This is a genomic window from Alteromonas sp. BZK5 (genome assembly GCF_014349115.1).
Lineage (GTDB): Bacteria > Pseudomonadota > Gammaproteobacteria > Enterobacterales > Alteromonadaceae > Alteromonas > Alteromonas macleodii.
Genome location: NZ_JACSOE010000034.1, coordinates 1 through 45,759, shown reverse-complemented (window position 1 = coordinate 45,759; position 45,759 = coordinate 1). Strand labels below are relative to the sequence as shown.

General features: G+C 45.5%; 43 protein-coding genes and 1 pseudogene. 21 read left to right on the top strand and 23 right to left on the bottom strand.

What is annotated here, in order from left to right; genetic code table 11:
• From BIZ39_RS11610 to BIZ39_RS11600, 3 genes and pseudogenes are all read left to right on the top strand, one after another.
• Positions 1-306, top strand: a pseudogene (locus BIZ39_RS11610) (permease); the annotation flags it as partial.
• A gap of 147 nt (positions 307-453) precedes the next feature.
• Complete coding sequence (locus BIZ39_RS11605) at positions 454-1,533, top strand: CNNM domain-containing protein (protein WP_014951013.1); 1,080 nt, start codon at positions 454-456, stop codon at positions 1,531-1,533.
• A 51-nt stretch (positions 1,534-1,584) separates the two neighbouring features.
• A complete protein-coding gene (locus tag BIZ39_RS11600; RefSeq protein WP_187447026.1) occupies positions 1,585-2,763 on the top strand; it encodes an energy transducer TonB in 1,179 nt (392 codons plus the stop codon).
• 21 nt (positions 2,764-2,784) lie between these two features.
• Here the strand turns inward: BIZ39_RS11600 and BIZ39_RS11595 are convergent, their stop codons facing one another.
• From BIZ39_RS11595 to pdsR, 4 genes are all read right to left on the bottom strand, one after another.
• Positions 2,785-3,918, bottom strand: coding sequence for an outer membrane beta-barrel protein (locus BIZ39_RS11595; protein ID WP_239219324.1), 1,134 nt, complete (start codon positions 3,916-3,918; stop codon positions 2,785-2,787).
• Positions 3,919-4,013: 95 nt separating this feature from the next.
• Positions 4,014-4,781: a methylamine utilization protein gene (locus BIZ39_RS11590; RefSeq protein ID WP_187447024.1), complete on the bottom strand. Its 768-nt coding sequence runs from the start codon at positions 4,779-4,781 to the stop codon at positions 4,014-4,016.
• Between the two features lie 227 nt (positions 4,782-5,008).
• Positions 5,009-7,177: a proteobacterial dedicated sortase system histidine kinase gene (gene pdsS / locus BIZ39_RS11585; RefSeq protein ID WP_075177858.1), complete on the bottom strand. Its 2,169-nt coding sequence runs from the start codon at positions 7,175-7,177 to the stop codon at positions 5,009-5,011.
• Positions 7,178-7,238: 61 nt separating this feature from the next.
• Positions 7,239-7,928 carry a proteobacterial dedicated sortase system response regulator gene (pdsR, locus tag BIZ39_RS11580; protein ID WP_014951008.1) on the bottom strand — a complete coding sequence of 230 codons (690 nt, stop codon included), beginning with the start codon at positions 7,926-7,928 and terminating at the stop codon, positions 7,239-7,241.
• Positions 7,929-8,669: 741 nt separating this feature from the next.
• On the opposite strand from pdsR, the gene BIZ39_RS11575 reads away from it, so the two are divergent.
• The 3 genes from BIZ39_RS11575 to BIZ39_RS11565 are packed head-to-tail and all read left to right on the top strand — an operon-like array spanning position 8,670 to position 11,112.
• Entirely contained in the window at positions 8,670-9,602 is a 933-nt protein-coding gene (locus BIZ39_RS11575; RefSeq protein WP_014951007.1) for an ABC transporter ATP-binding protein, read from the top strand.
• 26 nt (positions 9,603-9,628) lie between these two features.
• On the top strand, positions 9,629-10,444 hold the full coding sequence (locus BIZ39_RS11570) for an ABC transporter permease (RefSeq protein WP_014951006.1): 816 nt from the start codon (positions 9,629-9,631) through the stop codon (positions 10,442-10,444).
• Complete coding sequence (locus tag BIZ39_RS11565) at positions 10,444-11,112, top strand: tRNA (guanine(46)-N(7))-methyltransferase TrmB (protein ID WP_187447023.1); 669 nt, start codon at positions 10,444-10,446, stop codon at positions 11,110-11,112. Before BIZ39_RS11570 ends, BIZ39_RS11565 begins: the two co-directional genes overlap by 1 nt.
• Positions 11,113-11,207: 95 nt before the next feature.
• Here the strand turns inward: BIZ39_RS11565 and BIZ39_RS11560 are convergent, their stop codons facing one another.
• Positions 11,208-11,939: an EAL domain-containing protein gene (locus BIZ39_RS11560; protein WP_014951004.1), complete on the bottom strand. Its 732-nt coding sequence runs from the start codon at positions 11,937-11,939 to the stop codon at positions 11,208-11,210.
• Positions 11,940-12,502: 563 nt separating this feature from the next.
• Between BIZ39_RS11560 and panP the strand changes: the two genes are divergently transcribed.
• Positions 12,503-14,137 (top strand): pyridoxal-dependent aspartate 1-decarboxylase PanP, encoded by a 1,635-nt coding sequence (gene panP, locus BIZ39_RS11555; RefSeq protein WP_014977595.1) that lies wholly within the window; start codon positions 12,503-12,505, stop codon positions 14,135-14,137.
• Between the two features lie 112 nt (positions 14,138-14,249).
• On the opposite strand, the gene panC is transcribed toward panP, so the two are convergent.
• From panC to sfsA, 7 genes are all read right to left on the bottom strand, one after another.
• On the bottom strand, positions 14,250-15,101 hold the full coding sequence (gene panC, locus BIZ39_RS11550; protein WP_187447022.1) for a pantoate--beta-alanine ligase: 852 nt from the start codon (positions 15,099-15,101) through the stop codon (positions 14,250-14,252).
• 11 nt (positions 15,102-15,112) lie between these two features.
• Entirely contained in the window at positions 15,113-15,907 is a 795-nt protein-coding gene (gene panB, locus BIZ39_RS11545; RefSeq protein WP_014977593.1) for a 3-methyl-2-oxobutanoate hydroxymethyltransferase, read from the bottom strand.
• 57 nt (positions 15,908-15,964) lie between these two features.
• Entirely contained in the window at positions 15,965-16,462 is a 498-nt protein-coding gene (gene folK / locus BIZ39_RS11540) for a 2-amino-4-hydroxy-6-hydroxymethyldihydropteridine diphosphokinase (protein WP_110289377.1), read from the bottom strand.
• On the bottom strand, positions 16,455-17,774 hold the full coding sequence (gene pcnB / locus BIZ39_RS11535; RefSeq protein WP_014977591.1) for a polynucleotide adenylyltransferase PcnB: 1,320 nt from the start codon (positions 17,772-17,774) through the stop codon (positions 16,455-16,457). Before pcnB ends, folK begins: the two co-directional genes overlap by 8 nt.
• Positions 17,775-17,872: 98 nt before the next feature.
• The gene (gene gluQRS / locus BIZ39_RS11530) at positions 17,873-18,796 is read right to left on the bottom strand and encodes a tRNA glutamyl-Q(34) synthetase GluQRS (protein ID WP_187447021.1); all 924 of its coding nucleotides are present in this window, start codon (positions 18,794-18,796) and stop codon (positions 17,873-17,875) included.
• Between the two features lie 73 nt (positions 18,797-18,869).
• Positions 18,870-19,319 (bottom strand): RNA polymerase-binding protein DksA, encoded by a 450-nt coding sequence (dksA, locus tag BIZ39_RS11525; RefSeq protein ID WP_014950997.1) that lies wholly within the window; start codon positions 19,317-19,319, stop codon positions 18,870-18,872.
• A gap of 241 nt (positions 19,320-19,560) precedes the next feature.
• On the bottom strand, positions 19,561-20,277 hold the full coding sequence (sfsA, locus tag BIZ39_RS11520) for a DNA/RNA nuclease SfsA (RefSeq protein WP_187447020.1): 717 nt from the start codon (positions 20,275-20,277) through the stop codon (positions 19,561-19,563).
• 224 nt (positions 20,278-20,501) lie between these two features.
• On the opposite strand from sfsA, the gene pepB reads away from it, so the two are divergent.
• Positions 20,502-21,785, top strand: a complete 1,284-nt coding sequence (pepB, locus tag BIZ39_RS11515; RefSeq protein WP_187447019.1) for an aminopeptidase PepB — start codon at positions 20,502-20,504, stop codon at positions 21,783-21,785.
• A gap of 185 nt (positions 21,786-21,970) precedes the next feature.
• Here pepB and BIZ39_RS11510 read toward each other — a convergent pair whose 3' ends face one another.
• Positions 21,971-22,153, bottom strand: coding sequence for a hypothetical protein (locus BIZ39_RS11510; protein WP_014950994.1), 183 nt, complete (start codon positions 22,151-22,153; stop codon positions 21,971-21,973).
• A 437-nt stretch (positions 22,154-22,590) separates the two neighbouring features.
• Between BIZ39_RS11510 and BIZ39_RS11505 the strand changes: the two genes are divergently transcribed.
• The gene (locus BIZ39_RS11505) at positions 22,591-23,193 is read left to right on the top strand and encodes a YhgN family NAAT transporter (protein WP_014977587.1); all 603 of its coding nucleotides are present in this window, start codon (positions 22,591-22,593) and stop codon (positions 23,191-23,193) included.
• Positions 23,194-23,775: a YjaG family protein gene (locus tag BIZ39_RS11500; RefSeq protein ID WP_187447018.1), complete on the top strand. Its 582-nt coding sequence runs from the start codon at positions 23,194-23,196 to the stop codon at positions 23,773-23,775.
• A gap of 130 nt (positions 23,776-23,905) precedes the next feature.
• Here the strand turns inward: BIZ39_RS11500 and rsmD are convergent, their stop codons facing one another.
• A complete protein-coding gene (rsmD, locus tag BIZ39_RS11495; RefSeq protein WP_187447017.1) occupies positions 23,906-24,589 on the bottom strand; it encodes a 16S rRNA (guanine(966)-N(2))-methyltransferase RsmD in 684 nt (227 codons plus the stop codon).
• A 66-nt stretch (positions 24,590-24,655) separates the two neighbouring features.
• On the opposite strand from rsmD, the gene ftsY reads away from it, so the two are divergent.
• The 3 genes from ftsY to ftsX are packed head-to-tail and all read left to right on the top strand — an operon-like array spanning position 24,656 to position 28,100.
• Positions 24,656-26,383, top strand: coding sequence for a signal recognition particle-docking protein FtsY (gene ftsY / locus BIZ39_RS11490; protein WP_187447016.1), 1,728 nt, complete (start codon positions 24,656-24,658; stop codon positions 26,381-26,383).
• A gap of 26 nt (positions 26,384-26,409) precedes the next feature.
• Complete coding sequence (ftsE, locus tag BIZ39_RS11485; protein WP_014950991.1) at positions 26,410-27,123, top strand: cell division ATP-binding protein FtsE; 714 nt, start codon at positions 26,410-26,412, stop codon at positions 27,121-27,123.
• Positions 27,120-28,100 carry a permease-like cell division protein FtsX gene (gene ftsX / locus BIZ39_RS11480; protein WP_061096014.1) on the top strand — a complete coding sequence of 327 codons (981 nt, stop codon included), beginning with the start codon at positions 27,120-27,122 and terminating at the stop codon, positions 28,098-28,100. Before ftsE ends, ftsX begins: the two co-directional genes overlap by 4 nt.
• 97 nt (positions 28,101-28,197) lie before the next feature.
• Here the strand turns inward: ftsX and BIZ39_RS11475 are convergent, their stop codons facing one another.
• Together BIZ39_RS11475 and BIZ39_RS11470 are read right to left on the bottom strand one after the other, a co-directional pair.
• Positions 28,198-29,433: an EAL and HDOD domain-containing protein gene (locus tag BIZ39_RS11475; RefSeq protein ID WP_187447015.1), complete on the bottom strand. Its 1,236-nt coding sequence runs from the start codon at positions 29,431-29,433 to the stop codon at positions 28,198-28,200.
• Between the two features lie 196 nt (positions 29,434-29,629).
• A complete protein-coding gene (locus BIZ39_RS11470; protein WP_061096012.1) occupies positions 29,630-30,856 on the bottom strand; it encodes an EAL and HDOD domain-containing protein in 1,227 nt (408 codons plus the stop codon).
• 604 nt (positions 30,857-31,460) lie between these two features.
• Here BIZ39_RS11470 and rpoH point away from each other — a divergent pair.
• Complete coding sequence (gene rpoH, locus BIZ39_RS11465) at positions 31,461-32,315, top strand: RNA polymerase sigma factor RpoH (RefSeq protein ID WP_014950987.1); 855 nt, start codon at positions 31,461-31,463, stop codon at positions 32,313-32,315.
• A gap of 129 nt (positions 32,316-32,444) precedes the next feature.
• On the opposite strand, the gene BIZ39_RS11460 is transcribed toward rpoH, so the two are convergent.
• From BIZ39_RS11460 to pip, 3 genes are all read right to left on the bottom strand, one after another.
• Positions 32,445-33,359, bottom strand: a complete 915-nt coding sequence (locus tag BIZ39_RS11460; RefSeq protein WP_014950986.1) for a bifunctional GNAT family N-acetyltransferase/hotdog fold thioesterase — start codon at positions 33,357-33,359, stop codon at positions 32,445-32,447.
• A 115-nt stretch (positions 33,360-33,474) separates the two neighbouring features.
• A complete protein-coding gene (gene dtd / locus BIZ39_RS11455) occupies positions 33,475-33,912 on the bottom strand; it encodes a D-aminoacyl-tRNA deacylase (RefSeq protein ID WP_039226792.1) in 438 nt (145 codons plus the stop codon).
• Positions 33,909-34,886, bottom strand: a complete 978-nt coding sequence (gene pip / locus BIZ39_RS11450) for a prolyl aminopeptidase (protein WP_168463740.1) — start codon at positions 34,884-34,886, stop codon at positions 33,909-33,911. Before pip ends, dtd begins: the two co-directional genes overlap by 4 nt.
• A 188-nt stretch (positions 34,887-35,074) precedes the next feature.
• Between pip and BIZ39_RS11445 the strand changes: the two genes are divergently transcribed.
• Both BIZ39_RS11445 and BIZ39_RS11440 read left to right on the top strand, forming a co-directional pair.
• The gene (locus tag BIZ39_RS11445; protein WP_014950983.1) at positions 35,075-35,317 is read left to right on the top strand and encodes a hypothetical protein; all 243 of its coding nucleotides are present in this window, start codon (positions 35,075-35,077) and stop codon (positions 35,315-35,317) included.
• On the top strand, positions 35,314-35,952 hold the full coding sequence (locus tag BIZ39_RS11440; protein WP_061096009.1) for a DUF2959 domain-containing protein: 639 nt from the start codon (positions 35,314-35,316) through the stop codon (positions 35,950-35,952). Before BIZ39_RS11445 ends, BIZ39_RS11440 begins: the two co-directional genes overlap by 4 nt.
• Before the next feature lie 68 nt (positions 35,953-36,020).
• Here the strand turns inward: BIZ39_RS11440 and BIZ39_RS11435 are convergent, their stop codons facing one another.
• A complete protein-coding gene (locus tag BIZ39_RS11435; RefSeq protein ID WP_168463670.1) occupies positions 36,021-36,905 on the bottom strand; it encodes a virulence factor BrkB family protein in 885 nt (294 codons plus the stop codon).
• Positions 36,906-37,131: 226 nt separating this feature from the next.
• Positions 37,132-38,019 carry a methylenetetrahydrofolate reductase gene (gene metF / locus BIZ39_RS11430; RefSeq protein WP_014950980.1) on the bottom strand — a complete coding sequence of 296 codons (888 nt, stop codon included), beginning with the start codon at positions 38,017-38,019 and terminating at the stop codon, positions 37,132-37,134.
• A gap of 161 nt (positions 38,020-38,180) precedes the next feature.
• Between metF and metJ the strand changes: the two genes are divergently transcribed.
• Positions 38,181-38,513, top strand: a complete 333-nt coding sequence (gene metJ / locus BIZ39_RS11425; protein ID WP_187447014.1) for a met regulon transcriptional regulator MetJ — start codon at positions 38,181-38,183, stop codon at positions 38,511-38,513.
• 163 nt (positions 38,514-38,676) lie between these two features.
• On the opposite strand, the gene BIZ39_RS11420 is transcribed toward metJ, so the two are convergent.
• Positions 38,677-39,912, bottom strand: a complete 1,236-nt coding sequence (locus BIZ39_RS11420; protein ID WP_014950978.1) for a malic enzyme-like NAD(P)-binding protein — start codon at positions 39,910-39,912, stop codon at positions 38,677-38,679.
• A 679-nt stretch (positions 39,913-40,591) separates the two neighbouring features.
• Between BIZ39_RS11420 and BIZ39_RS11415 the strand changes: the two genes are divergently transcribed.
• Positions 40,592-40,909, top strand: a complete 318-nt coding sequence (locus BIZ39_RS11415) for a hypothetical protein (protein WP_039226843.1) — start codon at positions 40,592-40,594, stop codon at positions 40,907-40,909.
• Positions 40,910-41,115: 206 nt separating this feature from the next.
• Here BIZ39_RS11415 and rpmE read toward each other — a convergent pair whose 3' ends face one another.
• A complete protein-coding gene (rpmE, locus tag BIZ39_RS11410; protein ID WP_014977577.1) occupies positions 41,116-41,328 on the bottom strand; it encodes a 50S ribosomal protein L31 in 213 nt (70 codons plus the stop codon).
• A gap of 467 nt (positions 41,329-41,795) precedes the next feature.
• Between rpmE and priA the strand changes: the two genes are divergently transcribed.
• The 3 genes from priA to BIZ39_RS22265 all read left to right on the top strand — a co-directional run bounded on the left by priA (position 41,796) and on the right by BIZ39_RS22265 (position 45,531).
• Positions 41,796-43,985 carry a primosomal protein N' gene (gene priA / locus BIZ39_RS11405; RefSeq protein WP_187447013.1) on the top strand — a complete coding sequence of 730 codons (2,190 nt, stop codon included), beginning with the start codon at positions 41,796-41,798 and terminating at the stop codon, positions 43,983-43,985.
• A 131-nt stretch (positions 43,986-44,116) separates the two neighbouring features.
• On the top strand, positions 44,117-44,707 hold the full coding sequence (locus tag BIZ39_RS11400) for a cbb3-type cytochrome oxidase assembly protein (RefSeq protein ID WP_014977575.1): 591 nt from the start codon (positions 44,117-44,119) through the stop codon (positions 44,705-44,707).
• Positions 44,708-45,057: 350 nt separating this feature from the next.
• On the top strand, positions 45,058-45,531 hold the full coding sequence (locus tag BIZ39_RS22265; protein ID WP_239219316.1) for a hypothetical protein: 474 nt from the start codon (positions 45,058-45,060) through the stop codon (positions 45,529-45,531).
• The last annotated feature ends 228 nt before the right edge of the window (positions 45,532-45,759 follow it).

Here is a 45,759-nt window from a genome sequence, read left to right as displayed (position 1 = left end):
GCCACTAACGTATCAACGATGGGAATGATCAAACAAGAAATGGGCACGCGAACGTTAGTGCTTTACCTTTTCAGTGTTATCTCTGCGAGTATTGGTTTTGGTTACGCACTGAACTACCTAGTAGCTTCGTTTTCTTTAGCCTCTATGATCAAAACGCAAAGCCATGTTCATGAGCACGGTGCAGACGTTCAGGTGATTTATGGGCTATGCGCGATTTTATTGGCGGGGTTAATGTTAAGGCTGGGTCTGAAAAAGCTGCAGCAACACCGTCATAACCAAGAGCAACATTCGGCGTGCTGCGGCTAACAGTAGCCCAGCGGATGCCTTTCATAATAAAGCGCTCAAATGATATTCATAGAGCGCTTGTATATCCCGCTCTATTATCCATAATAGTCGTTCAACTTATTAAAATTAAAACGCGTTTAAACCTACAAGGACGCTTGGAATAACTACATGCTTTTACTTATTGTGTACGTCTTCATTGCACTGGGCTTTTCTTTTTTGTGCTCCATTGCAGAGGCTGTGATTCTGAGTGTTTCGTCCGCTTATATCTCTGTGTTAGAGAAAGAGGGCAAAGCCAGTGGTGCGCTACTACGTAAACAAACCGATAATATAAATACGCCTTTATCAGCAATATTAACGCTGAACACTATTGCTCATACTATGGGGGCTGCCGGGGCAGGTGCGCAAGCGGCAGCAGTATTTGGTGACGCCTATCTAGGCGTTATTTCAGCAGTCCTTACACTCCTTATTCTTATTTTTTCTGAGATTATCCCTAAAACACTTGGTGCAACCTATTGGCGAACACTAGCGCCAGTAACCGCATATTTTCTTAAATACCTTTCAATTGTACTTATGCCGTTCGTTAAAATGTCTGAGCTAATGACGAAAGGCTTTAAAGAAGACAGTCCACTTCGCGGGTTAAGCCGTAGTGAGCTTCACGCCATGGCAGAGTTGTCGGGGCAAGAAGGTCAGCTAGCGAATCACGAAGCGGCGTTTCTACAAAGCTTGTTAAGTTTGCACGAGCTGAAAGTGAAAGATGCGATTACCCACCGCACGGCGCTATTTAAAGTGTCGGAGTCGATGACGGTAGAAGGCTTTTTCCACAAACACGCCAATATAGAATTTTCTCGTATCCCTGTGTTTGAAGACAGCGACTCAGAAAACATTACCGGCTTTGTTATGCGTTCTGATTTATTGGTGGCACAAGCCAGAGGTAACACTGATAAACCGCTTTCTGAATACGCAAAAGACATGGTTACCGTGTTAAACACTATGCCGCTGTCAGTCACCTTCGAGCACTTCATCAATAAGCACGTGCATATGTTACTGGTGGTTGACGAGTACGGCGGTTTAGAAGGGGTGCTTACGCTAGAAGACCTGCTCGAACGCTTGCTAGGTGTCGATATTGTAGATGAAAAAGACACCACGGTTAGCATGCGTAGGCTTGCCAAGATGATGATGAAACGCAAAGAACAAATGATGATCAAAAACGTACCCGATGCGTCACTTGAGAGTTCGTCTAAAAAATAGAATTAGCGCCAATTCACTCGTAATGTTTAGCAATTATTAAGGATGATAAATATGAAACAGGATTTATGGAAAAAAGCATTGAGAACAGAATATTCAGCCCACGAAAATATTGTTAAGCGAACCCAACCATCGCTCGTTTTAGCGGCTTTGCTCGCGACAGGTTTCACGGCAAGTGCAGCTGCACAGGAACTGAGTATCCCATGTGATGATCTTGAAGAAAAAGCGCTCGCAGAATCGAAAGCTGATGAAGTAGAGCGCATAAGCGCATTTACACCAGCGACGCCTTTGAAACGTGTCGATCCTAAATACCCATCTCAAGCCATTAGAAAAGGCCGAGAAGGTTGGGTTAGGCTAAGCTACGTTATCGACGAAGAAGGCAGAGTGAAAGACCCTGTTGTAGAAGACTTCTTTGGAAGCCCTTCTTTCAAACGCAGTGCACTGTCAGCGGTTAAGAAATGGCAATATAACCCCGCGATCAAAGATGGCGAACCTACCCAGCAGTGTCATCAAGCAGTCCAAATGGATTTCGCTATAAGCGGAAAAAGCGGTGCCACACGCAAATTTATTAAAGCTTATAAAGACGCAGACGAGCGCTTTAATGCGGGTGATGTTGACGCGGCTGATGAAGCACTTAAAGAGCTTCTAGGCTGGGATACGCTAAACCGCTATGAAAATACGTGGTTGCTAAACTTGGAGTCTCATATAGCGAGCAAACAAGGCGACGTAGAGAGGGAAGCGCAAAGCCTAACGCGATTACTTGCCAGCAACGGTAGTAAGCGCTTCAATAACATGGTGTTTAATGAAGATTATGTGGCATACGCCCTTCAAAGAAAAATCATACTCGATGCTCAGCGTGGGTATTATGCAGAAGCATTAAAATCCTACACCACACTTCAAGACATGGAAGCGCAAGAAACGCGTATTGGCGAGATCGCGCCGCTAATTAGTCAGATTGAAGAATCTATTGCATCTGAGCAAAACTTAACCGTGCCCGTAACGATAGGAAGTGATGGGAATTGGTTCCACACTCTTGTGCGAAGTAAGTTTGCTTTTGGCAACATCCAAGGCGAGCTTGATACCGTTGAAGTCCGTTGTGATACTCATCGAGAAAAATTCACGGTTGCCGAAGCGCATGTTTGGCAAATTCCAAGCTCTTGGGGACAGTGTCAGGTGATGGTGAAAGGTGACAGCGAAACAAAATTTGATTTAATTGAAGTGGCGAAAGGGTAGGACTGAACAACAGTCGCGTCGCTACAGAGTTACAGTGAATGCCAGTTGAAATAGTTGCTCTCTATAGTCCTCGTCGGATTGGAAAAAACGCAAATTCTCCTGATGCCCTGAATTTAATTGCCATTCTGTGCTAACGGATAAATAAGCGGTAATGTCGTACCTTACGCTAACGGTAAAGGCGTTACCTCTGCTTCCATTCGGGTCATACATAACATCATCGTTATCTACCACCTGATACCAGTCCCCACGCATGGCTAAAGTTAAATCTTCCCAGCCTAATTGCTTTAGGTTGTATGCCGCACCGATATACGCACTGGAAAAATCGTTGTCTACGATATGCTCCCCCATCAAAGTGTCACCTAGTAGCACTTGAGAAAACACCGTTAACTCAGGTCGTGGTAAATATCGCAGTGTTAATGAATGAAAGCGCGTATGCCAGGCATAAATGCGGTCTGGGTCAACAATGTTCGGGTCTGCATTATTGTCGTAATAGTAATAACGCAACTCGGCCTTTCTAGCATAGGCTAAGTGAGCTCCTACGTAGTACCCAAACCGATTGTCAATTTCCCTGAAGGGTTCAGTCCATGCCGGTGCGTTTAACTTATCTTCATCGACGACGCCGGGAATGGGGAGGAAGTTTACGCGATCATTATAAACGGACTGCCTGTCGTGAAGGGCAAACCCTCGCCAAGAAAGCAGAGTGCCGGTGGAATCGTTACCTTTGAATACGCTGCCTAATACTTTCCATGACCAGTGGCTTCTTATTTGCCTGCCATTTTGTCGTAGACTTACTTCGATGCCGCCCGTTCTTAGTTCTTCACCCACCCAACTATTAATTGCTGAGTTACTCAGAAAATGAGGCGATAACCAACCCGCGTCGGTATTTTCCGCTGAGAGAGCGGGAAAAAATGCCCCTATTTTTACTTCAGGCTTTATGCTGGATGCGACTAACGGGCGATATTTTAAATAAAGCTCGGAAAATCCAACCTTTTGTTCCCCATCGCTATAACCATTGATGACGCCAACTGCCGACCAACTATCCGCTAACATAAAGTCAGCTATTACTACAGCATGAGAGAGCTGTATACCGTTACTTTCATAACGCTGATGACCGGCCCCCATTTGCTGAAAGCTCCGCGAATCATCTTTTGCCACAAAGCTTGTTCTTACTAGGGCCTTGGTTTCTCCGTGAACCTGAAGTGTTAAACTCGTGCAAAGCAAACAGACGGTTAAGGCAAAGACATTACGCATTAATAATCGCCAAATCCTTCGTCGAAGTCATCGTCACTGAAAACTGCATCAAGAACAAATTTGTATTCTTGTGAGTTGGTGATATGCAATGTTGCGCTGTTAAATAGTTTCACATCAGGTTGCTGCGGGTGCCAGGTCATAACACTGTACTCGCCTACCGGAAGTGAAACATTCATTACGCCTTCTTCATCGGTTTTTGCGAAAAATGGACTGTCGGTTACCACAATATAGCCCAGCATCCAGTCGTGAATATTGCAGCCAATATCTACAATACCAGCTTGCTCAAAGCGAAGCGGTTCAGCGGTAAACTCTTTATAGAGTTTTAGCTCAAACTGTTTTGTAGGCGAAAAAGAATACACGTGATGAAAAAGATTATCTGCGTTTGGAAACGAAATATCTGTGCCTGATTGAACAACAAGCACGTGAGGTGCAAATTGTTTATCGATTTGATTCATTATGGCGGGCTCTTCTTCACGCTGTGGCGTTGATGCAAGCGTAAAGTTAGGCGTTAGGGTTAACACCATATCTTTCACAGGCTCCCCATTGGCGTCGCTAACGTATATCGAAATGCTTGGCGTTGCTGATAAGGATGTATCAGCGGCATGTGCCCATGAAAGGGTAGCGCCGGCTAGTAAGAGAGCGCTCGATGTGAATGTACCTGTGATAAAACTAGTTATGTTGAACGTGCTCGCCCTTCGATGGGAAGTAAAGAAAATAGAAAGCGCAAATGACATGGATTTAATCAATAACGTGTTGTTTTTTTGCATTGTAATTCATTCTTTATAATGGCTTTAGCCTTAGACAGAAAGGCAAAGCGCTATGCGTCCTTTGTTGACACGAAAGCATATGACTACGTATAGCCTATTCAATACCAATCCGTATAGATAATAACCTATGCGGACTGGTATGAGGTATGTGCTCGGCTTTCGCTATCTATGTAGCAAAGTTTATTAGACTTTAACTATAGACCGAGTTGGACGTTTTTTTCATTCATTTACATTAAAGGAAAGCGTGCGCTGACGACTACACCTGTACTATCCTTCCGATTGAATAAAGATAACTGACCTTTGTGGAAGGTCATTATGATGTTGGCAATGTAAAGCCCTAGCCCCAAGTGCGGTGAAGAGGCATTTTGCACATCGTTTTCTTTTCTCACCGACACCATAGACTGAAGCAACTGAGACCTCATTCCTTCTGGAAGGAGCGGTCCGGTATTACTAATGGTTAGCTCAGCTTGCTTGTCCTTAACCGTAATACTGACTTGGATTTCACTTTCTTTTTCACTGAAATCTACGGCGTTAGCGATAACTTTATCGAACATTTGAGCCGTAAGTTCAGGGGAGCCAAGTATGCGCGCAGTATCAGCATTGTGGGTAAAACTAAAGCGTCGATGGCTATAGGCATGTTCGTAACCAGCAATACACCCAGATATCACCTTAACTAAGTCGAATGGTTCTAAATCTTCTTGTTGAATGGCCTGCTCTAATCGGGTGGCTTCACTCATACTGTTTAATATTGTACTTAGGCGGTTCACCCCTGATTGCGCCCTTTCAACAAAAACGGCTTGTTGGTCGGCGTCATTAACCTGAGTCAGCATATCCAGCGATGATTTTACCACGGCAATGGGCGTTCTAAGTTCGTGAGACAAGCGGGATGCCATGTTTTCTAAATAGGAGTTGTACTGCTGTAACCGCGAAAGCACATCCGCAAATGAACGGGATAAATCACCAATTTCATCACGCTGATTTGAAACCGGAAGGGTGCCAATGATTTTGCCATTATCATCTATCACCGCTTCGGTGTTATCGCGAAGGGAGCGAATGCGGTTTGAAATTCGCGTAGCGAACAGCAGTAACCCTAATGTACCTATGGTCATCACTGCTAAAATCACGTGAAAGAGCTGTTCTAATGCCCGGTTACGCAAAGTACGAATGCCATTGGTGGTTTGCTCTACAATAACCGCCCCCATTACGTTGCCTTCAATAAAAATTGGGTAGGCAGCGGAGAGTACTATGGCTTTGTTATCGGGTGACAAACGCCATAGTGAATCGGGTTGGCCATTCAGCGCCGTGCCTAAATCCTGCCCTACCAATGCATAAGCATCGTCTAGCTCGTCAATAAAGTCGGCAGGTGGCCGCGTAAGAATCTGATAATAAAGTGGAAGTAACCACTCACTCTCAACCCAGTGCCAAATTGCATTTGAAGAGGTTTCTTTTTCATCTACTTCAATGCCTGTGGCCGATTGAATGTCACCAGCGCGGGCGAGTACCCGCTTGTGCTTATCTACAACCCAAACCCGTGAATCGGCATATTTTAAACCTGCCAGAATGCGCTCAATTTCAGGGGAAGGAGTGATAACAGTACCTAATTCAGCGAGCTCTTTTGTATTCGCCGTACCTAACGCGTACTGCTTCAATCGACTTGCCCTGTCGTCCACATCGACAATTGAAAATGCTAAGCCGCCTGTGGTCATTGATAGCGGAAAGCGCAGTTCAATGTTGTAGCCCGTGGCAGTCTCTTGCCATCGGCCTTGAATAGAGAGCGCGTTCTCTACCGCCCGAGTTGTCGTTGTGTTATCTGCCAGCTTGTACGCGTTTACCCAGCCACTTTCATAAGGGGCGACAACATATCTTGCTAATTCTCCCTGTGGAGTTTCCATGCCCACAAGCAGGTGGTCGCCTGTCTCCACGCTTAAACTATTGGGTTGCCGCCACAGCAGTACGTCATCACTGACTTCAAACATGGCATACAGAAATTGACCGTAGCGCCCCACCATATGCTTGAACGATAAGCTGGTAGGTTCTCCCGCGTAGCCATTGTAGTACTCAATAACTTCGCCACTGCCATACTCACTCATTAACTCGCTGACTTGCTGCCAGTCGTTAAGTTCGCCATCAAGTCGAATGGGGGACGGGATAGGTGGCGCGTAAAGATCTGTTCCAGGGCGCACGTCTTGAAGATACGCTGATTGGCTATCAAATAAAGCGGGACGCTCGTGAAGGGCAGTGGCAACAGCTCGCGCGGTGCCAATCATGGTTTGTTCTTGACCGTTTCGCAGATACTGCTCAAGTTCCCACACATAGTTATAACCTAAGTAGGGTATGGTGAATAAGAACAGCGACAGCACCATAAGCTGAAGGCGTATTGAAAAGCGAAATCCCATGTTTTTAGTCGGTTGCCCTTATCTTTTAATCAGACGAAACGCAGTTTTAGTCGAAAGCCCGCTACAGCTGCCAGCGATATCCCATGCCGTACACGGTGTCGATATGATCGAAGTTTGGGTCAAGCTGCACAAACTTTTTACGCATACGTTTGATATGCGAAGTAATGGTGGTGTCGTCTACCACCATTCTGGACTCATCCATGAGCTGTTGGCGGCTTTTAACATGACCTGGGCGCTTAATGAGCGCATGCAGCATCCAAAACTCTGTTACCGTCAACAAAACGGGCTGGTTCTGCCAGCTTACCGTCATTCTCGACACGTCTACTTTTAAGTCGCCCACTTTTAGCTCATCTTTTTGTTCTGTGGGGGCAGCAAGTAAGTCTGTACGCCTAAACAAGGCTGCAATGCGTGCTAGCAGATGAGCCATGCTAATATCTTTAGTCAGGTAGTCGTCCGCGCCCATTCTAAGGCCGCTGATAGTATCTACGTCGTTATCTCGTGCAGTAAAAAAGATGATAGGTAGGGTTTGTGATAGGCCTCGCAGTTGCTGACACAGCATAAAGCCCCCCTCAATTTCATCTTTCAAACCAATATCGATAATGGCTAAGTCGGGTAAGGTGTGGTTAAACGCTTCAGCAGCAGAAGGCCTGTCCTCATAGGCATTCACGCTATAGCCCTGCGCTTTAAGCGCCATAATGTAATTTTCGCGAATGGCCGCGTCATCTTCCACTAATGCAATTGTCTTTGGCATACATTAACCCGCAAATATAATTCTGATAGAGCGCACACTATACCTATGAATGACAGCTATTGCCTAAGTTCGGCATAAAATCCTCAAGCCTGCCTCATTTACGCCATATTTGAGGGGCTTATCGTGAACTTTATCTTTGGCGGCAGCCCCACACAACGTCCCCAAGCGCGGATTAATAAAACGCTTGTAGTGCAGTTTCACATGCTAAATCTATAGGAAAGCTAAATCACCATCACATTTCCACAATTACGCGCTTTTTTTGCCATTAATAACGGGTTTAATAGTATTTGTCCGTCGAGTTTAGCGCACTGCTTTTTTTAAGTGCCAGGCAAGCGAGGCGGATTGCACTGTAGAAGCCTCTTCAAAGACTGGGAGAGGGGAAACAGTGCCGTGGAAGCGGTAAGGCTGAACTTCTACGTAAAAGTCTCAATTATCTATTCAGACTGGTATTAAGCTACCCTTTGCGCTGCGTACTACCCCAACGGTACGCGGCGCTTTTTTATTGGGGTTGAAAAAAGGCGTTTTCGCTCTCATTTAGAAGACGAAAGCTTAAACTGTTTAAAGCAACCACTAAACGCGAGTGTATTCATTTAATGGCATGAACTAGGTTACACTTCGTTGGTTGTAAGTTGTTAGCGACAGATAACTGCATCTCACTAAAGTTAATTAGGGCGTGCTGACCTTTGGTTTGCATCAAAGGTCAATACGTCTTAGTGATCACACTCTCACTACGGGCAAATCATGAAAGCGTTGGACATTAAAGGGTTAACCAAAACCTACAAAGGTGGCGTACAGGCACTAAAAGGCGTCGACCTTACAGTACAAGAAGGAGACTTCTTTGCATTACTTGGCCCAAATGGGGCGGGTAAATCTACCACTATTGGTATTATCAGTTCACTTGTAAACCAAACCAATGGCAGTGTGTCGGTGTTTGGTTATGACCTCACAACGCAAAAAGAGCAAGCCAAAGCCTGCATTGGTCTGGTGCCACAAGAGTTCAATTTCAACCAATTTGAAACTGTACTGCAAATTGTATTGAATCAGGCAGGTTACTACGGCGTACCGCGCAGTATTGCGAAAGAGCGTGCTAAAAAATACCTTGCTCAGCTCGACCTGTGGGAAAAACGCGATGCCCGCGCGCGTGAGCTATCGGGTGGTATGAAGCGAAGACTGATGATTGCTCGAGCACTCATGCATGAGCCGAAATTGCTTATTTTAGATGAGCCAACCGCGGGCGTAGATATTGAAATTCGCCGCTCTATGTGGGGTTTCTTAGAAGAGATTAACCGTCAGGGGATCACGATTATCCTCACTACCCACTATCTTGAAGAAGCAGAAATGCTGTGTCGCAATATCGCCATTATTAACAAGGGCACCATTGTCGAGAACACCAGCATGAAAGCTTTATTGTCTAAACTAAGCCTAGAAACCTTTGTGTTGGATATCAAAATTCCAGATGGCATGACGACGACAGATGACCTACTAACGGGCTTTGAACACCGTTTGATTGACGACCATACCCTTGAAGTTGATGTTGAGAAAACGGAAGGATTGAACCCGGTTTTCACCCAGCTAAGTGAAAAGGGTATTCAAGTAATGAGCATGCGCAATAAATCAAATCGCCTTGAAGAGCTATTTGTGCGTTTAGTTGAATCAGCGAAGCAAGCTGGCTAAACCCACAGCAGGTAAAGGTGAAAAACATGAAAACTGAAAGTACACAAATGAACACAGAAGAAAACGTGGGTTGGTTTAAGCAAAACTATGTGGCGCTAACCACTATTTGGATAAAAGAATGTACGCGCTTTTTGCGCATATGGGTACAAACCCTTGTGCCGCCAGCTATTACAATGAGTTTGTACTTCGTGATATTCGGTAGCCTCATCGGCAACCGTATTGGCGAAATGGGCGGCTTTACTTACATGGAGTTTATTGTGCCCGGCCTTATTATGATGTCGGTGATCACAAACTCCTACGCCAACGTGTCCTCTTCATTTTTTAGTGCTAAATTTCAGCGCAATATTGAAGAGCTGTTGGTGTCACCAGTACCCACTTCGGTCATCATTCTTGGGTATGTGGGCGGCGGCGTGGCCCGCGCCATACTGATAGGTATTATCGTTACCTTAGTGTCGCTGTTTTTCGTTGATGTTCAAATACACAATTTGGGCATTATTGCGCTCACGTTGTTACTCACTTCTACCTTGTTTGCGACTGCGGGTTTAATTAATGCGGTATTTGCGAAGACCTTTGATGATATTAGCGTGGTTCCAACGTTTGTATTAACACCGTTAACTTACTTAGGTGGTGTGTTTTATTCACTTACCCTATTGCCTGAATTCTGGCAGTGGGTGAGTAAGGCGAACCCTGTTGTGTATATGGTCAACGGGTTTCGTTATGGATTCTTAGGGGTCTCTGACGTAAATGTAACCTTGTCGCTTGCCTTGTTAGTGGGCTTTAATGCACTGCTATTTGGTGTGGCGTACTACCTACTTAAAACGGGTAAAGGTATTCGTAGCTAATGGCCAGCGGTAATTCTAGAGAAATCACAACATCGCAGGTAGGTATTCACGATAAGTTAGACGACTTAGTGAAAAAGTACCAAGCGAGTGAAAATAAGCGACCGATTAGCGACCATACACAAGCTGCGTTTGATGATGTCACCGCGTGGCTTGATGGCTTTAGCGGCGAGATCATTTTAGATTCATGCTGCGGCGTTGGCGAAAGTACGGCGAATATTGCAAGAGCAAACCCCGATGCGCGTGTTATCGGTATCGATAAGTCGGCGCTGCGGGTGGATAAACATGAACATTACAGCGCACAGCAAGACAACTATCGGGTTATTCGTGCCGATGTGAACGACTTTTGGCGCTTAGTAAAGCAGTCTAATTGGAACGTGACTCAGCACTTTCTGCTGTATCCCAACCCCTATCCTAAAAAGACGCAGGTTCAAAAGCGCTGGCACGGTAGTGCGGCCATGGTGGACCTGATGGCGATCACTCCAAATATTGAAGTGCGTAGCAACTGGCTTATTTATCTAATGGAATTTGCGCAAGCGGCTAAACATTACGGCATGGTATCTGATTTATCTGAAGTTACTGGCGATGATCACATGACGCCGTTTGAGCGAAAGTACCGAGGGAGCGGTCAATCGTGCTGGCAGCTTAACTGCCGTAGCGAAGAAGGCTGAGTCTGCTATAGCAGCAAGAAATACTGAAAGCTGTAAAAGTGGGGTGAGATGAAAAGCTCGCCCCGTTTGTTATTCAAATTTGTATAATTCGCTTGTTAATGGCGCGCAGTGGCACTTCTCACATTCGCCATGGGCGGACTAAACACATATCCCTGTGCATAACGAATGGGCAGACGTTTTACGCGTTCTAGATGCGCCTCATCTTCTACGTGCTCGGCAATAGTGCTTACTCCATGGCGCTCACATAGCGACAGCAGATAGTCTACATATTCCCTCACTGCCTCTTGTTCGTCATAGTGTTTAATTAGCCCGCCAGCGAGCTTAATCCCCCGAACCGGCAAGTTCATAAGCGCTCGTATGTTACCTGGGCATGATCCAACGTTGTCGATGAAAACGCCCAGCCCCACATGCATGCTTTTTTCGATAAATGCGGTAAGGCTTTTCGGATTGGATAGGGCAGTAGAAGCACTCACTTCTATACTTACACGCTCCGGCGTGGGATAGCTTGCTAAATGGGTGATGAGGGTATTAGTAAGCTCTACATTGTGAAGGTCATTGGCAGTTATATTGATGTTCCAAGGGATATTAACGTCGTGAAAATAGCTGGCACATTGCACAAACATGCTCGCTGCAAGCGTATTTACGTGTTGTTCGCGCTCTATAAGGTAGAGAAATTCGCTAGGTAAAAAAGTCTTATCACCTCGGGTTATCAAGCGTGCCAGGCACTCGTAGCGCCATACTCCTTGGCTTTGTAAGTCAACGATGGGTTGAAAATAAGGCACGATATCATCGATAGAGAAATCCTCGGAAATTTCACGAATGGGCATAAACAGACCCCCTTGCTTTGAAGCAGTACTTTATCGCAGCGATGAATGCTTGAATGTGAGTTCAATGGCTACTTAGGCTCGCAATTAGAAGATGGAAAACCAATACGAGAGACCCGTGTTGGTACTATTCATAAATTAAATATAGTAGAGACTGATAAAATTTGCGGTACAAAATTCGGGGGAATTCGTTTAAATACGTGTGCAGAGTTAACCGCTTCATAAGTTTTTTGCATGTAATAAAACGTTAATAGTCGCTTAAATGCCGTGCGCTAACCCTTGGCGAGCATTGCAATCTGATGTAAAGTGCGACACCCTGAAAGTATTGTGATAAGTTTTCAGGTTTGGCAACGAATGGACCGCGTCAACGCGCATTAGCCCAGCCGATGTACCGTTAAGGGATATGTTGGATAAATAGCTGCACCAGTCGCAAAGTAATTGTGTCGAATGCTATTTGGCTAAAAGGAAAAGTAAGTGTCAGGCCGGTGTCCTACAAAACCGCCTGTTGATTTCGCCCAATAAATGTAAGCGAAATGTGTGATTGTTTTAAGTATGAGGTGTGTTGAGTGGGTGAAGCGCAAGTTAGTTTAGAGCACCTGTTTAGGGTCTTTACCAAGCCTGAACACAAAGACTCAAAGCTGGCTCAAATAGAGCAGCATTTATCTGACAATATCTTAGATTTTTTGTCGCAGCACGTAGTGACAAAAAAGACGTCGTTAGAAGAAATTGAAAAAGACTTTTCAGACTCCAAGGTGCCTGAGTCACCCGAGTTTGTGTCTACTCATGCTGAAAGCTTGTTAGATAAGCTTGTTGCGCATTCAGTTAATACTTACTCGCCTACCTTTATTGGTCACATGACCTCAGCGTTGCCCTATTTTCACCTGCCGCTTTCTAAGTTAATGGTCGGGCTTAACCAGAACCTGGTTAAGATAGAAACGTCTAAAGCTTTCACGCCGCTAGAGCGTCAAGTATTGGGTATGATGCACAACCTTGTGTACGATCAGCCTCAAAGCTTTTACGACAACCATCTACACAGTGCCGCCCATTCTTTGGGGGCATTTTGCTCTGGCGGAACTATTGCCAATATCACCGCCTTATGGGTGGCACGCAACAAATTACTTGGCCCACAAAAAGGGTTTTCTGGCGTGGCAAAAGCAGGTCTAGCCGCTGCCTATCGTCACTACGACATTAACAATTTAGGCGTGATGTGCAGTAAACGTGGGCATTACTCGCTGTCAAAGGCAGTGGATGTATTGGGGTTAGGTCGCGAACAATTATTAACTGTGCCCGCGCCAAAGCAAACCCTAGATCCAGCAAAAGCCCTTCGCATTGGTAAACGTTATCAAGAGGAAGGCAATAAGCTTCTTGCTATCGTTGGGGTAGGCGGCACCACCGAAACAGGGCACGTAGACCCGCTAGACGAGCTTGCTGACGTAGCCAAAGAGTTAGGCTGCTGGTTCCATGTAGACGCAGCCTGGGGCGGCGCTACGCTGTTCTCGGCGCGCTATCGCGACAGACTAAAAGGTATTGAACGCGCAGACTCAGTGACTATTGATGCGCATAAGCAAATGTACGTGCCAATGGGCGCAGGAATGGCGCTTTTCAAAGACCCACAAAATGCCAATGCGGTAAGACATCACGCGCAATATATTTTGCGTGCAGGCTCTAAAGACTTAGGTGCTACAACGCTGGAAGGCTCCCGAAACGGTATGGCCATGATGGTGTACTCGGCGCTGCATATATTCGGTCGCAAAGGGTACGAGCTACTAATTGATCGCAGCATTGATAAAGCCAAAGACTTTGCGCAGATGATTGATAAAGCCCAAGACTTTGAATTGACGACCACACCTATTCTATCACTGTTGACCTATCGCGTTTGTCCCGCTGAAGTGCAGGAAAAGCTGAAGCATGTGAATGCTAAAACCCGAAACGCTATCAATGAGAAGGTTGACGCCCTTGTTGTTGCGGTACAAAAGCAGCAGCGTGAAGCAGGTAAGTCTTTTGTGTCTCGTACTCGCCTGGAAGCGCCGGATTACCCTTCCCAGTGTATTACCGTGTTTCGCGTAGTGTTAGCGAATCCGCTTACTAGCCATAACGACTTGGCCGCAATTTTGGCTGAGCAACACTTAATTGCGAAAGAGACTCAGGCTTGGAAAGAGCTAATGGATTTCGTTCGCGAAACAGAAACCGTTGCGTCTTAAAGACTTCAGCAGCAACAAATAAAAAAACGCCCGATACAGGCTCTGTTTAGGAGTCATGCATCGGGCGTTTTCTTTTGTAGTTCGAGACTATCCGCGAGGATTGGTATTACGCTTAATCTCGCGTAATTTGCATATTATCAATTAAGCGTGTCTTGCCCATAAACATAGCAACAAGCAGAACTAATTCTTTGTCGCTATCGTTAGCTGGTTCAAAGGTGGCGGCGTTAACTACCTGACAGTAGTCTTTCTTAAAGCCTTTTGCTTCAAGGTTACTGACCATGGCATTTTCAAGCTGAACAAAGTCGGTGTTACCACTTTCTATGTCCGCTTTTAAGCGCTGCATTTCTGCAAAAATAGCACTCGCCGTCGCTTTTTCAGTGTCTGTCAGGTAGCCATTTCTAGAGCTCATTGCTAGGCCTGACGTCTCGCGTTCAGTAGAAACCCCGTGAACCTTCACTGCCATTGATAAATCGCGAGCTAACGCGCGAATAACTTGTAGCTGCTGGAAGTCTTTTTCACCAAAAAACGCATCGTCGGGCTGTACCATGTTGAAAAGCTTGGTCACCACGGTAGCGACGCCGCGAAAATGGCCAGGGCGACTGGCGCCACAATGCGAGTCTGAAATGCCGGGCACTTCAACGAACGTCTGCGCATCCAGACCTGCCGGATACATTTCCGCTACGCTAGGTAAAAACACCGCGTCTGCACCCACAGAAATAAGCTTAGCTTTATCTTCTTCGATAGTGCGTGGATAGGCGTCTAAATCTTCGTTCGCGCCAAACTGCATGGGGTTAACAAAAATGCTTACCACCACTTTGTCGTTGTGCGCTTTCGCTTTTTTAACTAGTTTAAGATGACCATCGTGCAGGTTGCCCATAGTGGGTACAAAACCTACGGTTTCACCATTACGTCGCCACGCGTTTACCGTGCTGCGTAATGCTGAAATACTATCAACCACCTTCATAATTTACCTCGTTACTCGAAGCTGTGTTCAGCCGATGGGAACGCACCGCTTTGCACATCTTCAATATATTTTGATACGGCTTTGCGCATATCGCCGGTTTCTACAAGGTAGTTCTTTGAGAACTTCGGCATATAGTTTGCGCTGATGCCAAACATGTCGTGCATCACCAGAATTTGACCGTCGGTATCTTTGCCTGCGCCTATACCGATTACCGGTATGGTTAGGGCTTCGCTAACCGCTTTGCCTAGCGATGAAGGCACGCATTCAAGCACTAATAACTGAATACCGGCTTCTTCCAACGCTTTCGCTTCGCTAAGCAGTTTTTCAGCTTGGCTCGCTTCGCGGCCTTGTACTTTAAAACCACCGAAAACGTGCACTGACTGAGGCGTTAAGCCTAAATGGCCACACACAGGTACGCCACGCAGGTTTAAGCCTTTGATGGTGTCGCACAACCAGCTTCCACCTTCCATCTTAACCATACTTGCACCTGCAGCCATAAGCTTTGCTGCATTGGCGTAGGTTTGCTCAGGAGTGGCGTAAGACATGAACGGCATATCGGCTAATACGAAGGCGCGTTCAGTGCCGCGACGCACACTTTTCGTGTGGTAGGCAATGTCATCGATGGTTACCGGTAGGGTGTCGTCTTCACCTTGAAGGACCATGCCTAAAGAGTCGCCAATAAGAAGGGCGTCAACGCCTTGTTCGTCGAACATTTTGGCGAAGCTGGCGTCGTAAGCGGTTAAAGAGGTGATCTTTTCCCCGGCCTGCTTTTTCTTAAGCAAGCCCGATACAGTTACTTTCTTCATGACATGTCTCAGATTGATATTGTTGGTATCGTGTGGCGAACTATACGGATTTTGCCGCTAATTGGAAGAGCGCAGGCGACGAAGTCCATCCAGCGAGCAGTTAGCGACCCATGCCGAGATGGGTTTGCCATCGTGCATAACCATATTGGGCGCAATTTCAAACAGCGGCACCATAACGAACTCGCGTTCTGCCATGCCGTAATGGGGAATGATTAAGTCTGCGGTGTCGATAGTTTCGCTGCCGTACAACAAAATATCCAAATCCAACGTGCGTGGTCCCCAGCGCTCACCTTTGCGCTCACGGCCTTCTTCCAGCTCTATGCGTTGCAGCTGCTTCAATAAGCCGTGCGGCTTTAACGAGGTCTCAATTAAGCACACCGCGTTAATATAGTCAGGTTGGTCTTGCGGCCCCATCGGTTTACTGGAATAAAGTGAAGAGGTTTTAAGTACGCGGGTGTCTTCTATTTGACCTATCGCATCAAACGCGCGCAGGGCTTTTCCTTGGCTATCGCCGAGGTTGCTACCTACACCAATGTACACGTGCTCTTTATGCATCAGGACCTCGCTTCGCTGGTTTACGCTTGCGCTTACGCGGGGCACCTTTTGCGCCGCCTTCGCTTTTGCGAAGGGCGTTAAGCATGCCTTTCTGCTTACCGTTGTCAGCGTGCTGGAAGTGCGTCCACCACTGAGCTAGCTCTAATAGATCGCCACCTTCAATTTGGCCTCGGGCAAGCAAAAAGTCATAGCCTGCTCTAAATTTTGGGTGCGTGAGCAATTGGAAAGCGCGACGGCCAAAGCGCTTAGGTAGACGTTGCTGTAAAATCCAGATGTCCCGAACCACGGTAGAGAAGCGTTTAGGGATCATAATACGTTGTGTTTGACGTGCGATGACCTCGCCTGACGCAATATTAAATGCATCATGAGCATTTAAGCCAGACTCGCTTTGTAAGCGTTGTGACTCTTCTTCAACTGGATACCAGAGTAGTGCGGCATAAAGGAACGCTGGCGTAACACGCTGGTCGCTATTAATGCGCTCGTCGGTATTGGCAAGTACACGACGTACAAACTGCATTTCACGGCTGTTTTCATCTTTCAAAAACGGCGTTAGCTGAGGGAACAAAGGCTCGATTAAGCCGTATTCGTGCAGCATTAAGAAGGTTTCTTCTCCCTTACCCGATAAAAACAGTTTAAGGGTTTCTTCAAACAAGCGCGCTGGTGGAATGTTCTGTAAAAGGTTGGCCAGAGATTTAATCGGTGCAGCGGTTTTTGCTTCAATGCGCATACCAAGCTTAACGGCAAAGCGTACCGCACGTAGCATGCGTACCGGATCTTCACGGTAGCGTGTTTCCGGGTCGCCAATAAGCTCAACTTCTCGTTTTTCTATGGCGGCTAAGCCATTAGCGAAGTCTTTTACCGTAAAGTCGGCTACACTGTAATACATGGCGTTAAAGGTAAAGTCACGGCGTTCAGCATCTTCTTCAATGGTGCCGAATACGTTATCGCGTACTAATTGACCGTGAGCGTCGCGCTTTGCGACAGCCTTGCCCTTGGGAAGGTTTTCGTCTTCGTCTGACTCTTGGTGATGCCCGCGGAACGTGGCTACTTCAATGATTTCACGGCCAAACACAATGTGGGCCAAACGAAAGCGCCTGCCGATAAGGCGGCAATTTCTGAACAAGCCTTTAATTTGTTCAGGTGTGGCGTTCGTCACCACGTCGAAATCTTTTGGTTCGTGACCCATCAAAATGTCGCGTACACAGCCTCCTACCAAATAGGATTCGAAGCCAGCTCCATTAAGGCGATACATTACTTTCAATGCATTTGCGCTTACGTCTTCGCGAGATATACCGTGTTCTCCACGGGTCATAGTCCTTGGCTTTAAAGCGTTAGGAGACGAACTCTCTTTTGAAAAAGCGCGCTTAACAGATTTAAAAACACGATGAATGATGATGGTATCTCCGCAGACTATAAAGGTTCGCTATAATAAGTGGATTCATGCTGTGGAACAATAATTTCGGGTGTTTTCACTACTTTTTTCCTATCCCACATTGAAATAGCCGTCTTAAGCGCTGAATCAATATCACCAAATTCTGAGGCATTTGGAAAGGAAAAGCCTAAAAAGTGCATCACACGCACGAGATTATCTAAAGCTGATTCGTTTTTAACTGGCGCTGCACGGTTTTGTTTACTTAGTTTTCTGCCTGGTGCCACGGCAGCGACCGGCACGTGACCGTATTCAGGAGTAGAATAGCCCAGCGTGTGATATACGGCGCGCTGTAAAGGCGTGACATCAATTAAATCACACCCTCTAATGACATGGTTAACTTGCTGAAATACGTCATCTAAAATCACGACAAGGTTATACGAAAATAAGCCGTCTCGACGTTTCAGCACTACGTCTTCGGCTATTAAATCAGAGCTTGAATTAGAGGGCATAACTTTGCCCATAAGCACGTCATCAAAGGCTTCAAGTTGAGTATCTACTTTTAAACGAACTGCACAGTCCTGTGTGTTGGAGTGTACTGGCTCAGTCCGACAGTAGCCGTTATAAACACCGCCCATGGCTTTAATTTGCTTACGTGTGCAGGTACAAAAATAGGCTTTTTGTTGTGTAAGTAAGTCATCGAGAACCGCTTGATAACGGGCATGTTGTTGGCTTTGATAGATGACGTCGCCGTCCCAATACAGGCCGTGGGCTTCTAGGGTAGTGAGTATGTCTTTATCTACACCTTTAATACAGCGCGGCTCGTCTATATCTTCCATACGTAGCAGCCATTTTCCGTTATGGCTTTTGGCATCTAGGTAGCTGGCAACAGCGGTAACTAACGAACCGAAGTGAAGTTGGCCGGATGGAGAGGGAGCAAAGCGCCCTACATAGTGGTTATGCATAATAAAGGCTTAACAAAAAGCCCCATCTTTTCGGGATGAGGCTTTCTATATCAACGTAATCGAGGCTAGTAACTTAACCTTGAAGTTGTTTTTCTTTAATTTCAGCCATGGTCTTACAGTCGATACATAAATCTGCTGTAGGACGAGCTTCTAAGCGACGAATACCAATTTCGATACCACACTGGTCACAGAAGCCGAAATCGTCTTCTTCAATTCGCTTAAGCGTTTTTTCAATTTTCTTTATTAGCTTACGCTCACGGTCACGTGTACGTAACTCAAGGCTGAACTCTTCTTCTTGAGCTGCACGGTCTACAGGATCAGGGAAGTTTGCTGCTTCATCCTTCATGTGCGTTACTGTACGGTCAACTTCTTCACGAAGTTGGTTGCGCCATGCTTTAAGCAATAGACGGAAGTGCTCCATTTGGGGCTCGCCCATGTACTCTTCGTCAGCTTTTGGCTCGTACGGCTGTAAACCTGCCAGCGCTAATAGTCCTAGGGATTTTGTTTCTTTTCCTGTTGGCATCTGCCACATCTCCTACACTACGACATCCATCTTGTCCTGATTGGACCGATATCTATATCAGACTCGACAACTTCAGGCAATCAATCGTGTCTATGTAATTATTATGCTGGTGTATTGCTTTCATAAATTAGCCAGGTGTTTTTTCATTTAGCCCGCTGGCTACCAGCAAACGCATTAGTGCGTTCTCCCACTAAAACAAGGCGCAAATATGAAGGCGAAATGAAAAAAATCAACCTATTTTTTATAAAATCAAAGGGAGTGTTTGATTTAATAGGATTTTTTGTTCGTCTATTATACAGCTTGCCGCCAAAACCGTTACGCCAGCGTTTGCGGCAATCTTTACGCTTTCTGCATAAGTTGGATCAATATGCTCGGCCACTTGTACACTTTCGATGGCGGTGTGTTGTACGCAGAATAATAGATTGGTTTTTATACCACTGTCAGATAAACGCGCAAGTTCTAAACAGTGCTTCGCGCCGCGTTGCGTGACTGCGTCGGGGAAGAACCCTTTGTTTTCATCCGCTAAGGTGACGGATTTAACTTCCATATACTCAGTAACACTCTGATGTTCAAAATTTTTTCGGGTTAATGCAAAGTCGAACCGGCTATTGGCGGTTGGCGGTGTTACTTCTGCTTTCCAATCTGTGATGTCTGAAAATTCGCTTAGCACCTTGTTATCTAGCGCTTCCGCCACCAGTTTATTAGCATTGTGCGTATTAATGCCGATGAAGTGACCATCAAATGTTTGGGCTAGCTCCCATGTATACTTGAGTTTTCGATTTGGGTTGGTGGATTCACTTAAAAAGACAGTGTATCCAGGAACAGCACAGCCAGTCATAGCGCCAGTATTTGGGCAATGTGCAGTTACAATAGTGCCGTCGTCTAACTCAACATCGGCAAGAAATCGCTTGTACCTTTTTATAAGGGTGCCGCGTAATAAGGAAGGTGAAAACTTCATGTGTCGCCTTTTTTAGAATGTAGGTGAAAACACGTTAGTGTGATTCGCTAATTGATATGTGTGCTTTTGAACGAGCACGTATAGCGTATGCGCTTAGCGAACAAAGCGTATGTGGTTAGCGAACAACAAGCGCAGTAAACAAGGCGCCAAAGAGTAACAAACATTTGTGCAAGCGCAAAAAGCGCTTTGCAATAATATAACGATGTAATAAGGAATAAAACGCGATGGCAGAATTTACCGTTAGCCTTTCTAGAAACAGTGCTGAAGCAGTGTGGGGCGAGAGTGCTAAGCTTTCTTTCACTGAATCAGGTGCAGTTATTCACCTGCCTGACGACAAGCTTAATGAGCGTTTAATTCAGCAAGCGGCAAGAAAGCTAGATGGCTTAAGCCTGCCAGCAGTTACGCTAAGCGGCGATTGGCACAAAGAGCAGCAGTGGGCTTTTGCACTTAGCTTCACGCGTGCCCGCAAACCAGCGTCAATAAAATGGGCCGAAACGGCTGACAAAGAAGCGCTAGAGCAAGAATATGCGGCGTTACTATTTACCCGTCAGCTGGTAAACGAAACACCTGAAGATCTAAGCCCTGAAACCTTAGCAACCCGAGCAGCACAGTGGCTTAAGTCACTGGGTGGTGACAAGGTAACCTACTCAATGACGGTAGGTGAAGATCTTAAAGAGCAGGGCTGGATTGGCATTTATAATGTGGGCCGCGGTAGTGAACGTCCGCCTGCAATGCTGGTACTTGATTACAACCCAACAGGTAATACGGATGCGCCAGTTGATGCCGTGCTAGTTGGAAAAGGCATCACCTTCGACAGCGGTGGCTACAGCATTAAATCAAGCGAAGGCATGTTAGATATGAAATGTGACATGGGCGGCGCAGCGACGGTAACAGGGGCATTAGGGCTATCTATTTCTCAAGGCAGTGAAAAGCGTATTCAGCTTATTTTGTGCTGTGCAGAAAACCTTATTAGCGGTCACGCTTATAAGTTAGGTGATGTGCTTACCTATAAAAATGGGGTAACCGTTGAAGTGGTTAATACCGATGCTGAAGGACGTTTAGTGTTGGCTGATGGCCTTATGGCGGCAACAGAGACGGGCGCACCGCTAATTATTGATGCAGCAACACTAACCGGTGCTGCTGTGGTTGCACTGGGTTCTGACTACCATGGCGTATTCTCGTTAGATGATAATGCCCGCGAACAAATGCTTAAAGCAGCAAAGGCAGAAAACGAACGTTTTTGGCCGCTACCACTTGAAGATTTCCACGCAGAGCGCTGTCCATCGGCGTTCGCAGATACAGCAAACAGTCGCCCGATGAAAGGTGGCGGTGGTGGCGGTGCATCAAACGCTGCGGGCTTCTTATCACGCTTTGTTAAGCCAGAAGGCTGGGTACATTTGGATTTAGCCGCTGCTTACCATGGCGGGGCAACATCTGAAATGCCGGTAGGGGCAACAGCGAAAGGTATTCGCTCAATTGCGAGAATGCTGAGAGACTTCAGTGCATAAATAAAATAGCGTTCGACGCCTCCAATGGCTGTCGAACGCTACTCTACTCTATTTTTAAACGTCGCACGTTGTGCCACGTGGATGAGTAGAAGCAAAGCGAATAAAGTTACTTGAACTAACGTCGCTTCGCGCAAAAAAATAAAAAGGGCGTGACTTTGCAAAAAATCACGCCCTTTTTCTGTAAATTAGATCCCGCCTAAACGCTCGGCTAGCGTTTTATAGCGTTCAACGTCGCCACTGTCGAAAAGTGGGTTACCGTCGGTGTCTTTATCTTTCGAAACCAAAAGGCTTTCACGCTCAAGGCGCTCTACGCGCACTTCTTGTACGCCAAGAAAAGCAGCCACTTCTTTAACAGTCATCAAACTCATTGCAATATTTCCTATTTTTGGTTGTTCTTATTGAGGATTAACAGGTTCCAACGCCGAACAATGCGCAGAACAAAACGTTAAACAAAATGATGTTACCCACTATTACATCAAAAGCTCTGGAGATAAGACATTATCCAAAAGGTGTAGAAAAAGCCAATTGGGCTGTTTGAATTCTGACCGTGAATAAGGCGAAAACACCGCTTAGAAATGACAAACACTTCTCCCTACGCTTTAGTAAAGCGCACTTTCGTTATTTTTCGAGTATTTTTTGCAGGCTCTAGATAAATGAAAAACAATCATGCCTTAAAAGGTGTTTTTAACTAAGTCAGCTTGGTTTACCATTGCGCGCCTAAAACGACCATCTGTAAGAACTTTGAGTTATACTCAATGGTTTACGCGCAAACGGGCTTAGCCTCACAACCGGAGACAGTAAAAAAATGGATACTTGGTCTGCTGCCATCATGCTCTTTTTGATCATGGATCCCTTAGGTAACCTCCCTGTGTTCATGTCGGTACTCAAATCGATAGAACCAAAGCGTCGTCAAGTCATCCTAATTCGAGAATTATTATTTGCTCTTGGCATCCTGTTTCTCTTTTTGTTCAGTGGCCAATCGGTTCTCAATTTTCTGAACGTGGAACAAGAGACAGTAAGTATCGCTGGGGGAATTATTCTGTTCCTTATTGCGCTTAAAATGATTTTTCCATCATCTGGTAACCCCAGTGGATTAGCTGTAGGTGAAGAACCTTTTCTAGTACCTCTAGCTATTCCTATGATAGCGGGCCCTTCAACGCTGGCTGCGCTTATTCTTCTTGCCAACCAAGCGCCAGACAGAATGGCTGACTGGTCGATTGCGCTTGCGGCTTCATGGTCGATAAGCGCAGTGATCTTACTATTTTCAAATGTGTTCCATAAAATTCTGGGGGAGCGCGGTCTAGTTGCGATGGAGCGATTAATGGGTATGATCCTAGTTATGATTGCTATCCAAATGTTGCTGGATGGCGTTACCCAATATTTCATGCATGCCACTGGAGCCCTTTAAATGGCAAAGCAAAAACTTAATACCTTTGGGCGCGTTCGCGCCTTGGAAGGCTGGAAAGCCGTTGCATTCGGTGCTGCATTACTTGAGCGTATGCTACCCAACTACACGCTTTTCTGTGAATTAACGGAAAGTGGTGATGCAAGCGCATTGCGCAACTGTTTGAATTTGGTGTGGGAAACGTTGAAATCACCCAAGAGCAAATTCAACATTGCGGTACAGCTTGAGAAAGTTGAAGTGGCTACACCTGATACCAGTGAGCATGACAACTATGGCGTTTATCCAGCAATTGATGCAGCTATTGGTCTAGCTGGTTTGCTAAATTTGATGGCAGGCGACGATCCGCAAGGCGCAGTGGTCATCAGCAAGTTATCGCAAGGCAGCGTAGAAGCCTATTTGCTAGAAAGTGAAGAAGCCGATGATGAGACTGTAAAAGGGCATCCGCTGATGGAGTTTGAAGTTGAGGTACAAAACGAATTGCTTGATTATGTAGAGCAAGCCAAATACCCAGCGAAAGCGGCAGATGAAATGAAAGCACTTGCCTTGGAAGCTGGAATCTCCAATATTGGTCTTGAGCTTCAATGACAACGCAACTTGATCTTGCTTAGGTAAAACGAGCAACAGATCCTTAGCTCTTATGCTCAATAAAAGCCGTGTACTTAGTTAAAGGTCACGGCTTATCTCTACTCAATTGAGGCACTTCAATCGTTATCAATCAACATATCTCAATTAGCATATAGCGCAGCGCGCTAGTTTGTTTGTCTTTAATAATTTGCCAATGGGCGGGGAGAGCGGGCGTTGTTAGCGCACTTTCGTGCTCTAAATACACCACGCTACCACTATGAACAAGTTTGTTATCTTCTAGCGCAGCCAGCGTAGGTGCTACCAATGATTTCGCAAAAGGCGGATCGACAAAAACAATATCGTAAGGCGCTTGGCTGATGCCTTTTAAAATACCTAGTGCGTCCCCTTGATGAACGGTTGCTGACGCCAGTTCATTTGCTTTTAATAAGGTAAGATTACTTTTAAGCTGGCTTGCTGCCTGTTTATCCAGCTCTATAAAATCACAATGTGCTGCATAGCGAGACAGAGCTTCTAAACCTAGTCCACCAGAACCCGCAAATACATCCAAGCAGCGTGCATCGTTTATGTACGGCATTAACCAGTTAAACAAGGTTTCTTTGTTTCTGTCTGTAGTTGGCCTTAACCCTTCTGCATTGAGTACGGGTAACTTTCTACCACGCCATTGGCCACCGATAATGCGTATTTGCCCAGGACTATTTGTGCTTTGGGTTTTCCCTGATTGTTTCCCTTTTTGGGATGAATAAGGTTTTTTTGCAGAAGATGGTGCCCGAGTAGGGCGAGAAACTCGCTTCATAGTGGCTGACAATGGTATCATGCGTTCATACATTAGGCGGCAAGTGTAGCCGAAATTGCTAAGAATTTATAAGGATTTGTCCTAACGATGTCGAAACTTTTTGGCTGGTTCAGTAAGAACAAAAAAGCAGAGAAACAAAAAGCCCAAGCGGAAGAAGAAGCTCGCTTAAAGGCAGAAGCTGAAGCGCAGGCGAAAGCCAAAGCGGAAGAAGAGGCCCGCGCAAAGGCAGAGGCTGAAGCTCAGGCGAAGGCTAAAGCGGAAGAAGAAGCTCGCGCAAAGGCAGAGGCTGAAGCACAGGCTAAGGCGCAAGCGGAAGAAGAAGCTCGCGCAAAGGCAGAAGCTGAAGCACAGGCGAAGGCACAAGCGGAAGAAGAGGCTCGCGCTAAAGCAGAAGCTGAAGCACAGGCGAAGGCCCAAGCGGAAGAAGAGGCCCGCGCAAAGGCAGAGGCTGAAGCACAGGCGAAGGCCCAAGCGGAAGAAGAGGCCCGCGCAAAGGCAGAAGCTGAAGCACAGGCGAAGGCTAAAGCCGAAGAAGAAGCGCGTGCAAAGGCAGAAGCTGAAGCGCAGGCGAAGGCGCAAGCGGAAGAAGAGGCTCGCGCAAAGGCAGAAGCTGAAGCACAGGCGAAGGCTAAAGCGGAAGAAGAAGCCCGCGCAAAGGCAGAGGCTGAAGCACAGGCGAAGGCTAAAGCGGAAGAAGAAGCGCGCGCAAAGGCAGAAGCTGAAGCACAGGCGAAAGCCCAAGCGGAAGAAGAAGCTCGCGCAAAGGCAGAAGCTGAAGCACAGGCGAAGGCACAAGCGGAAGAAGAGGCTCGCGCTAAAGCAGAAGCACAGGCTAAAGCCAAAGCCGAAGAAAAGCCGAAAGAGAAAAAGTCGTTATTTGCACGTTTAAAAGAAAGCCTATCTCGTACAAAAGAAAACCTAGGCAGTGGTATTGTTAGCCTGTTTAAAGGCAAAACCATCGATGACGAGCTGTACGAAGATCTTGAAACGCAGCTGTTAGTCGCTGACGTGGGTATGGACACTACGCAAAAAATCATCGATCACCTCACCGACAGTGCTTCTCGAAAAGATTTAAAAGATGCCGAAGCCTTGCTAGACATCATGAAGCAACAAATGTCAGGCATGCTGTCTCAAGTGAATCAGCCTCTGTCAGAAGTGATGCAGGCCCATGATTCCAGTGAAGGTCCATTCGTTATCTTAATGGTTGGCGTAAATGGCGTAGGTAAAACCACAACTATTGGTAAGCTAGCTAAGCAGTTCCAGCAAGAAGGTAAGAAAGTGATGCTTGCTGCGGGTGATACCTTTAGAGCGGCGGCGGTTGAACAGCTTCAAGTATGGGGCGAACGCAACGATATTCCGGTTATCGCACAGCACACTGGCGCTGACAGTGCATCGGTACTTTACGATGCACTAGAAGCAGCAAAATCGCGCGGCACAGATATCCTTATTGCCGACACGGCAGGGCGCCTGCAGAATAAGAACAACTTGATGGAAGAGCTTAAGAAAGTGGTTCGCGTAATGAAGAAAATTAATCCGAATGCGCCTCACGAAGTTATGCTTACATTGGATGCAGGTACAGGGCAAAACGCCATTAGCCAAGCCAAGTTGTTTAATGAAGCCGTGGGCTTAACAGGCATCACGCTTACCAAGTTAGACGGTACAGCGAAAGGCGGCGTTATATTCTCTATTGCCGATAAGTTTAAAATTCCTATAAGGTATATAGGTGTTGGCGAAAGTATTGATGATTTACGCCAGTTTGATGGACAAGAATTTATTGATGCGTTGTTTAGCGAAATGGACACACCTGAAAGCTAAAACCAGCAAAGCGGTAGGGAAAAATAATGATAAAGTTTGAGCAGGTAAGCAAAACTTATCCGGGCGGACAACGTGCGCTAAGCAAGGTGAATTTTCATATTGCGCCGGGTGAAATGGCCTTTTTAACAGGGCATTCTGGCGCAGGAAAAAGCACGCTACTTAAACTTATCAGCCTAATGGAGCGCCCAACAGTAGGGCGCGTTCTTATTAATGGCCACGACCTTAACGCCATTACCCGTCGAGATATTGCCTATATACGCCGCGATATCGGCATGATCTTCCAAAGTCACCAGCTGCTGATGGACAAGTCGGTTTTTGACAACGTGGCGTTACCGCTAGTCATTGAGGGTTACACCCACAAAGAAATTCGCAAGCGCGTAGAAGCTGCGCTTGAAATGGTAGGGCTAAGAGATAAAGCGCGTTGCCTGCCTATTACATTGTCTGGTGGTGAGCAGCAGCGAGTGGGGATCGCGCGAGCAGTAGTAAATAAACCCCCGTTACTGCTGGCAGACGAACCGACCGGTAACCTCGACCCCAAGCTTTCTATGGAAATTATTCGTCTTTTCGAAGACTTCAATCAAGCGGGCGTGTCAGTACTTATTGCAACCCATGATTTAGGGCTGATTGCTCGCATGCGTTATCGCACGCTGACCCTCAAAAATGGTCAAATGATCACCGATGGCCTTACTGATGATCTTGATGGCACAAGTTCAGCCAGCAGTGAAGGAGCCTGGTCATGAGTATTTTGTTTAAAGGACGTGCAAAAGGGGCGTCTTCTGCCAAAGTGGGCTTTGTCCAATCTATTGTGATGTTCTTTGTCAGCCATGTGCGCCAAGCGCTGGCGAGTCTTGGAGAGCTGTGGCGTCAGCCGCTGGCATCTTTAATGACTATTGGGGTACTAGGCCTGAGTATTACGCTACCTAGTACGCTTTATATCATGGTGAAAAATACTGAGAAAATTACAGCAGGCTGGGATCAGGCGTCAGAAATATCTCTGTTTTTAAAGCCAGATATCAACGCGGCAAGTTCGCAACAGCTGGTGGCACGATTAAACAGCTGGTCTGAAATAGACAGCGTTGTTTATATTCCAGCGGATGATGCGCTTAAAGAATTTCAGCACTTGTCAGGGTTGGGCGATGCCATCGCCTATCTAGAGAAAAACCCACTGCCTGATGTAGTGCTAGTAACGCCAAACGAAAAACACGCGTCGCCGACGGCAGCGAAAGCACTGCTAGATAAACTGCGACAGCAGCGTGAAGTTGATATAGGTAAACTGGATATCGAATGGTTAGAGCGTTTATATGCCGTTATCGATATTGCCAGAGACTTGGTTACGCTAATAGGATTACTACTTTTCATCGCCGTTGTACTAATTATTGGTAACACCATTCGTCTGAATATTTTGAACAAGTATGACGAAATCGTAGTGATGAAGCTGGTTGGCGCAACCGATGCGTTTATCCATCGCCCGTTTTTATATACAGGCTTCTGGTATGGCCTATTGGGCGGACTAATGGCGTGGTTTGCCGTTATTATCATACTATGGTGGATGGATAGCAGCATCACTACGTTTGCCGCTATGTATCAGAAGGATTTCAACATTACCGGATTAACCGGTTCTGCATTGCTGACTATGCTGGGACTATCGGTGCTGCTCGGTTTACTGGGCTCACTTATCTCTGTGCAGCGTCATGTAAGGGAAATAGAGCCCAAGTAGTCGTAGACGTGAGTATACTTACACGCCTACAGTGCGAAATATATAAGTCACTGTATGACGTTATTGGCGGTAAGTAGGCGTGTTCTTAGTTTTGTACTTAAGCTACCGCACGGGGATAGTGTGAGGAGATAGCGCTGCGCACTCCATTGCCCCAAATGATGGCTTGGTTATACAGCATATGCAGCTGCTTCTGGTCAATATTAAGCACTTTAGCTTGTTTTATGACATTCATCCAAAGGGCGCTTTCAAAGGCGCGAACCAAAGTCATATAGCTGTTCATTTCTAAGTTCTTGCCAAGTAGTGCATCGTTAACCTCATCGGAAAGCGGCAGCTGCTTTACAATGTCTGTCATAGACTGATCAAGTAACCCTTCAAGAAGCGAAAATAAACCAACCAAAAAGGAGATGGGCGGATTATTTCTAAGACCTCTACGCTCAGCAAGTAAGTCGAAAAACTTAGCGCGAACTAAAGACATATGAATGATTTCAAGGGGCTTTTCATCGCCTAAGTTCGTTAAACTTAACAAAGCGATGAATTTCTTAATCTCTACTTCACCCATGTAATTAAGCGCGTGCTTTAGTGATGTAATTTTGTAACGCTTATTAATAGTGGGGTTATTGATAAACTTCAGCAATAAGAAGCTTAAGGTGGCGTCTCGTTCTATAATTTGGCTGATACGGTCTATGTCAAAGTCGCTGCTAGAGCTTTCGCCCATCAAATCAACAATGTTCATTTTAGACGCTGGAAGCTGTCGTAGAATACGTGCTTCCGGTTGCGAGAAAAAATAACCCTGGAAGAAGTCGAAACCCAAATCTACGCACGTTGAAAAATTATCTTGTGTATCAACCTGTTCCGCCACTAATTGCACGTTCGCATCGTGATAGCGCGGAATGTGCTTTTCAATGGTTTCAAAGCGGGTTTTTGTCACATCGACTTTCACAATATCGATAAGAGGAAATATGTCGTGTTTTGAACCCACCATCATAGGGTCATCGATAGCTAGCTTAAAGCCAAGTTGCTTTATGTGCTGGCATGCTTCGAATAGGCCGCTGGTGTTGTCGGTTGGTTCAGCCAGTTCAACCACTACCGACTCAGGGTTCAGCGATGTAGGAAAGCGGGAAATAATTGTATCTGACGAGAACGTGATAAAAGACGTTTTTTCGCCGCTGATATCATCAAGCCCAAGTGGATGGAAGTGCTCAGAAATATACTTAGCTTTCTCTTCGTTATGTTCCGGATAAGCACCAGACTTGCCATCTCTGAACAGAAGCTCATAGGCGAAAACACTTTTGCTTTTATCTAAAATAGGCTGGCGAGCTATAAACGCGAACATAATCTATTCCTGATACAACACGGTTAAGGTTATTTTTATTGTTATATTTAGAGGCTTAGCTAGCGCTACGTCACACGCTAAGGTTAGGTGTTCTTTAATGTGTCATCCAAAAGAACTGACCCTAGTCTATGATATGTAAGCGCAATCTAACAACTATTCAACGATTAATTTCACATCAACTGGCGTAATCGTAGGCTTAGTTGTCGTTCAAAGCGGCCTTATGAATGTATTTAGCCCACTTTATCGCTTCGTTGTAATAACTATGCAGAAGACTCTGTTTAACACCATACTTTGTTGCGAATTGCTGAATGCCCGTCCATTTAGCTCTTTCAAAGAATTGTGACAGTGTCAGACAGTTGCGAAGCATACCAGGGCTACCGCACAGGGCATCTTTAACGTCGTCACTAATTGGAACCTTGCTGACCAAATCGTCAATTCGCTGTTCCATCATGGCATCAAGCAAAGAAAGCAGGCCAGTAAGAAAACCTTTTAACGGGTCATCGGCATCTTTAAGCTGGGTGTAGACCAGTTCACAGAACTTAGCGCGAACAAGCGCCATTTGCATTAGCTCAGTAGGTTGACCATCGCTTAGGTTTGCAAGAGCCAGCAATGATATGAACTTCTTCACTTCTACTTCGCCCATAAAGGTTAACGCGTGTTTAAGTGACGTTATTTTATATCGCTTGTTGACCAGAGGATTGTTGATAAACCGCAGCAGCAAGTAGGTAAGCGAGGGATCTCGTTCAATGATTTTGTTTACTTCATCGAAATTAAGCTTTGCCTGGCTACTTAGCGTAAGTAACTCCATCATGGTTAGGCTGCTGGGCCCTAACTTTCTGTGCCTTACGATTTCGGGTTTAGCTAGAAAGTATCCTTGGAAATAGTCGAAACCCATATCTTTGAATTTATTGAATTCTTCATAGGTCTCAATTTTTTCTGCAACCAACTGTATTTTGTTCGATTTGAAGCGTTCGACAAGGGCGGGAATTTTGTCGTGGGGGATCTCTGTAATGTCAATTTTGACTATGCTGGTAAATGGAATGAATGCTTCCCACTTCCCTTTCATGTCGTAGTCGTCAAGAGCAATAGGATAGCCAAGACCTCGAATATGTTTGCAAGCGGCTACCAGCGCATCATCAACGTCAACGGTTTCTACAATCTCAATGACCACTTTGCTTGCATCCAGAGAGGTCGGAAAACGAAACATAAGTGTGTCGCGGTGAAAGTTAATGAAGGCTTTCTTATCTCCGGTTATCTCTTCAATACCTAAGCTTAAATGGGTAGAGGTAAGAATTTTCGAGGTAGCCTCGTCAGGAGGTATATCGGGAAAGCAGTTATCTTCTCCAACACGAAAAAGTAGTTCGTAGGCGTAAACTTCTCTGTTTACATTAAATATTGGCTGTCTAGCGACGTAAGCAAACATCAAGATCCTCTTTGCTTCACTTGCCTTACTCCTTTCCTTAAGTATTTCCCTTCCAGTCTCTTATAATTGTTGTCTGGAAAATGCTGTACAGCGGTTGTAGTGCAAAATCGATTAATTCAATCTATTATTTTCAGTTTCCAGCCAGAAAAGCAAGGTATAAGATGACATATACAAGGTTTACATACTGTATTGACGCGTAGGCACCTTGCTGACTTATCTTAGAGATAATGGAAATCTTATGTTTCGGGTAACTAGCGTGTAATAAATAAGCGTTGGATTTCATACCAGTGAGATTAGCCTTCACTTTGGTATGTGTAATTAAAGTATAATGATGTAGTGGTTAAATGACCGACCCAAAGGCACGACGCCAGAAAGTGCAGCGTGTCATTTGATGTGAAGTCGATAGTCTAGGCTTAGTGTTTGCGGTGAATGCATTCGTAAATGGACCGCAAGCTGTAGAGTTGAACTTTTTTTCTTTATTTAGGTCTTGATATTGTAGAAACTGTCACTATAACTACATATTGGTTAGACTTCATATCTTAATTAGGTCTCGCGCAGCTTCGGTTACTTTGCTAATATGAAGCGGCAATAAATGAGGTGAACAATGAGCAACAATTTGCAATCTATGGCCCTGTCAGTGCCACACAGCGGTAGCATTGAAGGCTACATCCAAGCTGTAAGCAGCATTGATATGCTTAGCGCTGAGGAAGAGCGCGAGTTGGCAGTGCGCCTTCGCGAAGACGAAGACTTACAAGCCGCTCGTAAGCTAGTAATGTCACATCTTCGTTTTGTAGTGCACATTGCAAAATCTTACTCAGGTTATGGCTTACCACAAGCCGACTTAATTCAAGAAGGTAACATCGGTCTGATGAAAGCCGTTAAGCGTTTCGACCCAACGGTGGGCGTACGTTTGGTTTCTTTCGCGGTACATTGGATCAAAGCAGAAATTCATGAGTTTGTACTTAAAAACTGGCGAATAGTGAAAGTTGCGACAACCAAAGCGCAGCGCAAACTATTCTTTAACCTTCGTAAGGCGAAGAAGCGTCTTGGTTGGTTTACTCATGACGAAGTGCAAACAGTAGCGAACGAATTAGGCGTGAGTACAAAAGAAGTGCTTCAAATGGAAGCGCGTATGAGTTCTCAAGACCAAGCGTTCGATTTAACTGCGGACGAAGATGAAACAGGCAATTTTGCGCCAGTTCAGTATTTAGAAGACAAATCTTCAGATGTTGAAACTGACGTAATCAACAACGACTGGGATACAGCGGCGAGCAAGCGCTTGTACTCAGCGATTAAAACGCTAGACGAGCGTAGCCAAGATATCATCGAAACTCGTTGGTTAGCAGACAACAAGATTACTCTGCAAGACTTAGCTGATAAATATCAGGTTTCTGCAGAGCGTGTTCGTCAAATTGAAAAGAACGCGATGAAAAAGCTTCAAGCAGCTATGGTCGCGTAGTACACGCAGTGCATAGCTTACAAATAGCTTAACGACGAAAAAAGCGCCTTAACGGCGCTTTTTTTATGAGTGGATTTTTGTTCTTAATGACGGCTCGTACGAATTAGTGATGATCGCTAATCCGTAACGCTACTCTTCTTCATTTTTAGAGGGAGGAAGTACGTAGAATACCCCTTCAAATTCCGCCACAGGGGTGTCGCCATCTAAAATTGCCACACTCAGCTCAAACCTTGCCTTGTTGTCGTTCTCTAGCGGCTTGAACTTTCCAGACAAGGTTTCAATATTACAGATTGCCCTTGGCTTCATCGTGATGGGTTTATGGTAATGAATATCACCATCGCCCAATACAATGTCACCGTCTAATCCACGCTCTTTAAGCTGCAAGTAAATCATGCCCCAGCCAGTTAGTGTAGCTAAAGAAAAAATACTGCCAGCAAACATAGTGCCGTGAATATTGATGTTTTTGTTTAATGATGCACGGGTTTCAAGCGTGCGGCCAGTGTACTGGTAAAGCTTAATTCCCATGTGCTCGGTAATAGGAATGGTCTCAGACCATGTCTCTTGCAGCGATTTACACCACTTAGGGTGAAGTACTAATGTGTTGTTTTCAGTGAACTTCTTGACCATTTGTTGACGTTTCAGCATGCCTAGTTCGTTAGGCGCTTCACGCTCAACTTCAAAGCCACATGCGCTAAAAAAGTCGATAGATATTTCGCGGCTGTTCGTTACAGCGCGCTCGGCGCCCAAGTCTTTCGCAACGTTTTCGAGTGCGGCCATGATCATTTGGCCTAAGCCCTTGCGTTGATGGCCTGGGTGAACCGCAATATGACGAATTTGTGCCTCTTCGGCTGTGTTCAAATGCACACGGCCGCAAGCTACAATTTCGCCATTTCGGTTAGTAATAATACGGTGCTCTGCGACTTGTTCATATTCGTCTTTTTCAGAGCCTGGAGGGAAATTCCATGGCTGGCGTAAGTGTTCCCACCGAAAATGAAAATAGGCTTCAAACTCGGCATCGCTTTTTGGTGTGACTACCTTGTACACAATAAACCGGCCTTCTTAAATGAATGAACGAGTATTTAAACGTAAGAATACATGCGGTACAAGCTTAATTATGTAAGCAAGTTTGGGATGCTGACGAAGCGTACGATTTTACCCGCTAAACGCTAAATTGAAAGGTGACGGGGCCGTCATTAATTAGGCCTACTTGCATATCAGCGCCGAACTCGCCAGTGGCCACCACCATACCTTTATTTTTTAGAGACTGAACGAACTTTTCATAAATGGCTTGGCCGTGTTCTGGCGATGCGCCGCGTGAAAAACCAGGACGATTACCTTTCTGCGTATCGGCTACGAGTGTGAACTGAGAGACCACCAGTATTTCGCCTCCCACTTGCTCAACATTTAGATTCATTTTTCCGTCTTCGTCACTGAACATGCGATATCGACAGAGCTTATTTGCTAGTTTCTCAATCTCCGCGTCACCGTCTTCTTTCTCTACACCCAAGAGCACCAGCATGCCTTTACCAATTTCGCCGATAACATTACCGGCAACGGTGACATTGGCTTCCGATACGCGTTGAATTAGTCCTATCACTTTGACGACTCCTGAATAAAGCGAGACATGTCGCGGGTAGCACGGCAGAGTGCGTAACCTATACTAGGCTCGGAAGTACTGTGCCCCGCGTCGGGGATAATTTGTAGCTGACTTTGAGGCCACGCTTTGTGAAGTGCCTCCGCCGCTTCTGTTTTGCAGATCATGTCGTAACGACCATGTACAATTGTTCCAGGAATATGACTTATTTTGCTAATGTTTTCAAGAATATAGTTTTCGTCTAGGAAGCATTGGTTAGATAGGAAATGGCATTCCAATGTGGCTAAACAGGTGACCAGCTGCATAGGGTAATTAGTTGTCGAGTCACCCACACCAGGTGGTAGAGTTATACGAGAAAGTCTCTCTTCCCATTGGTACCATCTTTTAAGCGCTGAATGTCTTAGTACATCATTGCTAGAACGCACCATTGCACTATAGAAATCACACACTGAATTAGAGGTCACAGGCTTAGGCACATCTTTTGTAAATTTCCGGTAATACTCGGGAAATAATTGAGCTGCACAGCCATTTGGCGATAAAAACCAATCCCTGTCTTCCTGTCGAGCTAAAAATACGCCACGTACAATGAGTCCTGTCACTCGCGGCGTGTACTTTAACGCGTAGAGCAGGGCGAGTGTCGAACCCCACGAACCGCCAAACAAGAGAAATTTTGGAATTGAAAGGTGTGTACGCAATGCTTCGATATCTTCAACATTCGACCATGTGTCGTTGTTTAGCGTGTCAGCGATAGGCGTAGAGCGGCCGCAACCACGTTGCTCATAGCCGATAATGCGATACTTATTGCTGTCAAAAAAGCATTTGTAATTAGGGGGTAAGCCTGCACCTGGGCCTCCGTGAATAAAGAGCACAGGGATGCCGTTTGGATTACCACTTTGCTCGAAGTAAAGCGAATGCCCACTTCCCACTTCGATAAATCCATTTTCATAGTAGGTAACATCGGGGTAAAGTCGTTTCATTTTGTTTCTGCGCGTTGTGTGAGTGCCTGTTTTAGTTTAGTTTATTGTTATACAAACGGTTGCGTGCTGACTGCTTTAACGCTGTTTATGCTTGTAAAATAAGCGATAAATCTTAAGTGTATACTATAGAACAAGTGTCATTACGTGCTAGCTAATCATATTATAGTCATAAATGCGAGGAGGTTTATATGGCAGGTCAAGGATCGGGCGGTAATGTAATCGCCGCAATTTGTAACTTCTTTATTCCTGGTTTAGGTCATTTGGTTCAAGGCAGAATACTGGGCGCGCTGTTCTATTTCATTACCGTAGGCGTCTGTTATGCCCTGGCTGCGACCGTCGTTCTTGCTATCGTATTCTGGCCATTAGGTGCCATTTTGCATTTAATCAGTATTATAAGCGCAGCGCGCTTTAGAGGTGGAGTAACCGCATGAAGCTACTTGCATCAGCATTTGTTGCTATCCTTGCCCTTAGTGGGTGTCAGTCTGCATATTACGCAGCATGGGAAAAAGTGGGCGTTGAAAAGCGTGATATCTTAGTAGACCGCGTTGAAAACGCGAAAGAATCACAAGAGGACGCTCAAGAGCAGTTTAATTCGGCGCTTGAGGCATTCAGCGCGGCCGTTGCATTTGATGGCGGTGAGCTTGAAGATGTTTACAATCGATTAAACGGTCAGTACGAAGATAGTGTTGCCGCCTCGGAAGAAGTGAGTTCACGTATAGACAAGGTGGAAAGTGTAGCTGAGGCTTTATTCGATGAATGGTCTGAAGAGTTAGAGAAGTATGAGAACGCATCGCTGAAGCGGGATAGTGCGGCGAAGCTTCGCGAAACTAAGCGTCGTTACTCTTCACTAATGACGGCTATGCGCAAAGCGGAAAGTAAAATGCCGCCGGTATTAAGCGCGCTTCAAGATAATGTGCTGTACTTGAAACATAACTTAAATGCCAGCGCGATAGGCGCGCTGCAGGGCGAGCTCTCTACCATTGAGAACAACGTCGCTCAGCTTATCAGACAAATGAATTCTGCTATTGCCGAGTCTGATGCGTTTATTTCTTCAATGAAAAACTAGCTTTTAAGCAGTAATAAATAGAAAGGGAGCGAGAAGCTCCCTTCTTTATTTTAAACCTGTAGGGCTGATTATTCTTGAGGTACCTTGCGGGGTTCGTTTTCTGCTTTTCTGTTTTCAAACGCTTCACCTAGGCTGCAGGTAAATTCAGCACCAAACAGCACAATTACCCACGACAAATACACCCACAAAAACAGAATAGGTACCACCGCAAGCGCGCCGTAAATAAGTTCGTACGAAGGAAAGTTCGTAACATAAAGCGCAAAGCCTGACTTGGTAATTTCAAAAGCGATAGTAGCCACGATAGCGCCAACCAGTGCGTGACGAGCAAAGACTCTTCTATTAGGAACCACCATGTATAAAATGGTGAAAGCAAGCATGGCTGCGCCGCTTGGTACAAGACTGAGTAAGAAGGTACCAAGACCTGGTGTGTATTCTTCGGTGAATGCCGCTAATCCAGTTAAATAAGAACTGACCACCACACTGGACCCGATTAACATTGGACCAAGAGTGATCACCATCCAGTAAATAGCAAAGGTATACACAATAGGTCTGTCACTTTGCGTACGCCAAATTCTATTCAGGGTTTTATCTACGTTTGATATAAGCATTAACGCAACGAGCAGCAGCGACAAAATACCAATAGCACTCATTTGTGAGGCATTGCCTACAAAATCGGTCATGTATTTATGCACCACATCACTGGCGGTGGGAACAAAGTTGCTAAAAACAAAATGTTCGAGCTTGCTTCTCACAGATGCGAAGGCAGGAAAAGCCGACATAATGGTAAAGGTCACCATGATAAATGGTACTAAAGATAATAAAGTTACATAGGCTAAGTGCCCAGCAGAGATAGTAATATTGTCTTCTCTACAGCGCTTTATGAAGATGTTAAAGAGATCTCTAACCTGAGGAGTAACATTGTTATATAAGGCTTTAACCTTGTCTAAATCCACTCAATTTCTCCTGACGATACCGTGTAAATGGTAAACAGCGCGGTTTTATCTATGCGTACTGTTATAAAGCATCGATAGTTCATTACATGTTATATCAGATGGTAACTGCGGGCGGCCTTGGTGGCAAAGTTTAATGCAGGCTTTATACAACAAAGGCGCATTGACTGCGCCTTTTGTGGAGTACTTCATTAAACAACGTAAGCACGGTCCTGATTGTCGTTATTTATTAAGCGCCTGAACGCACGCCGAGCATGTGGCAGATGGCGTAGCTCAATTCACTACGGTTCAAAGTATAGAAATGGAAGTGTTTTACCCCTTCTTTAGCGAGTACTTTAACTTGGTCCATAGCAATGTTAGCGCCTATAAGATTACGGGTAGCTTGGTCGTCGGCATCAAGGCCGTCAAACATCTTGTGCAACCATCCCGGCACATGAACATTTGTGAACCCCGCAAATTTCACCAGTGTTTGGTAGTTGGTTACCGGCAAAATACCCGGAACGATATCTAAGTCGACACCCGCTGCGGCTGCACGGTCTCTAAATCGAAGGTACACACTCGTATCGAAAAAGAACTGGGTTATCGCTTCTGTGGCACCTGCTTCTGCTTTGCGCTTAAGGTTTAGTAAATCAAACTGCGCATTTGGTGCTTCAGGGTGCTTCTCTGGATAGGCAGCAACAGAAATATCAAAATCGGCAACGTCTTTTAGCAAGGCAACAAGATCAGAGGCATACATCTCTGTCTTTTCTACTCCTGGCGGTAAATCGCCACGAAGCGCAACAATACGGCGAATGCCTGAATCCCAGTAGTCTTTAGCAATTTGTTTAAGTTCATCTCGGCTAGCATCAACACAGGTCAAGTGAGGAACCGCCGCGACACCGGTTTGCTGCTGAATGCGTTTTACAACGTCGTGGGTTCTGTCACGCTCACCGCTATTCGCGCCGTAGGTTACCGACATGTAGCTTGGCTTTAGTGGCGCGAGACGTTCAACTGACTTCCACAGGGTCTGTTCCATGGCTTCCGTTTTAGGCGGAAAGAATTCAAAAGATACATCAATATCACGCAGTTCCGACAGGGACTGGTTTAATGCATCGATACCTTGTGCGTAAGAAACCATGGCTTTTTCTCTCAAAAATGTATTCTTATAGACGTTTAGACGTCTAAATTAAAGAATATATGTCTAGACGTCAAGAGGTTTACACTGCTCAATTGACCTTTTCGTGAACTTGTTTAGAATTTCTCTTCATAACATAAAAAAGAGTAGACCGAGTTAGTACAATGGCAGAATGGAACGGTAAATATATTCACCCCTACGCAGAGCATGGCAAGAAGAGCGAACAGGTAAAGAAAGTCACTGTCTCTATACCTATTAATGTGCTTAAGGCGCTTACTGATGAGCGTACTCGCCGCCAAATCAATAATCTGCGTCACGCCACTAATTCAGAACTGTTGTGCGAAGCATTTTTGCATGCGTTTACCGGTCAACCATTGCCTAACGATGATGACCTGCGCAAAGACAATCCTAATCGCGTACCGGCTGAAGTAAGACGTATTATGGAAGAAATGGGTATTGATCCAAGCTTCGAAAACGATGTGTCGGAAGACGACTGATATTTGGTATTAAAGAGAAACGGCGCTTTGTTGTAAGTTATTGCTAGTTGATAACCTACAACACGGCGCCGTTTTTTATGTACTTGTATTCTCTAAGCGCACCTTTTAGCAAATAAAGGTTGGGCACTAGCCCCTCCATTTTTTTGCTTTATGCGCCAGAATTTTATTCTTCTGGGCTTTCAGGCACGCGTGCAACGCCAGATTCAATCGCAGCCTTAGATACGGCGGTAGCAATACGCTCGCATAAACGCGGGTCCATAGGTTTAGGAATAATGTACTCCTTACCAAATGTCAGACTAGTACTCTTACTGGCAGCTAGTACTTCTTCTGGTACAGGCTCCTTCGTGATAGCACGAAGGGCTTCTACTGCCGCTACTTTCATTTCATCGTTAATGGCCGTTGCACGAACATCTAGTGCTCCACGGAAAATAAACGGGAAACACAGTACGTTGTTAACCTGGTTAGGGTAGTCCGAGCGTCCGGTAGCCATAATAAGATCTTTACGTACTTCGTGAGCAAGTTCAGGCTTTATCTCAGGGTCTGGGTTAGAACATGCAAATACAATTGGGTTTTCAGCCATCAAGGCCAGTGTTTCTGGTGGTAAAACATCCGGTCCTGACACACCAACAAAAATATCCGCGCCTTCCATTACATCTTCAAGCGTACGCTTGTCAGTATTGTTAGCAAATAGCTTTTTGTGCTCAGTTAAGTCTTCGCGACGAGTATGGATAACGCCTTTTCTGTCTAGCATATAAATACGCTCACGCTGGGCACCACACTTTATAAGCAGTTCCATACAAGCGACCGCTGCTGCACCGGCACCCATACACACAATTTTAGCGCTCTCTATGCTTTTACCCTGAATTTCCAGAGCATTAAGCATGCCCGCTGCAGTAACAATAGCGGTACCGTGCTGATCATCATGAAATACCGGAATTTTACAGCGCTTAATTAGCTCTTGTTCAATCTCAAAGCATTCAGGCGCTTTAATGTCTTCTAAGTTAATGCCGCCAAATGTGTCAGCGATATTCGCTACTGTATTAATGAACTCTTCGGTTGTACGATGCTTCACTTCAATGTCAATGGCATCCAGGCCAGCAAAGCGTTTAAACAGAAGGGCTTTACCTTCCATAACAGGTTTCGATGCCAGTGGGCCTAGGTTACCCAACCCTAAAATCGCGGTTCCGTTACTGATAACGGCAACCAGGTTTCCTTTACCCGTGTACTTATAGGCGTTATCTGCATCTTCAGCAATTTCTCTGACCGGCTCGGCAACGCCTGGGCTGTAGGCAAGAGCAAGGTCATCGACGCTATCTGCTGGCTTAGATAACTCTACGCGGATTTTTCCGGGTGTGGGTTTGGCGTGATAGTCGAGTGCGCGTTGTCTAAAATCTGACATGTAAAAAGGTATCCTTAGATGTAGGGTTCATCGGTGTTTTCGTTCACGCTCTGTAGCTATTTTATTGTCGTTATAGTTATAGGTAGATAAACGTAAGCGCGTTACAACCAAGTAATGACAAAAGTGATTATAAATAGTTGTTAGCACTAGGGCTTGTTGATCTTTGTTTTACAGCAATCATCAATAGGCCCCAAGGTGGCATGTGGAAAAGCAGACTAGGCGTTAACCTTTACTGATTTTGTTCACATACCTTAATGGATACAAGCCTCTGGTTTATGTACCCAAAAGCGCCATAAGTCTTGAAAGCAATGCATTATTCACAGAATTAATGCTCACTATCAAAGTGCCGATCGCAACTCTAACACAGCCAATCACTGTGTACATATCTGATCAGAATTCTCATATACCAATGTAGGTTAGGCATACTAATTAGACCAGTAAAATGGGGCTATAATTACCATTCATGCTATTTATTTTTACTTGTTGTAACATTCTGTAGGTCTATTGTGTGGAGGATGAAAACAAAGCTATCAAAGGGGTCTACGTTCTCATAAATGCATTGGACAGAAACCCAAATCAGGAAAATGGAACGAAGGGATATACCTCGTTAATTCTCCATCTAATATTTCTGATAAAATCCTGTGAAAGCCCACTCAAAATTCGCGCTGAAGGCGAGGATATGACAGAAAGAAAACTAATAACCGTGCTAACCGATGTGTGCGAAAGCGTAAAATCTACCAATAATGGATTTGTTTGGCTAACTCACGTAGGGCATTGGAGAGCGCCGCAAGTGATTGCCGTGTTTAATACTGAGCAGGAGAAGCAGCGGGCGTTAACTAATGGTTGGGATATAGACTTCATAAACCAAGTGAATATTGCTTTGGCGTCAATTAAGTCAGCACCCGTTGGTATTTATTTTGATAGCGAAGAAGAGTGTAAGAAAGTGAGTGGCGGCAATTGGGACAGGCATTTATCTAATGTTAAAAACCTTCACTGAGTTCAGGTTACGCTGAATATTGTAAATTAAGCTAAAAACGTTTTCAGAAAGGCGAGTTGCAGGGCTTGTTAAACTGGCTAGGTACTGGCCTGACGTAGGACAACGGCGGTAAAGCGCTGTTTGGCACACCTTGTTTGTGTGAAGCGTGAATTTTAAGCAATAAAAAAGCGCCATAAAGGCGCTTTTTTTCGAACTCGATATCAGGCTTACTTTTTGCCCAATGCACCGAAACGCTTCTTGAAGCGATCAACACGACCACCAGTGTCAACGTTACGTTGCTTACCAGTGTAGAATGGGTGACATGAAGAACATACGTCTAGGTTGATGTCTTTACCAAGCGTAGAGCGAATGTTCATTACGTTACCACATGAGCAAGTTGCTGTGATTGCTTCGTATTTTGGGTGGATATCTTGTTTCATTGGGTTACCTCACATAATAAGGCCGTATCGCTATACAACCCGAAGTCGCACACCATACGTTACTTAATTCAAATGATAAGTTGTTCAAAGAACAGCCTATCGCAAAAGAGCGGCGCATAATAAAGGATGGCAGGGCCTTGATCAAGCGGTTTTTGGCCAAATGCTAAACAAGAGAGCTAGGCAAGGTAGCCGTATAAAAAGGTAGCCGTATAAAAAGGCCAAACAAAAAACATTCTTTTTATGCTTAACAGTAAAGTATGTTTAAATATTTGTCTTTCAAGGCTCGGTCAGATGCTCAAGTGGCAAAATCATGCGCTAATAGCAAAATGTGTAGCTAGCTGTTAGCAGCGCAAACTGCTGTAACGTATAGGTCTGCAAGAAGCCTCAGTATAATTAGTTTCAACATAAGAAGCTTAGTAAGCGCATTACGCGCTTTAACAATCGTCAAATAAGGTAGAACCTTCGCAATGGCCTTTATCCAAGTTGCCGTGCCAGTGCCACTGCGCCAACTTTTCACGTATACCCACGATAACGCACTAAGTGCGGGTGTAAGAGTAGTTGTGCCTTTCGGTCCGCGCAAACTTGTGGGCGTAGTTGTTGAAACCCTACACAAAACTGAAAGCGACATTGAAAACTCCAACAAGCTAAAAGCCATTGAGTCGGTACTGGACGATAGCCCTATTATAGATGGGGTGTTATTGAAAATGGCCCAATGGCTGTGGCAGTACTATCATCATGCGCCGGGTGAAGTGCTACACGCCATGCTGCCTGTTTTATTGCGCAAAGGCGAGTCAGCAGCGCCAACACCCCAAGACATGTTGATGCTTACCGAAGAAGGTAAGCAAACGACTGCAGACACGTTATCGCGGGCGCCTAAACAACAAGCCTGTTTTACTGCACTGGCCGGTGGTGCCTTATTAGCGTCCCAAGCGCGCAAGCAGTATGGCGCACCTGCGGTCAAAGCACTTGTCGAAAAGTCATTGATAAGCATTGAAGAAGTTGCGCCTGAATTTAAGTCAGGCAGTTGGCTTGCCTCGTTATCGGTGTCTGAAAAGCCAATTCCAGATACTGAGCAATCGGTTGCCATTGCCGCACTTAATCGTCAGCAGGGCAATTTCGCTGTAAGTTTGCTTGAAGGGATTACCGGTAGCGGTAAAACGGAAGTGTATCTTCAAGCTATCGAACCCTTGCTGCGTGAAGGGAAGCAAGTGCTTATACTTGTGCCAGAAATTGGGCTGACGCCGCAAACGGTGTCACGCTTTGAAAAGCGCTTTGGTATTGCAGTGGGCGTTTTACACTCTCAGCTTTCTGATAAAGAACGGTTACATGTATGGCAGCGAGCAAAAGCAGGTGAACTCGGGATAATCATCGGTACTCGCTCGGCTATTTTCACCCCGCTGCACAACCCCGGCATGCTGATTGTGGATGAAGAGCACGACGAGTCTTTTAAACAACAAGATGGACTTCGCTACCACGCCCGTGACTTGGCAGCTATGCGGGCTAAGCAGCACAATATTCCTCTTTTATTAGGCAGCGCCACGCCCGCACTCGAAACACTTAATAATGCGCTAAGCGGTCGCTATGCCCATTTGCAGTTAACTAAGCGAGCGGGAGGGGCGAAAAGCACGCATCAGCATGTGTTGGACGCGCGTGACCAACCCATTCACTACGGTATTTCGCAAGGCTTGCTAACGATAATGCGCCAGCATATCAACGCGGGAAATCAGGTATTGGTGTTTGTGAATCGCAGAGGCTATGCGCCAGCGCTGCTTTGCCATCACTGCGGCGAAACCGTCATGTGTAAGCGTTGTGACCGCCCTTATACTGTGCATAAAGCGCAGAACCGTTTACAGTGTCATCACTGCGGCGGCATGCGCTCAATGCCATCAAACTGCGAAGCGTGCCATCACAATGAATTAGTTACGGCGGGTACGGGCACCGAGCAAGTCGAGCAAGGGCTTGCAAGTTTATTTCCCGGTGTTAAGCAGGTACGAATAGACAGCGATACCGTGCGGGGCAAAGACAAACTGCATCAGACGCTAGATGCAATAAACCGCCAAGAGTACCAGCTGCTGGTAGGTACCCAAATACTATCAAAAGGTCACCATTTTCCGCATGTAACCTTAGTGGCGGTGCTAGATTGTGATGGTGCACTTTTTAGTGCCGATTTTAGAGCACCAGAAAAGCTCGCTCAGCTTGTAACTCAGCTTGCTGGAAGAGCAGGGCGCGCCAGTAAACCTGGTGAGATGTGGCTGCAAACTCACAACCCCCATCACCCTTTGCTACAAGATTTAGTGCACAATGGCTATGGGCATTTCGCCAGACACGCTTTAATGGAGCGAAAAGCGGCAGGGCTTCCCCCATTTATTAGCCAGTTTGTCATTCGCGCAGAAGCGACCGACAGCAGTTTGGCCTACCGCTTTTTACAAGACAGTAAGCAAGTATTTCTCCAGCAGCATGCCATTGAGCTAAATGGCCCGTTTCCTTGTTTGATTGAAAAGCGGCAAGGCAGGTTTCGGTTTATGCTGGTATGCAGCCATGAAAAGCGTGCGCCGCTTCACAATGCGCTGCGTTTGGCGCTGCCATTTTTACAGGCGTTGCCACAGGCAATGAAGGTAAGGTGGTCGATAGATATTGATCCTACCGATTTCAGTTAGCTTGTTGGGTTGCAATACGTTAAAATTTCTGCAGGATTGAAGTGCAGGAAAGCTGCTGCTTCATAAAGATTTGGTATATGACGTTTTCTTACGCATACAAACAACGATAACAAGTAGGAATATTGCCGACTATGGCTCAACGCGATTATGTCTCTCGTGGACGCTCTCCTCAAAAAAAGAAGCCTGCTGGTAAAGGTAGAAAACCGGCCAGAAGCGCGCAATCAAATGCGCAATCTAACGCCCCGGTTTCTGGAAAACTTCCTATTGTGCGCCTTGTTGGCGTATTCGCATTGGTGATTGGCTTTGGTGCATTTTTGTGGTCAATAAAAGACAATGTAGAAGACGACGTGGATACACAAGCTTCACGACCTGTGGCTCCTACAGAAGAGACGTTACCTGAGCTTCCTGAAGAAGAATGGGAGTACATTAAGACCCTTCCAGGATATGAAGTAGAAGTTGAGGTCAAAGAGCAAGAAAAATCTGACAAACGCTATTTAATGCAGTGCGCCTCGTTTAGAACCCGCGCGCAGGCTGAAGAGATGAAAGCCAAAATTGCATTCCAAGGTTTAGAGGCGCTTATCAGACACAGCACTGGCAGCAACGGCGATTGGTTCCGCGTTATTCTGGGCCCTTACGAGTCTAAGCGTGATGCAGAAAAAGCCAAGCACAGTCTGCGTAAAGTGAACATTGCGACATGCCAAATTTGGTACTGGAATTTGTAGCAGATTATTGTAGGTAACACTTAATGCGGTGCATACGGCGCTGAAATAGCGCGTAGAGAAAGGATGCGTTTACAAGGAAGTATCAATGTATTGCCATCACCGAACAACCAAATTACGCCGCTTATAGCATAGAAGAGCTTGAGGACGTTCTGGAAAATATTGATAAGCAGGCCTTTCCAGAACGCTATCAGGCAGCAAAAAATGAGCTCGCTGCTAAGCGGGCAACGCTGCCACCTGAGAATGATACGGATAGCGCCCATCAAGATGAGCATTTTACTCGACCTAAGTGGTCTGAGCTTCATCCAATAACACGTATCAGTAACGGCGCTTTTTTAGTACTCATTGGCGCAATGTTCGTAATTGTTTTAACCGATTTTATTGTGATCAATTCTTGGCTAGACAATTCGAATTGGGCCATCGTACTTCTCACTGTTGTTTATAGCGCCTTTTATTACCTCACTATTTTTGTTGATAAACGATACGCGCAGTATGTAACTAAAGATTTGCGTGGAAAAATGACGTTATTTGGCATGCCGCTATTAGCCTTTTTCTTGTGGTTTAGTTTTGTTGATACGGCATTGCCCTACACGCTTCACTTAGCGTCCGATAAACAAGAAACAGAAAGAAAATTTGCTTATGAAAAAGGAAGCGGCTCTAAGCACTGTCGACATCCACTTTTGCTAAAAGAGAACGGTCCCCTGTCTGATGGGCGCTTATGCTTAAGGGAAAGTGAGCACAAACGCCTACCGAATAAAGGATGGGTGTATGTTAAGGGCTACGAAAGTGGTTTTGGTTTTGACATTGAAGGGTATCGATTTCGCTAAATTTCAACCATGAATGCCTGCGTATTAATCACTTCAAATGCAATTAGCCCAAGCAAAATGAGATTAACCAAAACCGTTACCCAATAAACCCTCATGAATGCCGATTTACTACGCTTATGCTCATACCAGTCCGCATAGATCATTACCCACTCAGCGAGAGTTAAAATGTTCGTAATCGCGGCGTGTTACCGCAGGTATAGTGGTTCTACATCAAGGTGACACAACAAA

Bases quoted from the DNA above. Each gene is read 5' to 3' on its own strand.
- BIZ39_RS11605 (WP_014951013.1), top strand. From the start codon at position 454: ATGCTTTTACTTATTGTGTACGTCTTCATTGCACTGGGCTTTTCTTTT.
- BIZ39_RS11600 (WP_187447026.1), top strand. From the start codon at position 1,585: ATGAAACAGGATTTATGGAAAAAAGCATTGAGAACAGAATATTCAGCC.
- BIZ39_RS11590 (WP_187447024.1), bottom strand. From the start codon at position 4,781: ATGCAAAAAAACAACACGTTATTGATTAAATCCATGTCATTTGCGCTT.
- pdsS (WP_075177858.1), bottom strand. From the start codon at position 7,177: ATGGGATTTCGCTTTTCAATACGCCTTCAGCTTATGGTGCTGTCGCTG.
- pdsR (WP_014951008.1), bottom strand. From the start codon at position 7,928: ATGCCAAAGACAATTGCATTAGTGGAAGATGACGCGGCCATTCGCGAA.
- BIZ39_RS11575 (WP_014951007.1), top strand. From the start codon at position 8,670: ATGAAAGCGTTGGACATTAAAGGGTTAACCAAAACCTACAAAGGTGGC.
- BIZ39_RS11570 (WP_014951006.1), top strand. From the start codon at position 9,629: ATGAAAACTGAAAGTACACAAATGAACACAGAAGAAAACGTGGGTTGG.
- BIZ39_RS11565 (WP_187447023.1), top strand. From the start codon at position 10,444: ATGGCCAGCGGTAATTCTAGAGAAATCACAACATCGCAGGTAGGTATT.
- BIZ39_RS11560 (WP_014951004.1), bottom strand. From the start codon at position 11,939: ATGCCCATTCGTGAAATTTCCGAGGATTTCTCTATCGATGATATCGTG.
- panC (WP_187447022.1), bottom strand. From the start codon at position 15,101: ATGAAGGTGGTTGATAGTATTTCAGCATTACGCAGCACGGTAAACGCG.
- panB (WP_014977593.1), bottom strand. From the start codon at position 15,907: ATGAAGAAAGTAACTGTATCGGGCTTGCTTAAGAAAAAGCAGGCCGGG.
- folK (WP_110289377.1), bottom strand. From the start codon at position 16,462: ATGCATAAAGAGCACGTGTACATTGGTGTAGGTAGCAACCTCGGCGAT.
- pcnB (WP_014977591.1), bottom strand. From the start codon at position 17,774: ATGACCCGTGGAGAACACGGTATATCTCGCGAAGACGTAAGCGCAAAT.
- gluQRS (WP_187447021.1), bottom strand. From the start codon at position 18,796: ATGCATAACCACTATGTAGGGCGCTTTGCTCCCTCTCCATCCGGCCAA.
- dksA (WP_014950997.1), bottom strand. From the start codon at position 19,319: ATGCCAACAGGAAAAGAAACAAAATCCCTAGGACTATTAGCGCTGGCA.
- sfsA (WP_187447020.1), bottom strand. From the start codon at position 20,277: ATGAAGTTTTCACCTTCCTTATTACGCGGCACCCTTATAAAAAGGTAC.
- pepB (WP_187447019.1), top strand. From the start codon at position 20,502: ATGGCAGAATTTACCGTTAGCCTTTCTAGAAACAGTGCTGAAGCAGTG.
- BIZ39_RS11510 (WP_014950994.1), bottom strand. From the start codon at position 22,153: ATGAGTTTGATGACTGTTAAAGAAGTGGCTGCTTTTCTTGGCGTACAA.
- BIZ39_RS11505 (WP_014977587.1), top strand. From the start codon at position 22,591: ATGGATACTTGGTCTGCTGCCATCATGCTCTTTTTGATCATGGATCCC.
- BIZ39_RS11500 (WP_187447018.1), top strand. From the start codon at position 23,194: ATGGCAAAGCAAAAACTTAATACCTTTGGGCGCGTTCGCGCCTTGGAA.
- rsmD (WP_187447017.1), bottom strand. From the start codon at position 24,589: ATGATACCATTGTCAGCCACTATGAAGCGAGTTTCTCGCCCTACTCGG.
- ftsY (WP_187447016.1), top strand. From the start codon at position 24,656: ATGTCGAAACTTTTTGGCTGGTTCAGTAAGAACAAAAAAGCAGAGAAA.
- ftsE (WP_014950991.1), top strand. From the start codon at position 26,410: ATGATAAAGTTTGAGCAGGTAAGCAAAACTTATCCGGGCGGACAACGT.
- ftsX (WP_061096014.1), top strand. From the start codon at position 27,120: ATGAGTATTTTGTTTAAAGGACGTGCAAAAGGGGCGTCTTCTGCCAAA.
- BIZ39_RS11475 (WP_187447015.1), bottom strand. From the start codon at position 29,433: ATGTTCGCGTTTATAGCTCGCCAGCCTATTTTAGATAAAAGCAAAAGT.
- BIZ39_RS11470 (WP_061096012.1), bottom strand. From the start codon at position 30,856: ATGTTTGCTTACGTCGCTAGACAGCCAATATTTAATGTAAACAGAGAA.
- rpoH (WP_014950987.1), top strand. From the start codon at position 31,461: ATGAGCAACAATTTGCAATCTATGGCCCTGTCAGTGCCACACAGCGGT.
- pip (WP_168463740.1), bottom strand. From the start codon at position 34,886: ATGAAACGACTTTACCCCGATGTTACCTACTATGAAAATGGATTTATC.
- BIZ39_RS11445 (WP_014950983.1), top strand. From the start codon at position 35,075: ATGGCAGGTCAAGGATCGGGCGGTAATGTAATCGCCGCAATTTGTAAC.
- BIZ39_RS11440 (WP_061096009.1), top strand. From the start codon at position 35,314: ATGAAGCTACTTGCATCAGCATTTGTTGCTATCCTTGCCCTTAGTGGG.
- metF (WP_014950980.1), bottom strand. From the start codon at position 38,019: ATGGTTTCTTACGCACAAGGTATCGATGCATTAAACCAGTCCCTGTCG.
- metJ (WP_187447014.1), top strand. From the start codon at position 38,181: ATGGCAGAATGGAACGGTAAATATATTCACCCCTACGCAGAGCATGGC.
- BIZ39_RS11420 (WP_014950978.1), bottom strand. From the start codon at position 39,912: ATGTCAGATTTTAGACAACGCGCACTCGACTATCACGCCAAACCCACA.
- BIZ39_RS11415 (WP_039226843.1), top strand. From the start codon at position 40,592: ATGACAGAAAGAAAACTAATAACCGTGCTAACCGATGTGTGCGAAAGC.
- rpmE (WP_014977577.1), bottom strand. From the start codon at position 41,328: ATGAAACAAGATATCCACCCAAAATACGAAGCAATCACAGCAACTTGC.
- priA (WP_187447013.1), top strand. From the start codon at position 41,796: ATGGCCTTTATCCAAGTTGCCGTGCCAGTGCCACTGCGCCAACTTTTC.
- BIZ39_RS11400 (WP_014977575.1), top strand. From the start codon at position 44,117: ATGGCTCAACGCGATTATGTCTCTCGTGGACGCTCTCCTCAAAAAAAG.
- BIZ39_RS22265 (WP_239219316.1), top strand. From the start codon at position 45,058: ATGTTCGTAATTGTTTTAACCGATTTTATTGTGATCAATTCTTGGCTA.